Raw genomic sequence first — 54,563 nt, 5'->3', positions numbered from 1 at the left:
CTGGCCCCGGACCAGTTCGGGAAAGCCAAATACCCAGCCAGGGGCCGTGCGGTGCGCGGTCGAGGCGTCGATGATCTTGGGTTTTTTGCCCGGCAGCGAGTCGATCATGGCCACCGATTCACGCGCCGCGTCGTCATGCAGGCACAAAATCACCAGGTCCACCTGCGCCATCAGGTCACGCTTGGCGGCCGGGTCCTTGCGCAGTTCGGGCGCAATGCTGACCAGTTCGATCTGCGCCATGGCTTGCAGCCGCTCGCGGATCTGCAGGCCGGTGGTGCCGGCTTCGCCATCAATAAAAATTTTGGGCATGAATACTTTCAGCTAAAAACGCTGCCTATGGGCAAGGGTTTCTGGATAATTGCGCACTATTCTGTATGTAAGAACCACATAAGTTTGGTGCGTCGCAGCATGATACAGTTCCGGGTTGCTGCCTGCAGTAACCGCACACACGCTGGTTTTGAGCCGATATGGCCTGTTCCTTGTTCTTCCAACAGCCCTGCCCAAGACCCTGTTGCACCCCTCTTTTACTGAATCCTGAAGGTTTTTCATGAAAATTCACGAGTACCAAGGCAAGGAAATCTTGCGCAATTTTGGTGTGCCAGTGCCGCGCGGTATTCCTGCGTTCACGGTGCAAGAGGCGGTGGAAGCCGCGCAAAAGCTCGGCGGCCCGGTGTGGGTGGTCAAGGCGCAGATCCACGCCGGCGGACGCGGCAAGGGCGGCGGCGTGAAGGTTGCCAAGACGATTGAAGACGTCAAGCGCATCGCTGGCGAAATCCTCGGCATGCAGCTCAAGACGCACCAGACCGGCCCCGAAGGCCAGAAGGTCCGCCGCCTGTACATCGAAGACGGCGCCGACATCCAGAAGGAATACTACGTTTCCCTCGTGACTGACCGTGCCACGCAAAAAGTCGCTTTCATCGCATCGAGCGAAGGCGGCATGGACATCGAGGAAGTGGCGCATTCCACGCCCGAGAAAATCGTCACCGAGTTCATCGACCCCCTTACTGGCCTAGGCGACGAGCAAGCCACCAAAATAGCCAACGCCATCGGCCTGCCCGCTGAATCCACCGCTCAGGCCGTGGACATCTTCCAGAAGCTCTACAAGTGCTACATGGACACCGATGCGTCGCTGGTGGAAATCAACCCGCTGAACCGCGACAGCAAGAACGCCCTGATGGCGCTGGACGCCAAGTTCAACCTCGACCCCAACGCGCTGTTCCGCCACCCCGAGATCGTCGCCTACCGCGACCTGGACGAAGAAGACCCGGCCGAAGTCGAAGCCAGCAAGTTTGACCTGGCCTACATCAGCCTGGACGGCAACATCGGCTGCCTGGTCAACGGCGCCGGTCTGGCCATGGCCACCATGGACACCATCAAGCTGTTCGGCGGCGAGCCGGCCAACTTCCTGGACGTCGGCGGCGGCGCGACGGCTGAAAAAGTCACCGAAGCCTTCAAGATCATGCTCAAGAACCCTGAAGTCAAGGGCATCCTGGTCAACATCTTCGGCGGCATCATGAAGTGCGACACCATCGCCGACGGCATCATCGCCGCGTGCAAGGCCGTGAACCTCTCCGTGCCGCTGGTCGTGCGCATGAAGGGCACCAACGAAGACCTGGGCAAGAAAATGCTGGCCGACTCCGGTCTGCCGATCATTGCCGCAGACACCATGGCCGACGCCGCGACCAAAATCGTTGAAGCCGTATCGAAATAATTTTGTGGGACAGACCGCAGCCTGCGCAGCAGGCCAGCTCTGTCCCCAACTAAATAGGTAATCCCATGTCGATCTACATCAACAAAAACACCAAAGTCATCACGCAGGGCATTACCGGCAAGACCGGTCAATTCCACACCCGCATGTGCCGCGACTATGCCAACGGCCGCGAAGCATTCGTGGCGGGCGTCAACCCCAAGCGCGCCGGCGAAGACTTCGAAGGCATCCCGATTTTCGCCAACGTGTCCGAAGCCGCACAGGCAACGGGCGCTACCGTCTCGGTCATCTACGTGCCGCCAGCCGGCGCCGCCGCCGCCATCTGGGAAGCCGTCGAGGCCAACCTGGACCTGGCGATCTGCATCACCGAAGGCATTCCGGTCAAGGACATGCTTGAAGTGCGCAACCGCATGAAGGCCAAGGAAGCTGCCGGCGGCAAGCGCACGCTGCTGCTCGGCCCCAACTGCCCCGGCCTGATCACGCCCGACGAGATCAAGATCGGCATCATGCCCGGCCACATCCACCGCGCCGGCCGCATCGGCGTCGTGTCCCGTTCGGGCACGCTGACCTATGAAGCCGTGGCGCAACTGACTGAAATCGGCCTGGGCCAGTCGACTGCCGTCGGCATTGGCGGCGACCCGATCAATGGCTTGAAGCACATCGACGTGATGCGCGCCTTCAATGACGACCCGGACACCGACGCCGTCATCATGATCGGCGAAATCGGCGGCCCGGATGAAGCCGAGGCGGCCGAATGGTGCAAGCTCCACATGAAAAAACCCATCGTCGGCTTCATCGCCGGTGTGACGGCGCCTGCCGGCAAACGCATGGGCCATGCCGGTGCGCTGATCTCTGGCGGCGCCGACACGGCCGACGCCAAGCTGGCCATCATGGAAGCCTGCGGCTTCACCATCACGCGCAACCCGTCCGAGATGGCGAAACTGCTCAAGGCACTGCTGTAAAAAGCGCTGTGCTGACGCAATCTGCAGCTTGAACGTTGCGCGTATTGCGGTTAGCCACAACAGACAGACCGGTTGTCATCACTGACAATCGGTCTTTTTCATTTTTCAAGAGGTTTCCATGGAAGAGTTCATGACAGCCAGCTTCTGGCTGGCAGTGGGTCAGATCATCATGATCGACATTCTGCTGGGGGGCGACAACGCCGTGGTCATTGCGCTGGCCTGCCGCAACCTGCCAGGAAAGCTGCGCACCAAAGGCATCATCTACGGCACGGCCGGCGCCATCATCCTGCGCGTGATCCTGATTGCCTTTGCGCTGGCGCTGCTGGCCATTCCCTACCTGAAGATCGTCGGCGCCCTGCTGCTGCTGTGGATTGGCGTGAAGCTGCTGGTGCCTGAAGCCGAGGGTGACCACAACATCAGTTCGAGCGACAAGCTCTGGGGCGCGGTCAAGACCGTCATCATTGCCGACCTGGTCATGAGCGTGGACAACGTGCTGGCGGTTTCCGGCGCGGCGCAGGGCGCGCACCAGGAGCACCAGCTGGCGCTGGTGATTTTTGGCCTGCTGGTCAGCATTCCCATCATCATCGGCGGCAGCCAGCTGGTTCTCAAGCTGATGGAGCGCTTTCCGTTCGTCATCACGCTCGGCGCCATGCTGCTGGGCTGGATCGCAGGCCAGATGGCTTACACCGACCCGGCGCTTAAGCCCTACCTGCCCGACGGCGGCTACTGGGGATATGCGGTGGCCGTTGCCGGCGCGCTGCTGGTGCTGGTGATTGGCAAGGGAATACAGGCAGGCCAGAAGCCGGCGGGAGCGGGCTGAATACTGCGCATTAATTCCTTGTCGGGTGCTGGACGGTCTGTTAACGTCCAGCCCTTGACTGGCTGGATACAGCCGGTTCTCCCCGGCAAGACCAGACACGCAAAGGCAGTCAACGGGGTCAAGCCACCCAAACAGAGGTCAAGCCCAGCACCCCATGATGTATGAAATCTGCGCGCAAACCGACCAGGGCCTGGTGCGCAAAAACAATGAAGATGCGGTGGCGTTTGACCTGAAGACCGGCCTGTGTCTGCTGGCTGACGGCATGGGTGGCTACAACGCCGGAGAGGTGGCCAGCAGCATGGCGGTCACCTTTCTCCATCAGGAACTGAGCCAATGGCTGCAGCAGGCCGGTAACCAGACTTCTGGCAGGGAACTTCGCCGAACGATGGAAGCCTGCGTGAACCAGGTCAACCATTCGATTTTCAGCGCCGCCTGCTCCAATCCTGACCAGGCCGGCATGGGCACCACGCTGGTGGCGGCTGTTTTTCTGGAAGCCCGGCTGGTGCTGGGCCATATCGGTGACTCGCGCTGCTACCGGCTGCGCGGCCATGTCCTGCAGCAAATCACCAAAGACCATTCGCTGCTGCAAGAGCAGGTGGACGCCGGGCTGATGACGGCCGAGCAGGCCTTGATGTCGCCGCACCGCAACCTGATCACCCGCGCGCTGGGCGTAGAAGATGCGGTTTCAGTCGAAATCAACGAACACCAGGTCGAGCCGGGCGACCTGTACCTGATGTGCTCCGACGGCCTGTCCGACATGGTCCTGGATCCCGTGATCGAAGCCACCCTGAACGCCCCCGGCAGCTTGCGGCAAAAAGCAGCGGCCCTGATCCGGGTGGCCAACGACAGCGGCGGGCGGGACAATATCACGGTCCTGCTGGTGCAGGCGGCGCAAGACGAGTCCCGGCGCGGCCTGCTGTCCAGAATGCTGGGAAAATAGCGCCGTGACGAAAAAATTCAAAACTCAGAGGAGCTGGCAATGCCGAAAATGATCATTTCCCTGGACGGCACGGTCCTGAAGGAAGTCCAGTTGACGAAAGACCGCACGTCGCTGGGCCGCCGGCCTTACAACGACATCGTGATCGACAACATGGCCGTGAGCGGCGAGCATGCGGTGGTGCAGATGCTGGGTATCGAGAGCTACATCGAAGACCTCAACAGCACCAACGGCACCTATGTCAATGGCAAGACCGTCAAGAAGCAGCAACTGCACCATGACGACACCATTGAAATCGGCAAATACAAGATCCAGTATGTCGATGAAGCCCAGCAGGCCCAGCTTGCCAATGGCGTCATCAAGGTTTTGTCGGGTCCTGCCGCCGGCCGTGAAATGGCCCTGGTCAAGCCCGTGACCAGCCTGGGCAAGACCGGCGTGTCCATCGTCACCATCACCCGGGGACCTCGGGGCTTTGTGCTGGCTCATGTGGAAGGCAACAGCCCGCCGATGGTGAATGGCGCGGCGGTCGGCAGCGAAGCGGTAACGCTCAGGGATGGCGACCGCATCGACCTGGCCGGGACGCAGATGCAGTTTGTGCAGCGCTGAGGGGCGGGGCTGAAGTTTCGTGTCTCTGGCAGATCGCGGCTTCACCCGGTTTGCACCAAACCGTCAAGCTTGCAAAGCCTTGACATAAATCACTTCGATCTCGTCGCTGCTTTTGATGCCCGTGTCATTGGTTACCAGGAAACGGCAGCTTGATTCAATAGCCGTGGCGAAATGCAGGGCATCCATCAGGCGCATGCCTTGCGTGCCTGCCAACTGCGCCGCCAGGTCAAACGTCTGGGCGGTATGGGCATGCACCGTCAAAAAACCTTGCAACCCAAAAAAGGCCTTGAACTGCGCAATTTTTGCCGTGTTGTTGTGCCGGTATGGCATCACCATGGTCTCTGCCACGGCGGCGTCTCCAGTGCAACCCGTCATTCGGCCTTCAACACAAGCCGCCAGCAAAGGGGCCACCACGTCAAACAGCGCACCCTGATCCAGAAAGTAAATGAAGACGTTGGTGTCGAAGTAAACGCGCTGACCCGCCATGCGGGCGAGTGCTGCGCCTAGCGCACCCATGTGTCGCGAAGGCTCTGAATGCCGGCGTCCACTTGTTCAGGCGTATCGCCCCACAACCCTTTACCCAAGCCTGCGAAAGCCATCAGATCGGGCGGCGCTTGCCGACGGCTTATGGGCGTGAACATCACAACACCGTTAGCCAACTGCACGTCCAGGACGTCATCGGGCCGGGCATTCCATTGCGCGAGAATACTTGACGGAATAGTGACTTGCCCCTTGGGGCGGAGAGTGACTTGTGCCATGAAGCTCCAGATTCTGTAGTTAAAAGTAAGAAAGCATATTTTTTATCTTACTTCTAACTTTCTGAGAGTGCAAGCAGGCCATTTCAGTTTTCAAAGCATCGAATCGGGGGACAGAACCATGGCGCTGAAACTGCGCCGTGGCGGGCGCAGCGGCGAGGCATCACGCGCCCGCAGTTACCCCACGCTGGACGAACTGCAGGCTTCTGGCCGCGAGGTCTGCGGCGTTTACCATCCTGCCGCCGTGGTGGCCCGTGTGCAGGAAGGCATGCGCTAAGCCTTGACGCTGGCTGAACGTAACAGCGCCGTTCCCTCTGCGGTCAGGCGTCTGATGGCCCAAGCCTGGGAAGAGGGTGGGTTGACATAGCCGTTTCACAATTTCTTCAACACTGATGGCTTGAGCCCCCATTTGGAGAAAAGCTAAGGTCTAGAAGGGTCAAGATGATGGAGTTGACGGTCAAGTGACAAAAATGTCGTCACTGGTTACCCATTAATGGCATAAATGTAAATTTATTGTGTCAAGTGTGAAGAAAATAACGTTTGTGCCGGGCTGAGTTGAGCTTTGAAGACCTGGCACACAACGTGCAATAGTTCTTGGCAAGTTTTTTCCAACCAAGGAGTTTTTATGAAGCGTTCCATGCAAAAGATGCAAAAGGGTTTCACCCTGATCGAATTGATGATCGTCGTGGCAATTATTGGTATTTTGGCGGCTGTGGCTTTGCCGGCTTACCAGGATTACACCGCGCGGTCACAAGCAACAGTCGCTATGGCTGAGATCACACCAGGCAAAGTACAAGCGGAAGAGAAAATAGCAACTGGCCTAGCTGCTCCCATCACTACTGCACCTGATCTAGGTCTTCTTGCGACTACTTCGCGTTGTGCTGTTACTGTAAATGTGAATGTAAGTGGGCTATCAGGCATTCTCTGCACAATGACTGGTAACCCCCAGGTTGCTGGAAAGAAAATGATGTGGGGTCGTACCGCAGACACCGTGACGGCTGGAACTACAGCAACAGGCGTATGGACTTGCACTACAAACTTGGATGCAAAACATTCGCCGAAAACTTGCACATCCTCTACTACTGCACCAGCATTGCCTGCTTAATTTTTAATATATTTTACTGAGTTATTGACTCAGTTATAAAGTGGTTTTGAAATTGGTCAGTATTTAATAATACTGACCAATTTTTATTGGCGTTGCGTAATCGTAATTTTATTAGAGTTAAATCCTGGATTGAATATTTTTCCGTTCTCAAAAAATAAGATCAAATAAATTTCTGGCTTATATAAGGTCTAGCAGCCTGTAATGCTTGGGGATATTGGGGGTGCATTCCAATTAACGCTTCAAATCCCGATAGAAGTTTTCATGCTGTCCGACCGCTTCCAAGTACACCAGCCGTACACCCTCGTCCAAGGCGTAGCCCCGCAAATACATCTGACCTGCGCTTCGAAACTTGAAAGGTAATGAGGGTCAGATTCCAATTAAATCCACAGTGGCGGTATTTGCCGGTCATCGCCCGGCAAGACGGGGTTGCTGTACTCGACAAACAGGACCAGATTCAAGCCTTTTCGCTCGGCGACAGGTTTTGAAGCCACCGGGCTATTGAGATTGGAATTATCTCCATATAGCTATTATATTGATAGCTGTTTACGCAAGCAGGACGGGCGCTAGAGGCTTAATTAGCTCTCCAATATCTGGATGAAAAAAACTTGAAAGCACTAGCGACCAAACTCTGAATAATGCGCTGACTTACCCAATACCGTGAAGGCCCCATTGACTAAAATAGGCTTTGCTTCCTAGTACAACCGCCCTGAAAGTACCGCCATGTTACGTAGCTACAGCGCAGAGCTAAACGGCTCTCAGCTTGTCTGGCTCGAAAAGCCGCCTGAGCGCTTGGTGCGCCAGCGTGTACTGGTTGTGGTGGAAGACACAAAACCGGTCGCAGAAGCAAGCCCAGACAGGCACTATCAACTGGCTGATCTGGCGGGCCGGTTGCAATGGCAGGGCGATGCACTTCAGGCCCAGCGGGTGCAGCGTGATGCTTGGTAAACGGTATCTGCTCGACACCAACGCTTTGGTTGCTTTGCTTCAAGGGCATGAAGGGTTGCTAGCGCCGTCAAGTTGCCAGATGCGATTGTCGCGGCGAGCGCGGTATGGAGTCAGGCGATATTGGTGACAAACGATGCGCAATTGCTGAAGCTGGCTGCAGAAGATACAAGTTATGCGGCGCTTCCTTTTTAGCAATGAAGGGGTATGCATCCGATACGCAGTACCGGCATAAGCTTGAACGGATTTCACCCTGCGGCCCCTGCCTGCAAAGATGCCATGTACCGCAATATATCGTCTGTGCGACCGTCACTCACCAACTCTTCGGCTGTTTTATAGCCGAAAGACTCAATGCCATCGTTACGATACCAGGTCAGCGCTTTTGCCATGTCGCCTGACAGGCTGAAAGCGGCTTTGATCACTTTCACCGACTCCCTGATATAGCGTTGAACGCTCGGCGTGGTAGGCGCCCGGCGCCCGGCGCAAGGTGTTGCGGTGGACATGAGCCTGATCCGCCAGGCTTTGAAGGTCTAGTTGCAGCGCCTGGCTGAAAAGCCTGGGAGACAAAGCCGGGGCCGGAATCTCGGGGTCTTGCAGCGAGTACAAGAAGTCGTCATAGCTGGGAGGGCTGCAGGTTGAGGCTTGGGGTTTCATACGTACTCCGGACAGTTTTCATTCATTTATCAGAACTAATTCTGCACCAATAATGCAACTTTCGCCATAGGCCGGGTGAGCCAACAACGGTATTGAGCTGGGCAAGCGCACTGAGCCTACTGAGTGTTGCTGGTCAATGGCACGACGATGACGCGGGACAGATTGCGGTTGGCAGCGTTGTTGCTGACGATGATTCCCGGCCGGATCGAACTCCACCCACCACACTTCACCGCGCTGCATTCGCCGCATCCCCAATCAAGCCGTTGATCCACTCCGATGCTTCGGCTTCGCGCTGGCGGTCATTGCGCATGGCGCGGTAGCCCTTGTCCATCGCGGTATCGAGCCCATCAGCTCAGGTTCTCATGTTCCAATCCATCGGCAACCGTCTGTCAGACCGATTTTTGTCCCTGGCCCCACGTCAACCCGTAACCCGTTAGCTTTCCCCGTGCCCCCAACCTTCAATATCCATGACTGGCCGAACGGGTGGCTGCTTGCGTTCCTGATCCTGCCCTGGCTCAGCCCTTTCACTGCCGGCCCCACGCCCAATGTCTGGCCGCTGCTGCTGTCGGCGCTGTGCGCGGTCGTTTTGTGGTTTTACCGGCGCCGGCTCGACGCCCGGCTGGTCGCCGCTGGCTGGCTCGCTGCTGCAGCGGTCAGCGCGCTGATCGCGCTGGTGCAGTATTTCGGCCTGGCGCCGGCCTTGAGCCCGTGGATCAGCCAGACGCAGGCGGGCGAGGCGTTTGCCAACCTGCGCCAGCGCAACCAGTTCGCCACGCTGACCAGCATCGGGCTGGTCGCGCTGATCGGCTGGCTGGCGCTACCGCGACCGCTTGCGCAACCGGGCCAGGGCTGGCGTATGCCTTGGTGGGCTTACCTGCTGGCCGGGCTGCTGGCGCTGGGCAATGCCGTCAGCAGTTCGCGCACGGGTTTGCTGCAATGGATGTTGATTGCCGTGCTCACCGCCTGGTGGGCGCTGCCGGGCGGCCGGTGGCGATTGCTGGTGTTTGCCTTGCAGGCCGTGCTGGCCTATGGCGTGGCCGTGTTCGCCGTGCCCTGGCTGCTGATGCTGGCGACAGGTTTGAGCAGCGGCGGGCTGTTTGGCCGGCTGGTGGATGAAATACCGGCCTGCTCCAGCCGCAAGGTGCTGTGGGCCAACGTGCTGACGCTGATGGCCGAAAAGCCGTGGCTGGGCTGGGGCTGGGGCGAGCTGGACTATGCGCATTTCGTCACGCTGTACCCGGGGCCGCGCTTTTGCGAGATATTGGACAACGCGCACAACCTGCCGCTGCACCTGGCGGTCGAACTGGGCGTTCCGGCGGCCGCCGCCATTTGCGGCGGTTTGGGCTGGGCAACGTGGCGCGCCAAGCCCTGGAAAGAGACAAACCCGGTGCGTCAGATGGCCTGGGGCGTGCTGGCGGTCATCGCGCTGCACAGCTTGCTGGAGTATCCGCTGTGGTACGGGCCGTTCCAGATCGCCGCCGCGCTGGCGGCCTGGCTGCTGTTCACCTCACGCCAGGCCGTGCCCGCCTTGGGCCAGGGTTTTTCTTCAAGATTAAAGCAAAATAGCCGTTTTGCGCAATATCTGCGGGCGTTACTAGCTATCAGTATGATAGTGGCGCTGGTCGGCGTGGCCGTCAGCTATGACCGGGTCAGCCAGATTTACCTGGAGCCTGACCAGCGCAGCGCCGCTTACCGCGACGATACGCTGACCAAGGTGCGCGGCAGCTGGCTGTTTCGCGGACAGGCGCGCTTTGCGGAACTCAGCATCACGCCGCTCACCCCAGCGAATGCCGCCGCAATGCATGCCATGGCGATCGAATTGCTTCACTATTCGCCCGAGCCGCGCGTGATTGAAAAGGTGATCGAAAGTGTGGTGATGCTGGGGCGCAATGACGAGGCGCTGTACTACCTGGTGCGCTACCGGGCGGCTTTTCCGAAGGAGCATGCGCGCTGGGTCCGCAAAAACGCCGCTCCGCTGGCGCCCGACACGCAGGGCGGGCCGCAAGCTGTTTTGACGCTGGAATAGGATTGGGGATGCAGTTCAGTCACAACTTCCCTGCGCGGGAAGGACGGAAAGTGATGGTTTGCCCTATCCAGCCGGTTCCCTCAGCGGCATTCCTCCAGCATCTCGAAAGCATGTAAATCGTTGCCTGGCAGAAAGGGCAACTTTTGCATCAAAGTGTGACTTACACATTTCCTGCCGTCCGAGCCGCGTTATGGTGCTCACATGACTATTGATAAGCGTCAGGGGGCTGTTTTCGCGTCGGGGGTATTGCTTGGGGCTGCGGCTGTCGCCGGGGCATGGAAAAGACGTGGCCCTGCTGCATCGCAGGCGCCTGAAACCCCGAAAACTAACGTTCCCTCATCTCTGCCCGCGCCTGAAAAGCTGAACAAAAGCGCCCAGCCGCCCCGGTTTGTGGCCGAGCCACCGAAAGAAAATGTATCGGCACCGCAGGCACCAGCCCGCGAGACTGTAAGCAGTTCGACCAAAGCACGGGTTTCGCCACAGCAGCCCTTGCCCGAGCCGCTGAAAGCTGCTGTTCAGCCGTTGCAGCCGGCTGGGCCAACGGCGCGGCAGCTTAAGGTTCTCATCTCAAGCAGCGTATTGGCCGCTGCCGCCATCGCCGGCGCATGGCTGTTGCTGGACCCCCTGGGGTTACCCATGCCTGGCAAGCCGGTAACGATTGCTTCTGCTTCGGCGCCGCAGGCTTCGGGGCAGGTCGCGACCTGCCCCCTGACACCGGCAACGGCCGCTTCTGGCAGCCAGGACGGGAAGTTTCCTTTCCAGCCTGACGTGCCCGGCCTGGCGGCGACCGACATTGCGTCGTTCATCGTGATTGGCAAGGATGCTGCCGCGTCCAGCCGGCCGCGCGACGCCGAGGTGGCTTTCCTGATGTCGTGCCGCCTGGCCGACAAGCTCAAGGGCGCGGATTCGACTGAGTCGGCCGACAGCAAATACCTGCTGGGCGCGCACTATGCCAGGCTGGCGCTCCTCGCGGGTTTCGCTCTTGACGCCAGCCGGCCGGAACTGCTCAGGCGCGCAGAATTCCTCTACCTGGACAGCCTGCGTATCTATTCCGCCGCCCACGGCCAGGCCGATGAGCGGTCGCGGTCTGCGGCCGATGGGCTGGCGGCGGTGCGCCAGACGCTGGCGCGGGCAGTGCAGCCCGTGCCTGTGCCTGAGAAACCTCTCCAAGCCCTTGCGTCGGCCAGCCCGGCACTGGAAAGCGGTCCGGTGTCGTCCCCGGTGTCGGTGGCCCGCCCGCCGGTCCGCAAGGTTGAGGTTGCAAAAGCGGCTGTGCCCGTATCCGAAGCGCCGCAGGAGCCGCGCCCGGGAATGCGTTCCGACGCCAGTTTCGATTGCAGCAGGGCGCGCTCGGCGCCCGAAAAGATGATTTGCTCGGACGCCGAGCTTTTCCAGCTCAACCATGAAGTCGGCCGGGTGTATGCACGCGCCAAAAATGCCGCCCCTGACCGCGCAGCCTTCCGGCGCCAGAATGATCTGGAGGCGAGCCGGCGCGAGTCGATTTGCCGGGATCGCGGCTGCATGCTGCGCTGGTATGCCTACCGGCGAGACCAGTTGATGAGCGAGATCGAAGGTCGCAAGCCGCCCGGCCCCACGGCCTGGCGCTAATGCAAAAAACCCCATGAACAGGACCGGACCGCAAGCGATGGCGGTCGATGGCGTCTAGAGATCAACAACGAAAGGGAGGACGATATGAAGAAACTGATGACCCTGGCCGGACTGGCGGCTTTGCTGCTTTCGGGCTGCGCAGCGCCCGACTTTTCTGCATCAAGCACAGGATCCACGGCGGCACCGGCGCCCACCAACCTGTCGCTGGAAGGTCAGTCCCGGGTGATTCGCTCAAAGATTGTCGAGCTCAAGAAGGAGGTCAGGGTGTTCGAGGTGATGCTGACCGATGTGGAGCGAAGGGCGGCCATGTCACAGATTTCGCTCTCCAGCTTGCCGAACACCGAAGTCATTCAAGGCGCCAGCGTGGCGCCTGAACCGGCGTCTGCCCGCAGCGATGCCGACCGGCTTTCCGTCACGGTCAGACCCGCGCCTGCGGCCAGACCGGCCGAGAACAGCAACGGCAAGGCGCCGCAGAAGTAGGCTGCGTTCCAGTTATTGAATTCGCTGGCCGCCCGAAAATTACTTGCCAGGGCTGCAAAACTCTTCGACATCAATCACTTACAAAGCTGCCCGACTTGCCGCCGTGCTTTTCCAGCAGCTTCACGTCGGTGATGGTCATGCCCCTGTCAGCGGCTTTACACATGTCATCTAGATGATGATGACAACGCTTGGCTTTTCCATATTCCCTATATAAGTCCATGACTTACGTAAGATAAGTGAAGCGACGGCCTCTGGGTTAAACCTTGAAAACTCAACTCTTAGCCAACGCAGTTGGACAAAACTTGGACAGGAATCTGACCAAGATGGACAGCATACCCGATAAGGTTCGAGGCTAAGGAATTGAAGACGTTCCGACTGTCACAGTAGCCCCAGTGTCATTCGGCATATATTTCTCTTGATAGCGAAAGATGAATTGACGAAAGCTGCGACTCTCAGCAAATGTCTTATGCTCGAATTCAGCCACCACAGCACTTAAGGTCACAGTAGCGTGTGCCGTACGCCTCGCTAGCTCGGTCAAGAGAGCCTGCAGTCGCGATGGATCGAAAAAGCAACCGGCGTGAGGAATGTTATTTGGCGATATGAGCCTAAAGCCGTCGTAAGTTGCGTGGGAAGCGTAGTGTGAGTAGCTTGCGTATTGCGGTTTACGGCTCTGACCCTCGTGTTCCGGATGAGCCTCAAGAGCCTTTCTGACAGCGTCGGGGCTGAATGTCTTTCGCAGCAACTTGCTGTCTGCCCATGACCAGATGCCAATTTGCGAGGGGTCAATCAGGAAATAATCAACTAGGTTCACTAGTTCAAGTAGGTCTCTTAATTGTGCAAAAGCGGTTTGGTAATAGCCTGCAAGCCCGAGCTTCAGGGCTGATGCAGCGCAGTTAAGCAAGCGTATGCAGAGAAGCTGTAAAGTGTGAACCGCTGACTCTGCTTCTGACTCTAGTTGAATCAGCGTGTACGCGTAGGCCAAGCTCTCACTAACTGCCTCTAAGTGGTCAGACATAACTTCGCTATTGCTGATGACAGCAAGAGCCTGAGCTTGGAGCTGTGCTTCGTGTTCAAACGTTGACAGAAGGTTTGCAGGTATGGTGCGCATCAATGAAATCATATCCGCCATGTCCAAAATCGACCGTATTCGGACCGTAACTCAATACATGTCCAAAACCTAGCCTGATAAGGTTATGGATACTGGCGTTTAAGTCCAAGCATTTTGGACTCCATAGCAAGAGGCATTGCGCTACTCTATGTGGCTGTCAGGCAGTAGCGCTTTACGGTGGAATCGGACAGGTTGAACTGCTTTGCAGTAACTGCAATGCTGGCTTTGTTCTCTATGCGCCAATTTCGTACAGTAGAGGCTTCGCCTTTGGCTGGCCTGCCTAGGCTGTCCTTGCCTCTGTGTGTCTTGCCAGTGGTAGCAAGGGACGCCTTGGCAACGTCCCTGCCGTTGCTGGTGCGTTCCCTGATTCGTTCGCGTTCCATCTCTGCAACCTGCGCCAGCACGGCCACAATCAATTCCCCTACGCCTTTGGCGATCAACCCCAAACCGCGCACGTTGACGGACACGCCTTTGGCAAGGAACGTCTTGATAGTGGTCTGTATGTCGATGGCATCGCGGCCTAGTCGATCAACAGCATAGACATGAACCGTGTCGCCTTTACGAGCGTACTTCAGCAGTTCAGCGAAACCCGGACGGCTTGCAGCCAGCACAGCGCCGCTAATGCCCTCGTCCATGTACTCTGCATCAAAGGCGGTGCCTTGCATCATGGCTTGCCTCTGTGCCTCAACTGACTGAGACAGGCCGGAACAGCGTAGGTAGAGAAGGTTTGACATTTGATGTGCCTTTGTGGTTCTAAAGATAGTAGATTCATTATGACCTAGATCATAAGCATTTCTGAATATCTTTTGACCTATGCAAAAGGGCTATTGTTGGGGTAGGTCACAACTTACAACTTATGACCTGCAATCCGTAGGGCATGGCAATCGGCAGGCGCTGTCAGCCTCATATAGCCGCGCCGCGTCTAGGCAGGCCGCAGAGACACCCGACACCGCAGAGCAGAGCGCCGCCAAGCCGCTATAGCCAAACCATGCCCGCCAGCCCTAAAAGCCCGCCACGGCCATCCACAGCCCCGCCAGCCGCCCATAGCAGGCCAGCCCATACCTACCCAGCCCCGCATCAGGCCACCCAGCAGGCCCAGCCGCAGGCTCTGCCATAGGCACGCCCGCCCGCGCATCATGCCGCCCGCGCTCGCCCGCGCTCGCCAGCGCAGGCCCACGGGGGCATATGCAAGCGCCCGTTGGTCTGAGGTGCCCCCTCGCTATTGCAAGAAACATTTAGGTTTTGTTACATTAAGCTCTGCATAAAAGGAATCAATGATTATTAAAAGATTAGCTCTAATTGCAGTTTTATTACTTACTGGATGCCAAGCTGTTGTATATGGCACAGCATCAGACTTTGATAAGGTTGCTATTGGCATGACCAAGCAGCAGGTTATCCAGACTCTAGGTTCTCCCGTGTCAGTCAGTGCGGATGGCGACAAGAGCGAGGAATACTTGATTTACAAGCGGATGAAGCATGCCGTGTCTGCATGGCCAAGAACCTACTCAGTAACTCTGCGCGGTGGCAAGGTAGTCAAGTACGGCGAACAGTACGAAGAGAAGAACATCAATATATTCTGACGCTAACATCAATCGCTTGAAAGCGAACTAATAGTGGCTTAGAAGAGGATTATCGAAAGCTATGTAAGGTATAAGCTCACAAGCCTATTTATAGCTGCTTTCATATAACCCATTTAAAATCCTTATAGATGCGTTAGATTAAAGGCATGCGAAGCTCTAAACCTTGCATAGGCTCCAAGAGTGAACGTAGTGAACCGAGCTAGCGATAGCTAGTGAGTAGCTATATAGTCTATAGCGTAGTTATAATGCTTGCTAGTCTATGCGTAGCATCATCCGCTATTAGCCTATAGCTCTAAAGGCTCAGACTGCGAAGCCTTAGCGTAGCAGGCTGGGACTAGCTCATATCTAAAGCCTGTAGCGTAGCTTCATGCTCTATAGCTATTCCCTTAGGCTATTCTTAGACTCCAAGAGTGAACGTAGTGAACCGAGACTACCGACAGGTAGTTGAGTACCCGGCTGTAAGCCAATGCTTTAAGCATCCTACAGCGTAGCTGTCAGGTTTATGACATGGGACTATGGCTCTATCTTTAGGCTATAGCTCTGTGCTTCTTCTAGGGGCTATGGTTAGGTTAGGTCACAGATGCAGCCTCTAATGTGGCCTTGTCTGAAAACCTAGCGCTTAACGCGTTAGGACGCCGCAATGTGTATCCCTAGACCTAGAAGTAGGTAGTGAGGGCAAAGGCGCAGGTTATCGGTAGCTGGTTCGCTAATATCCCGAATCTACTGTAAAGCAGGAACCTTAATGGCAGGGTTAGCGCCGGTTCATTGCTGTAGTATATGTACTAATAGACTAATCTCCTTATAAATCAAGGACTTACCGCGATAAGCCTAGCCAGCGCATCACGCCGTTACCCTAGCCTATCGTGTGACGGTACAGCAAGCCAGCACAGCCAGCACAGCCAGCCGCTAGGCAATGAAACAGATACTGCGCTGCCGTGTATGACTTCCACGAAAAGCCGCCAGCGCAGCATACAGCCCACATAATAAATCCCTGCCACTGCAAGGCCATCATCAAGCCGCAGGCGCTGCCAAGCCGCTCACAGCCCTGCTAAGCGTTTATTAAAGCCGCGCCATACATGCCCAGCCCGGCCATTGCCAGAACTCGCCAGCGGCCCGGCAAAGCCGCCAATTAATCCAGCCCGGCCATCAGCAAACCGCAGGCGCTGCCATCCTATTCCGTATTAACTCAGCCCAGCTTTTTGGCTAATGCACTGGCGTTCGGATGGTAGTAGCGTTTAAGCATTTGAATACTACGGTGTCCGGTAACAGCCGCTAGTTCGATAACGTTTGGCAGCTTGTCGGCCATGCGGCTTGTTGCGGTATGCCTGAGGTCATGAAAGCGCAGCCCCTTGATGCTGGCTCTTACCGTGGCTCGTATGAAGGCGGCTACCACCGTCTGAGCCGCGATGCTGAACACTGTTTCATTACGACAGTTGGTCAAAGAGGCCAGCACAGCTACTGCAGCAGTGGACAGAGGCACAAGGCGTGGATGCCCATTCTTTGTAGTTGGCAAGTAGGCCGTTTGAGCTTCAAGGTCCACATGCGCCCATCGAAGTGCTAGCAGTTCACCACGGCGCATGGCAGTCTGAAGCGCAAGCTGAACTAGCGGCAGCATTTCGGGGTTCCGTCTGCCCGTAGGCGTTAAGGCCGCAAGCAGACGCTGCTCCTCATCATTGGAAAGCACCCGTGTACGCCCGGCAGGAATAGGCGGCTTCTTGACCAGCAGGCACGGGTTATTCACCGTCACGCCCCATTCACGCCTAGCATGGTTGATGACGCTGGACAGCAGCGACAAGTCCCGGATAACCGCGCCAGCCCCGACATTCTTAAGCCTCTCATCGCGAAAGCCAGCAACGATGGCAGGCGACAGTTTCGCCATGCTGTACGCGGCCATCTTGGCACGCTTAAGCGCATTGATGCGGATGACCTCATCCCGATAGCCCCGCTTTGTCGGTGAGACTTCCTCTGCATAGCGCAGAAGGGCATCACTCAGCAGCATCTTGTCGGCATCACAGCGGGATTGATAGCCGCCGCTATCCATAGCCCCTTCTATTTGCCGCGCCCATCGTTGAGCTTCACCCCGCGTTGCGAAGCTCTTAACTTCAGCCGGATACCCCTCGCGTAGCACTCGTGCTTGCCACGTGCCGGAACGTTGTCGAATCGATGCCATATGCGCCTTCACTTGGACAGGCGTTGGACAAGAACGAGTTTTCTAAGGTTTTCACCCCTTTCGGGGCTGGCCTGAGGCTCAGCAGCTTGACGCTAACGGTTCAAGCTCAGTAAGACAATATCCTTACGAATCAATCACTTACAAAGCTGCCCGACTTGCCGCCGTGCTTTTCCAGTAGCTTCACGTCGGTGATGGTCATGCCCCTGTCAGCGGCTTTACACATGTCATAAATCGTCAGCAGGGCAATGTTGACGGCTGTCAGCGCTTCCATCTCGACGCCGGTGGGGCCAACGGTTTCCACCGTGGCGGTACAGGTCACGCTGCCGGTTTCGTTCCCGGCTGCCGGGGCCGTCGCAAATTCCAGCGCAACGCGGGTCAGCGCCAGCGGGTGGCACAGTGGGATCAGGTCGCTGGTTTTCTTGGCGGCCATGATGCCGGCGACACGGGCAATGCCCAGCACGTCGCCCTTTTTGGCCGTGCCGGACATGACCAGCGCCAGCGTGGCGGGCTTCATGGCGATGCGGCCTTGTGCAACGGCGATGCGGTGCGTGGCCGCCTTGGCCGCGACATCGACCATGTGGGCCTGGCCCTGGGCGTCGAAATGGGTGAGAGGGGAAGTGGGCGTCGTCATGCTGATACAGAACCTTTACAACTATGCCGCATCATAAGAGGCTTGCTTGCGTCGTTCTTCCCCGCCCCAAAGGTGACTGCCCTTGACTTTATTGACCCGCTCCGACATTTTTAAGCCTAAACATGCTTTCGCGCAGGTGCAGCGCGCGCTGGCAGCTATGGTCGTGATAGCAGTCTCCACCGCTTCGCTGGCCCAGGCGCCGGGCGGTGAAACGTCTTTTCCGCCGGCCGGCGCCCGTTCGTTGCCGTCTCTGGGCGATAACTCCGACCTGTCCCCGGCTGCCGAGCGCCGCATCGGCGACCGCATCGCGGCCAGTATTTACCGTGACCCCGACCTGGTCGAGGACCCGGTGCTAACCGATTACCTGCAGGGCATCTGGCAGCCGTTGATGGCGGCGGCGCGCGCGCGCGGCGAGCTGTCGGCCGAGCTGGACGAGCGCTTTGCCTGGGAATTGTTCCTGATCCGCGACCGCAGCATCAACGCCTTTGCCTTGCCAGGCGGCTATTTTGGCGTGCATCTGGGCCTGATCAGCACCGTCAGCAGCGCCGACGAGCTGGCCGCCGTGCTGGCGCATGAGATGAGCCACGTGACGCAGCGGCACATCTCGCGGCTGATGACGCAGCAGTCCCGGCAAGCGCCGTGGATGATTGCCGCCATGGTGCTCGGCGCGCTGGCGGCGAACCGGAATCCGCAGGCCGGCTCGGCCGCGATCGTCGGCGGCCAGGCGATTCTGGCGCAGGGCCAGCTGAATTTTTCGCGCGACATGGAGCGCGAGGCCGACCGCGTCGGCTTTGGTATGATGGAGGATGCCGGCTATGCCAGCCGAGGCATCTCGGGCATGTTTGAAAAACTGCAGCAGGCCAACCGGCTCAACGACAACGGCTCGTTTCCCTACCTGCGCTCGCACCCGCTGACCACTGAGCGGATGGCTGAGGCGCAGGCCCGGGTGCAACTGGCCTCGGCGGCTGCTGCACCGTCAGCCGGTCAGCAGGCGACCGCCGAACGCACGCAGCGCCTGCACGCCATGATGGCCGCGCGCGCCCGCATTCTGGCCGTTCCCGGCGTGGACGTGCTGCGCACCCTGCTGGCCGAGGCGCAGCGCAGGGCGGCTGCCTTGCCGGCAGCTTCGGCAGCCAGTGCCCGCGATGCCGGAACGTTTTATGGTGGCGCCTTTGCCGCAGCGCAACTGCGTGATTTCGCGGCGGCGCGCAGCCTGCTCGACCGGCTTGGGGCGCTTGCCGCCGGCTCGGACCCGGCGGGCAAGGCGGTGCAGCTGCTGGCCGTCGAGCTGGACCTGATGGAAGGCAAGTTGCCGGCTTCGGCCGCCACGCTTGACATCGGCAAGGCCGGCTCACGGGCCGAACTGCTGCTGATGTCTAGGGCGCTGATGGCCGCCAAGCGCGCGCCCGACGTGTCGCAAACGCTGCAGACCTGGGTGGCCGTGCATCCCCGCGATGCCGGCGCCTGGCAGCTGCTGGCCACCGCCTACGGCCAGCAGGGCCAGCCGGTGCGCGCCATCCGGGCCGATGCCGAAAGCCGCGCCGCCCAGCTCGACTACAGCGCCGCGCTGGACCGCTTCAAGGCGGCGCAGGGGCTGATGCGCAGCCAGCCGGGCAGCGCCGATTTTGTGGAGGGTTCGATCATTGACACGCGCACGCGGCAGGTCGAGTCAATCCTTAAGGAACAGGCGCTCCAGGAGAAAATCGATCGCTAGCTGCAGCACTGAGTAGATCAGCGAGCCCAGCAGCGCCGCGCCAAAGCCGTTGACGTTCAGGCCGCTGACCAGGCTGGCGGCGGCCCAGAACATCAGCGCATTCACGACAAACAGGAACAGCCCCAGCGTCAGCACCGTCACCGGCAGCGTGAGCAGCACCAGCAGCGGGCGCACCACCATGTTCAGCGCGCCGAGCACCGCCGCCGCGATCAGCGCGCCGGTGAAACTGGTCACCGTCACGCCCGAGTACAGGTAGGCCACCGCCAGCAGGGCGGCGGCGCTGAGCAGCCATTTGAGGATGAGTTTCATGCTTTCAAGGATAGCACCTGGTCCGCCACGCCGACTGCTGCGCTGGCCGGCAGGTAGCTACCCAAATCCGTAGTAACCGTGTGGAATTTCCAAAACGCCGATACTTTTTCGACTGAAAGGGGAGTAGCGACCTTGTAGCCAACCGGTGGCAAGCGCTTGTGTTTCGTCAATACGTTGCCCGTCAAACCGGTAGCCGGAACACATAAAAGGAGCTGTGCAGCTCTTTCCCGCAAGACCTTTTGGTGCGCATTCGCATCTTCCATTGTTAAAAAGGTCTTGTCATGCAAACCATTGCGCCCCTGTGGCTGTGGGCCACTTTTGTCGGCATCGTTCTTGTTTCCCTGTTCATTGATTTCGTGGTCCTGAAAAAGCAGGGCGCCCATGACATTGGCGTCAGGGAGGCGCTGAACTGGTCGCTGGTCTGGGTCTCGCTGAGCTTTTTGTTCAATGGCCTGTTCTGGTGGGCGGTGAAGGACAGCACCGGTTCCACCGAAATCGCCAACACCAAGTCGCTGGAATTCCTGACCGGCTACCTGATCGAGAAATCGCTGGCGGTGGACAACATCTTCGTCTTCCTGATGATCTTCACCTACTTCGCCGTGCCGTCGCATTACCAGAAGCGGGTGCTGATGATCGGCATCATCGGCGCCATCGTGCTGCGCACCATCATGATCCTGGTCGGCGGCTGGCTGCTGGCGCAGTTCCACTGGATCTTGTACCTGTTCGGCGCCTTCCTGATCCTGACCGGCATCAAGATGTGGTGGGCCGCCGGCAAGGAGCCGGCGCTGGACGACAACCCGGCGCTCAAGCTGCTGCGCCGCATTTTGCCGGTCAGCAAGCATTACGACGGCGAGAAGTTCTGGACCGTCGAGAACGGCAAGAAGATCGCCACGCCGCTGTTCATGGTGATCTGCCTGGTGGCGCTGACCGACGTGATTTTCGCGGTGGACTCGATCCCGGCGATTTTCGCCATCACCAGCGACCCGTTCATCGTGCTGACCAGCAACGTGTTCGCCATTCTGGGCCTGCGCGCCATGTACTTTTTGCTGGCCGCCGTGGCCAACAAGTTCCATTTGCTGAACTACGGCCTGGCGGTGATCCTGGTGTTCATCGGCACCAAGATGTGCCTGATCGACATCTACAAGATTCCGGTGATGGCGTCGCTGGGCGTGGTGGTCGGCGTGCTGGTTCTGACCATGCTGCTCAGCGTGCGTTCGGCGTCGGCCGACGTGCGGCGCGGATAAGCCCCAGCCGGCAAGCCGTGCAGCGCAGCCTGGCAGGGATGACTATGATGCGCTTCCCATGCCTGGCATTCACATCATCGACCTTGAAGCCGCCATCAATTACTGGCGCGCCAAAAATCCTTCGCCCGACGGCACCACGCTGGCGCCCGAGGTGCGCGCGCTGGCCGAGGTGTATGCGCTGATGGCCTTTCGCCGTGAAGACGCGGCGGATGAGGCCGCTTTTCCGGCCGAGGCGCTGGACGCCTGGCTCGCCTGGTACGACACCACCGCCGACACGCCGTGCATTGCCATCTGTTCCACCAGCCAGGGCGATGACCTGTGCAAGGGCTGCGGCCGCACGTTCGAGGAGGTCCAGCACTGGCTGGCGATGAGCCCGGTTGAAAAACGCGGCACCTGGCGGCGCATCACCCAGCAGGCCACGGCCTGGCGCTTTGGCCGCTACGCCGACCGGGCGCTGGAGAAGACGAGCCCGGCAGATGCTGATTTTTAGTAACTATTCAGGTTGCCCATGCCTTGATTCCGAATGACTCCTTCCCCCAAAGGCGGGAAGGAGTAAGGCGGGGATGCTGAGTCGTTACGATTTTCAATATAAAAAATGTCGTTTCCGCTCATCCTGTATATGTTTATAGCTATCAATTCAGGAGTTGCCTGATTCCGGCGTAAACTGCCCGCATGCTTCGCCTGACCCGTGCCCCGAACATTGCCATTGCCGCGCTGTGGGTCGATGCGCTGCAGCAAGCCGGTTATTCGGCCAGCGTGCAGCGCTATTTCCTGGGCAGCGTGGCCGGCGAGTTGCCGCCCGATCAGTGCCAGCCGGAAATCTGGCTGACCCACGACCATGAGCAGACGGGCGCCCGCGCCTTGCTCGATGCGCTGCAAAACATGCCGCAGCGGCGCTGGCTGTGCCGCTGTGGGGAAACGGTCGAAGGCGGCTTCGAGCAGTGCTGGCAGTGCGGCGCCGCGATGCCGGCGGGCCTGGCCTGAGTCAAGCCGGGCCGAGGCAAAAAAAAGCGGGCTGTTCAAAGCCCGCTGCGAACCTTCAGGCGTGCGTTCAGACGCGCCGGGCCAGTTCGGCGGCCATGCCGACATAGCTGCCGGGCGTCATCACCAAGAGGCGCTCTTTTTCGGCTTCGGGAATTTCCAGCGAGCGGATCAGGCCGTGCAGGTCTTCGGGCCTGACGGTCTTGCCGCGCGTGACTTCCTTGAGCTTTTCATAGGCGCCCGCCACGGCATAGCGGCGCATCACCGTCTGGATCGGCTCGGCCAGCACTTCCCAGGAGCTATCGAGGTCAGCGGCAAGGTTTTCCTCGTTGAGCTCCAGCTTGTTCAGCCCGATGCACAGCGAGTTGTAGGCCAGCACGGCGTAACCCAGCGCCACGCCCATGTTGCGCAGCACGGTCGAGTCGGTCAGGTCGCGCTGCCAGCGGCTGATGGGCAGCTTCTCGCTCATGTGGCGCAGCAGCGCATTGGCCAGACCCAGGTTGCCCTCGGCGTTTTCGAAGTCAATCGGGTTGACCTTGTGCGGCATGGTGGACGAGCCGATTTCGCCCTCTTTGAGCCGCTGCTTGAAGTAGCCGAGGCTGACATAGCCCCAGATGTCGCGCGCCAGGTCGATCAAAATCGTGTTGGTGCGCGCCACCGCGTCAAACAGCTCGGCCATGTAGTCGTGCGGCTCGATCTGGATGCTGTGGGGCTGGAACGTCAAGCCCAGACCCAGCGGCTCCGGCGTTTCAATCACATGGCGGCTGAAGGCTTCCCAGTCGAAGTCGGGCCAGGCGGCCAGGTGCGCGTTGTAGTTGCCCACGGCGCCGTTCATCTTGGCCATCAGCTTGATGCCGGCGATTTTTTCGCGCGCTTGGACCAGGCGCACCACGATATTGGCAAGTTCCTTGCCGACGGTGGTCGGGCTGGCGGTCTGGCCGTGGGTGCGGCTGAGCATGGGCACTTCGGCATGCGCATGGGCCATCTGGCGCAGCTTGTCGATGACCTTGTCGAGCGCCGGCAGCACGACCTGTTCGCGGCTGCTTTTGAGCTGCAGCGCCTGGCTGGTGTTGTTGATGTCTTCGCTGGTGCAGGCAAAGTGGACGAATTCGCTGGCGGCCTGCAGCTCGGGCCGGGCTTCGAACTTGGACTTGATCCAGTACTCGACCGCTTTCACGTCGTGATTGGTGGTTTTTTCAATCGTCTTGATGGCAATGGCGTCGGCTTCGGAAAAGTTCTTCACGAGGCCGAGCAGGTAGGTGCGCGCGCCGGGGCTGAGCGGCTTGAATTCGGCGAACTTGGCATCGGACAACGCGATGAACCAGGCGATTTCCACCTGGACCCGGCGGTGCATATAGCCTTGCTCGGACATCAGGGGGCGTAGGGTGGCAAGTTTGGCGACGTATCGGCCGTCCAGCGGCGACAGTGCGTTGATGGGTGAAAAGCTCATGGGCGTGATTGTAGGCCGCACGGGTGGAAATACCGGCCACGCTGCGTTACAGCGCAATTACCTGCCAGGACGCCGCTGTCCTTCAGCGCGCGCCCTGAATCGATAGAATGCTGGTTTACCCGGCCACGACAAGAACACAGCACATGATGAAACTCATCGGATCCGCCACCAGTCCCTTTGTACGCAAGGTGCGCATCGTCATGGCCGAGAAAAAACTCGACTACCAGTTTGTGCTCGAAGACGTCTGGGCCGAAAAAACCGCCATGAGCCTGTCCAATCCCTTGGGCAAGGTGCCGTGCCTGGTCATGGAGGCGGGCGAGGCGATTTTCGATTCGCGCGTGATTGTCGAATACCTCGACACGCTTTCGCCGGTGGGCAAGCTGATTCCGGCGCAGGGCCGCGAGCGCGCCGAAGTCAAGACCTGGGAAGCGCTGGCCGATGGCGTCATGGATGCCGCGCTGCTGGCCCGGCTGGAGGCCACCTGGTCCGGCCGCAGTGCCGAGCAGCGCTGCGACGCCTGGATCGCGCGGCAGATGGGAAAGATCGACACCGCGCTGCAGGCGATGAGCAATGGCCTGGGCGACAAGCTCTACTGCAGCGGCGTTCATTTCAGCCTGTCGGATGTGGCGGTGGGTTCTGCCCTGGGTTACCTGGACTTTCGTTTCCCCGAAGTGCAGTGGCGCGAAACGCATCCCCAGCTGCTCAGGCTGCATGACAAGCTGGCGCTGCGGCCGAGTTTCGTGGAAACGCAGGCCGGCTGATTTTTCTGGGCCTACTGCCGTGCGCGCTGCTTGAGCCAGCGCATCAGCCGCCCGACCAGCGGCAGCTTTTCATACAGCTCCTCGGCCGCGTCCCAGTAGTCGCGGTGAAAATCCAGCAGCCCGGCAGCGTTGAACTTCAGGTGCGATCCGCCGCGCACGGTCTGCAGCGTCCGGGTGTCAAAACGTTTGAAGTGGAAAATGAAATCCCAGGTCAGGAAGCACTCCTGGCCATCGACGATGCAGCCGGTCACCACGAAGCGCGGCTGCTCCAGCGATTCGTACATGTGGCTGAACACCTGCCGGATGGCGGGCAAGCCGCGCACCTCGTTGAACGGGTCCTTGAAATACGCCTCCGGCGCGTACAGCGTGTCCAGCCGGTCCAGGCTGGCCGGGCTCAAGCTTTCAAAAAAATCAACGACATGCGCGGCGGCTTCGCGCATGGGCGGGGCTTTTTCATGTTCCGGGTTCATATTCATGGCGTGGCGCTTCACAGCGAAGTGATCTTGCGAACGGCCGCGAAACGCGCGGCGTAAGGCAACAGGCGCAAGGCCTTCATCCAGCGCGTGAAGCGCTTGGGAAAGTGGATTTCAAACTCGCCCTTGCGCCAGCCCTGCAGGATTTCTTGCGCCGCTTGCTCGGGCGTGATCAGCGCGGGCATGGTGAACTGGTTCTGCGCGGTCAGCGGCGTTTCGACAAATCCCGGACACACCAGGCTCACGCCGATGCGGCTGTCCTTCAGGTCGAGGTAAAGCGTTTCGGCCAGATTGATCAGCGCGGCCTTGGTCGGCCCGTAGGCTAGGGACTTGGGCAGTCCGGTGTAGCCGGCCACGCTGCTGATCAGGCTGATGTGACCGGACTGCTGCGCCAGCAGGGCCGGCAGCACCGCGTCCAACAGGTACAGCGCGCCGCGGTAGTTCACCTCGCTGTGCCTGAGCATCTCGGCCAGGTCAAAACCGGTGGCGCGCAACTCCTTGTAATAACCAGCGCAATACATCACCAGGTCGAGCTTTCCTGCGGCCAGCACGGTTTGCGCCGCTGCCTTCAGCGCTGGCGGGTCAGTGACATCGAGCGCCAGCGCCACGGCGCCCGGATGGCTTTGCACGAAGCCGGCCAGCGCATCGGCATTGCGGGCAGAGACGAACACTTTGGCGCCCGCCGCATGCAGCGCATGCGCCGTGGCCTGGCCGATGCCGCTGGATGCGCCGACCAGCCAGACGTTCTTGCCACGCCAGTCGGGCATAAGGGGATTGAAGGACATGGGCGACTACTTTACTTGTAATTAATTTGATAGCTGTAAACGCCCGTACTGCCTGCGCAAGAGGCCGATTTGATGGATATTTTGCGTATTTTTAGCGCTTCACGAACGACAGCGTGACCTCGCCCAGCTTGACGCCGAACTTGCTCATCTCGGCCTTGTTCAGCATCACCTTGTCGTTCATCAGGTACATCCAGTCGTCGAACTGCACCTCGATGACGCGGCCCTCGACCGGCAGCTTGAGCGTGTAGCCCCAGCGAAAGGCATTGCCTTTTTCCTGGCCGGCGGCCTCGCCCACCACGTCGTCGGCGGTCCCTAGGAAGCGGCCGTCGGGCTGGCGCTTGAGCGTCCAGATGCGGCGCTGCTTGGTGCCGTCGGAATAGGTGAAGTCCTCGTCGAGCACGCCGGTCTCAAGCCCGGGCGGGCCTTGCCAGCTGCATTTCATGACGACGGTGAAGCGCTTGACGACCTTGCCCGAGCGGTCGGTGAACAGGCCGTAGGCGTCCAGCGTGCCGTTGAAATACTGGCGCAGGTCGAGCACCGGCTGCTCGGCGGCGTAGTCGCTGACCTGCGGGCCGGCGCAGCCCGCCAGCAGCGTCAGCGACAGCACGAGCGCCGGCAACGCGCCTTTGAAAAGCCGGGTGGGTGTGGGAATGCAGGTCATGCTGGGACGCTTTCAGAAGGGTGGATCAGGAAAAGCCAGGCGCTGGCCGCCGCCAGCAGTTTCAGGATGCACGGCAGCACGCAATAGGCCACCACCAGCGCATCGAGCGCGCTAGCGTCGCGGCTGCCGGGCACGTAGCCAAACGCGCCGAGCAGCGGCAGCGCCAGCCCGGCGGCCAGCGCCAGGTTGAGCTTGGTGGCGAAATTCCACCAGCCGAAGTAGGCGCCTTCGGCCTGGCCCGACTGGCCGTCGGCCTGGATCACGCCGGCCAGCAGCGCGCCGGGCAGCGCCAAATCGGTGCCCAGCGCCACGCCCGACAGCGCGCAGACCAGCGCGAACGCCATGCTTTGCCCTGCGCCAAGCTGCGTGGCCCAGGCAAACACGGCAATCGCCAGCGCCATGCCAATCAGCCAGGTGCGCGCCAGCCCGAGCCGCTTGACGACGGCGAGCCACAGCGGAATCGACAGCGCCGCCGCGAGGAAATAGCTGCCCAGGAACAGTGGCTCCATGCGGGCCGGCGCCTGAAGCCGGTCCTGGATGAAGAACAGCACCAGCGTGGCCGGCACGGCGCTGGCAATGCCGTTGAGCATGAACACCGCCAGCAGCCGGCGAAAGGCGCGCGACCGCCAGGGCAGCCACAGCGCGCCGGCCGCCGGCGCATGGTCCGTGCGCCGCGCCACCGGCTCGGGCGCCCGGCGCCAGGCCAGCCAGCCGGCCAGCAATGCTACAAAAAAGAGAGCTGTTGTCGCAGGCAGGCCAAGCGCTACCGGCATGATTGATGCCAAAACCACGCCGACCAGCCCGAGCCCTTCACGCCAAGCGACGATGCGGCTGCGCTGCGCCTCGTTGCCGCCCAGCATCGCGCCCCACGACTGGTGCGACACGCTGAGCGTGCTGTAAGCCGCATAGGTCAGCACCAGGCTGGCGCCGGCCCAGGCGGCCAGCGCGAACGGCGCGTCCTGCACCGCCTGCAGCGGAAAGAACAGCAAGCTAAAGCCCAGCGCCAGCGCCAATGCCGCCAGCGCGCCCAGCCGCAGCACCGACGCCGCCGAACGCGCGAACAGCCGGTCGCTCAGCCGGCCGAGCATCGGGTCGATCAGCGCATCGAACAATCGGGCGCCCAGCAAAATCGCGCCCAGCAGCGCCAGCGGCATGCCGAATTCGCGCGCGTAGTGGTTCGGCAAGATGACATAGAGCGGCAGCGCCACGAAGGCCAGCGGCAGGCCCAGCAGGCCGTAGGCCAGGCCGTTGCGGGCAGAAAATGCCTCCGGCACGGCCACAGCCGGCGCGCAGGCCTGAATGGCTTGCGATGCGGCCGCCTGTGTCATGGGCTGCTTCCGGCGAGCAGGGCTTCGCGCATCCGGGGCTCGGACGTACCGGGCGACAGCCAGATGCCGAAGAACAGCCGGGCAAAGTCGGCGTCCAGAATCTCGCCGCTGGCCCGGCCATTGACCCAGAAGGCTGCGCTGACACCGGGCCGGTGTACGCCGGTGATGCGGTCGCCCTTGCGCACATCCGGAATCACCCGCAGCAGCTCGGCCTTCCACTGTGCGGCCTGTGCGTCGCTAACCGGCTGGCTGCGGCGCATTTCCTTCAAGGAACGCTCGGCGATGTCGGCCGCCTGGAAATTGCGCAGGTAGTTCAGTTCCAGCGCCAGCGCTGACGAGGCAAAGCTGGCGGCGCTGAAATTGTCCGGCGCCCACAAGCGGACGTCGTAGATGTCGAAACCCCAGAGGGTCAGCCGCGTCTGGCCGACCAGCCTGGCCTGGGGCAGGGCGCTGAGTTCGGGCCGCGCTGGCGGCGCGCCGGCGCGGCTGGCCGCCAGCTCGGGCGTGGCTGGCGGCGCGGATAGTTGCGCCAGCGCCGCGCTGGCCCACAGCAGCGCAGCCAGGCCGACGGGCAGCGCGCGCTTCATGGCCGGCGTCAGCGCTTGCGCAGCGTGAACTGCATCACGCTGGTGTTGGCCTGCGCAAAAGCCGCTTCGCAATAAGCCAGGTAGAACTCCCATATGCGGATGAACCTTTTGTCAAAACCGAGTTGCAGCACGCGTTGCTCCTGCGCCAGGAAGTCGCCCTGCCACAGCCGCAGCGTGCGCGCATAGTCCAGGCCAAACGAAAACTCGTCAACGATGTCAAAACCGGCTGCTTCGGCCTGCGCCCGGAATTCGCGCGGACACGGCAGGCAGCCGCCCGGAAAAATATACTGCTGGATGAAGTCGGTCGAGCCAATGTAGCGGTCAAACAGCTCGTCGGCAATCACGATGCTCTGGATGCAGGCACGGCCGCCGGGCTTGAGCAGGCGCGCGACGGTCTGGAAATACTCAGGCCAGTATTCGCGGCCGACCGCCTCGACCATCTCGATCGAGCAGATCGCGTCGAAGGGCTCGTCCTGCGTCGTCTTGCCGATGTCGCGGTAGTCCTGCAGCCGCAGGTCGGCCTCGTCGGACGCGCCCAGCCGGGCCATGCGGGCATTGGCCCAGGCCAGCTGCTCGGTGCTCAGCGTCACGCCGACCAGGAAGGCGCCGAACTCGGTCGTTGCCATTTCGGCCAGCGCGCCCCAGCCGCAGCCGATTTCCAGCACCCGGTCGCCAGGCCTGGCCTGCGCCATGGTCAAGGCGCGGCGCACCTTGGCATGCTGGCCTTCAACCATGGTGGTCTCCGGCGAGTCGAAAATCGCCGATGAGTAGTTCATCGTGCTGTCGAGCCAGAGGGTGTAGAACGCATTGCCCAGGTCGTAATGAGCATGGATGTTCTTCTGGCTGTTGGCCTTCGTGTTGCGGTTGAGCAGATGCTTGACGCGGTAGGCCAGGCGGCCCAGCCAGCTGCCGTAGATGGCGCTTTCGACTTCCTGGCGGTTGACGATCAGCAGTTCGAGCAGGTCGGCCAGGTGCGGCGTGGTCCAGTCGCCGGCGATGTAGCTTTCGGCAAAGCCGATGTCGCCCGAGCGCAGGGCGGCGCTGCACGGTTTCCAGTTGTGCAGGTGCAGGCTGGCCATGGGCGCCGTGCCCGAGCCGAAGCGCAGCAAGTAGCCATCGGGCAGCTGCACCGTGAGCGTGCCGTGCTTCAGGCGCCTAAGCATCTTCAAGGCGGTGCGCGCGGCCCCGGGCGCGTCGCGGGGGATGGGCTGGGCGGCGGGAATCGAGGGAGGGCTGAGGCTGGTCATCGCGTCACGGTATTTTTGGGAAGCTCGGGTTTGCTGACAAAGGGAATGCGTTTGCGCCACAGCCTGAAGGCTTGCCAGTGGATGCGTGCCATCACGCCCAGTGTCATGGCCGGGTAGCGCCACAGCGCCTTGCGCAGGCTGGCCGGCGTGACCGGCTCCAGCGTGCCGCTGACGCTGGTCTGCAGCAGCGGCCCGGCCGCGTCGTCATCCAGGCGGTCGTGGTAGTCGATGCGGGCCACCGTCTTGCGCACGCCGTCCTGGCTGCTGTGCATGAAGCGAAAGCGGTAGCCGCCGGCCAGCGTGCAGAAGGGCGAGACATGAAACACCTTGTCGGCGCTGAGCTCCTGACCGTACCGGGGCTCGTCAAGCAGATAGCAGTGGCGCTCGCCAAAAGTGTTGTTTACCTCGACCACGATGGCGCGCAACGTGCCATCTGGCCGGTGGCAATACCAGAAGCTGACCGGCTTGAAGGCATAGCCCAGCACACGCGGATAGGTGTGCAGCCAGACCTCGCCGCCAGCGTCTTCCACGCCTTCGCGCAGCAGCAGGGCGTCGAGCCAGGCCAGCGCGTTGTCGCCGCCGTCGCCGTGGTCAGCGTCGAAAAAGCTCAGCGCGCCGCGCCGGTTGTGCGCCAGCGCGCCGCTGCCATCGCGGTGCAGGCTGCGCATCGGCAGCATGAGGAAATAGGTCGGGTAGTTGAAGGCATTGGCGGCCGGGCGCAGGCGCTTGTGCACGACCCGGCCGAAGCCGATCAGCGGCACGTCTGCTGCTTGCGGGCGGGTCATGCCGGCTCGCCTTGCAGGGCTGGCGCGGCCTGCGTGTGCTGCTCCAGCAGCAGCCGGGCGGCGTTCATTCCCGACTTCAGGCCGTCTTCATGAAAGCCGTAGCCGGTCCAGGCGCCGCAGAAATAGCTGTGCTGCCGGCCCTGCAGGGCTGGCAGCAACTGCTGCGCCTGGATCGCAGCCAGGTCGAACACCGGATGCATGTAGTCGTATTCACCCATGACGTGGGACCGCGCGATGTCCCGCAACGGATTCAGCGACACCACGACCGGCTGCGCAAAGGGCAGCGGCTGCAGCATGTTGAGCAGGTAATGCAGGCACACGCTGGACGATTCGCGGTCGATGCCGGCGGCGCGTTCGTAGTTCCAGGCCGCCCAGGCGATCTTTTTTTGTGGCAACACGGCGTTGTCGGTGTGCAGCACGGCGCGGTTGGCCTGGTAGCGGATGGCGCCCAGCGTTTTTCGCTCGGCACTGCTGGCGCCCTGCAGCAGTGCCAGCGACTGGTCGGAATGCGTGGCCAGCACGACCTTGTCGAAATGCTCGATGGCGTTGCGCGTGACGATGCGCACGCCGCTGCGCGCAGCCCCGGCATCGCGCTCGATGCGCAGGACCGGCGTGTTCAGCCGCTTGTCGGCAATGCCGGCGACGATTTTCTCGACATAGTGGCGCGCGCCGCCCCTGACCGTCCACCACTGCGGCCGGTCGGTGACCTGAATCAAGCCGTGGTTGTGGCAGAAACGGATCATGGTGGAGACCGGGAATTGCAGCATCTGGTCGGTCGGACACGACCAGATGCAGCCCATCATCGGCAGGAAATACCAGTCGCGGAACTCGGCCGAGAAATCCTGCTGATGCAAAAAATCGCCCAGCGGCTGCACCATGGCAGCCTCGGCGTTGGACAGCGCCAGCGTGGTGGTGATGCGGTTGAAGCGGACGATGTCGCGCAGCATGCGCAGGAATTTCCAGCTGACCAGGTTGCCGCGCTGGGCAAACACGCTGTTCAGGCTGGAGCCGCTCCATTCCAGCGTCCGTCCGCCCGGTGCGCCGGGCGCCTTGACCGAAAACGACATGTCCGACCGGGCGGTTTCAACGCCCAGTTCGGCAAACAGTGCGATCAGGTTGGGATAAGTGCGTTCGTTGAACACCAGAAAGCCGGTGTCCACGCCGTGGGTGACGGGGCCGAGCGGCGTGGGCAGCGTGACATCGACGGTGTGCGTGTGGCCGCCGAAATAGTCGCCCGCCTCGAACAGCGTGATGCGTGCCCGGCCCTTGAGCGTGTGCGCGGCGGCCAGCCCCGAAATGCCCGAGCCGACGATGGCCACCTTGGGAAGAGAGTGGCTCATGGCCGCGTTCCAGGGCGGGAGCGAAATATAAAAATGCTGCGAAGCGTCCCGGTGCGAACAAGGGAGTGAGGGAGGAGTGAAACCGCCCCGGGTGTGCAGACCGGCCTGGAGGGCCGGAAAGGCTTCGCAACAATGAAACTGTGTGGGCCTTGTTCCGGCGCTCTGGCGCTGCTGGAGCAAGGTAGGCAGTAGGAGTGTTTTGAGCCTAATCGAGTTCCCCCGCGTCGGGGTTTCAGTCGGTAAAGTTTTGTTAAGCCGCCAGCAGCTTTTGCGCATGCGCCAGCCGTGTTCATGGCTTGGCCAGCTGCTTTTCAATTTCGGTGATGAACTTGCTGCTGCCCGGATCGGTCATTGAGTTGAACGACGTCACGGCCAGGCCGTTGCGCGAAATGATGTATTTGTAGAAGTTCCAGCGCGGCGGTGTGCCGCTGGCGGCGGCCAGCTGTTTGAACAGCGGGCTGGCGTCCTTGCCGCTCACGGTGGTCTTGGTGAACATGGGAAAGTTCACGCCAAAGGTGCTCTCGCAAAATTCCGCGATGTCCTTGTTGCTGCCCGATTCCTGCGAAAAATCATTCGACGGAAAGCCCAGCACCACCAGGCCGCGCCCCTGGTATTTGGTGTACAGCGCTTCCAGGCCCTTGTACTGCGGCGTGAAGCCGCAAAAGCTGGCGGTGTTGACGACAACGACGACCTTGCCGCTGTACTGGCACAGCGACTGCGGCTTTTCGTCCTGCAGGCGCAGCACGTTTTGTTGCAAAACGGCAGGACAGGCCTGGGCCGGCACCTGAGCCGAACTATCGGGCTGGGCTGCCCCGGCCGGCGAGGCGGCAAGTACCGCGCCGGCCAGCAGCGCCAGCGTCAAGGGAACAAGGGAAAAGGCTTGCATGGCTGGCTCTCAAGAAAAAAGGTTTGAGCTTATACGCACCGGCTTGCACAGTGGATTCAAATTTTTTTTGGGGCCAATGACCCTGAAGGCACTGCCTGTCATGGTGTTTTGTTGAAATCAATACTATTCCGGCCAAAGACAACACCCGGAACGCGCCCAGTCGCTTACCCGCTGATCCAGGAGATACCATGCTTTACCCCGAATTGTTCAAACAGCTCGAAGCCGTCCGCTGGAACATGGACACGGACATTCCCTGGTCCGCCTTCGATCCGTCGCTGCTGACCGACGAGCAGGCCCGGACCATCCGCATGAATGCCATCACCGAATGGTCGGCGCTGCCGGCCACCGAGATGTTCCTGCGCGACAACCGGGGCGACAGCGATTTCTCGGCTTTCATGTCGATCTGGTTTTTCGAGGAACAAAAGCATTCGCTGGTGCTGATGGACTACCTGCGGCGTTTCCGGCCCGAACTGGTGCCGACCGAGGAAGAACTGCACGAGGTGCGTTTCGAGTTCGAGCCCGCGCCGCCGCTGGAAACCCTGATGCTGCATTTTTGCGGCGAGATTCGCCTGAACCACTGGTACCGCCGCGCCAGCGAATGGCACACCGAGCCGGTGATCCGGCAGATCTACACCCGGCTCAGCCAGGACGAGGCGCGCCACGGCGGCGCGTATTTGCGCTACATGAAGCGTGCCATCGGAAAATCCGGCGACGAGGCCAGGGCGGCATTCGCCAAGGTCGGCGTGCTGATGGCCAGCGCCCGGCGCACCGCGCAGGCGCTGCATCCGACCAACCTGCATGTCAACAAAGCCTTGTTTCCGCGCGACACCATCCAGAGCCGCCTGCCCGACCCCGAGTGGCTGGCGCACTGGCTCGACACGCAGATCCGTTTCGACGCTGGCTGGGAAACGAAAGTGGTCGAGCGCATCCTGCACAATCTGGGGCTGTTGCTGGGCCAGCCGTTCAAGACCGTTCAGCAGCTCAACCACTACCGCAAGGAACTTGGCCGCCAGTTCGCGGGGCCCCAAGCGCCGGACACTTTCCTGAAAGCCGTATGAAGCCGCCTTCCTTCCTGAACAAGATCGTCAACCGCAACGACGCCGCTGCCCGCATGGCCGCGCTGCCGCGCCCGGTGGTGTTCACCAACGGCGTGTTCGACGTGCTGCACTGCGGCCACGCAACCTATCTGGCGCAGGCGCGGCAACTCGGCGCCAGCCTGGTCGTGGCGCTCAACACCGACGCCTCGGCTAGGCGCCTGGGCAAAGGCCCGGACCGGCCGCTGAACCCGCAGGACGACCGGGCAGTGCTGATGGCCGCGCTCGAATCAAGCAGCCTGGTGACCTGGTTCGACGAGGACACACCGCTGGAACTGATCACCGAACTCAAGCCCGACGTGCTGGTCAAGGGCGGCGACTACGACATGGACACGCTGGCCGAGACGGCGGTGGTGAAGGCCTACGGCGGCCGGGCGCTGGCGATTGCGTTTGTTGAGGGGTATTCAACGACGGCGCTGGTGAAAAAGATTCGCGCGGGGACTTCGGCGGGGTGATATTTGCTATTGGATTGATAGCTGCTTGCGCACGTACTGATTGCGCTAGAGGCTGATTTCGTTCAATTATTTTTCGTTGCAGGGCGTTCAATGGGCGGGGCGTGCCGGCTTGCACTCCATTCATTCATGGTTGTACAATAAAACGTACATATCAGGAGACACGTCATGGATGCCATCACCTACTCTGCCGCCCGCGCCAATCTGGCCAGCACCATGGACCGAGTGTGCAACGACCATGAAGCCTTGATCATCACCCGCAACGGGGAACAATCCGTCGTCATGCTATCCCTGGAGGATTTTCAGGCGCTGGAAGAAACGGCTTACCTGCTGCGCAGTCCCGCCAACGCCAAACGCCTGCTGGCCGCCGCCGCCCAGCTCACCGCCGGCAAGGGCACGGAGCGGGAACTGGCCCAGTGAAGTTGATTTTTGCGGACGAGGCCTGGGACGATTACCTCTACTGGCAAAAGCACGACAAGCGGATGGTCGAGCGCATCAACAAGCTCATTCGGGAAACGCAGCGCGAACCGTTCTCCGGTGTCGGCAAGCCCGAGCCACTGAAGCACGCGCTGTCAGGATTCTGGTCGCGCCGGATCACCGATGAACATCGCATGGTTTACAAGGTGGAAGGCGATGCGCTTTTGCTGGCGCAGCTTCGGTATCACTATTGATGTCACCTAAGGCATTGACTGGCATTCTCGTGAAGGCTGGAATCCAGTCAATGGACGGGCTAGGCGCTTACCCGCCATAGTGAAGTTCTCTGTGGCAGTTTGGACATAAAGCGATTGCATTTGCCACTGTGTCTTCGCCTCCATGAGAAAGTAGTTTTCTGTGATGTACCTCCAGATACGGAGCGCCATCTTTCTTTCGCTTAAATGGCGCTGCCTTGAGGCATGATCCGCAGACACCGGCCGCACGATGGAGGACTTCAGCGACCACGTAGGGACTTCGTTTGAAAGTCTCTATAAGCCGTGCTACCTTTTCGGGAAGCTTGGGAGAAGTGTTCAGTTGCGCCTGCCGTTGTTCAGCCGTAGCTCCGAAGGCTAGTTTGACCTCCGCACGAAATGATTCCTCCTCTTCGGCAAGAGAAATAGGCTTTGGAACTGAGATCTCATACTTTGCTGCAACTAGGCTCAGTGCTTGCAAAGTAACAGGCCTAATGCCTTCATAGTATTCAATGTGCTTACGCACTGCACTGACAGCTTTTTCCAAGGCAAGCGGTCCTAAGTCTTTTGCAATTCGGCTTAAAAAGTAGTCGGTCGCTGGCGCATTCATCGTGCGTTCAAATAGCTCGCCCTGCATCATCAGACTGTGGCCTTTGATGTAATACCTCGCGGAGTTTGGATTCCACTGATATTGCTCTTGGAGTAACTTGACACCTGTTTTAAGCGCCAACTGGTCAGCGAATATTTTCACTGCGACTTCGTAGATGGCTTCAATTTGAGTTTGCGTGATTTTCATGGGTGATTTGTAATTGCCTTTTGTTCCTTGTCATGCTTGAGGCGGCACGCTACCGCTTAAGTCGATGGCGTCTCTCACGGCCCTACCTCCCCAGCCCGCGCCGTCACCACCTCAACCGGCTTCCCCCGCACCTTCCCTGCCATGCGCCGGATGAACTGCTCCAAATCATCCATATAAGTAAACACCGCCGGCACCACCAGCAGACTCAGCACCGTCGAGGTGATCAGCCCGCCGATCACGGCCACCGCCATCGGCGAGCGAAAGCTGGAGTCCGCCGCGCCAAAGCCCAGCGCAATCGGCAGCATGCCTGCGCCCATGGCCAGCGTGGTCATGATGATCGGCCGGGCGCGCTTGTGGCAGGCATCCAGCAGCGCTTCCAGCCGGGTCATGCCCGGCACCACCGGGTGGCCGTCGCTGCCGTCGTTGCCGCGCCGGGCGACGATGGCGTATTCGACCAGCAGGATCGAGTTCTTGGTGGCTATGCCCATCAGCATGATCAGGCCGATCAGTGACGGCATGGAAAAGCTCTTGTCGGCGATCAACAGGCCCACAAAAGCGCCGCCCAGCGACAGCGGCAGGGCGGCCAGAATCGTCACCGGGTGCAAAAAGTCCTTGAACAGCAGCACCAGCACGATGTAGATGCACAGCACGCCGGTCAGCATCGCCAGCCCAAAACTGGCGAACAGCTCGCCCATGACTTCGGCGTCGCCCACTTCCACCACCTTCACGCCGGGCGGCAGGTTTTTCACGGTGGGCAGTTCCTGCACCGCCTTGGTCACATCGCCCAGCGGCAGGCCGGACAGCTCGATCTCGAAGTTGACGTTGCGCGAGCGGTCGTAGCGGTCGATGATGGCCGGGCCGCTGGCAATGGTCAGCGTGGCGACCTGCCCTAACATCACAGGCCCCCGGGCGCCCGGCACCGACAGGCGCTCTAACACGCTCAGGTCCTGGCGCGCGGCGTCGGCCAGCTTGACGACGATCGGCACCTGGCGCTCGGACAAATTGAGCTTGGGCAGCGCCACGTCGTAGTCGCCCAGCGTGGCGATGCGCAGGGTTTCGCCAATCGCGGCGCTGGTCACGCCGAGGTCGGCGGCTCTAGCAAAGTCGGGCCGCACGGCGATTTCGGGGCGGATCAAACTGGCGCTGGACGCTACGCTGCCCAGGTCGGGAATGGTGCGCAAGTCCTTTTCCACCGCGCGCGCGGCGGCGCTCAGGGCCAGCGGGTCCTCGCTGGTCAGCACCAGGATGTATTTTTCGCCCGAGCCGCCCAGGCCGACCTTGCTGCGCACGCCGGGCAGGGCTTCCAGCGCCGTGCGCATCTTGTTCTCGATGCCCTGCTTGCGCGGCCGGTCGCCGCGTTCGCTCAACAGCACGGTCAACGTGGCCTTGCGGGTTTCGGCCGCGCCCGAGCCGGCAAACGGGTCGCTGCCCGCCGAGCCGCCGCCTATCGTGGTGTAGATGCTGCGCACATGCTCGACTTTTGAAATCATCAGCCTCGCCTGTTCGGCCGCCGCTTCGGTCTGCTTCAGGCTTGAGCCGGGCTGCAATTCCAGGTAAACCTGCGTCTGCGAGTTGTCATCGGGCGGGATGAAACCGGTGGGCAGCAACGGAATCAAGAGCACGGAGCCAACGAAAAACAGCGTCGCCATGGCCATGGTGACCACGCGGTGCTTGAGGCACCAAGTGGACGCGCGCATATAGACCTTGAGCCAGCCAGGATCCTTGTGGTCGCCGACGATGGGTTTCAAAATATAGGCCGCCATCATCGGCGTCAGCACCCGCGCCACGATCAGCGAGGCGACAACCGCCAGCGCCGCCGTCCAGCCGAACTGCTTGAAGAACTTGCCGGCGATGCCGCTCATGAAGGCCGTCGGCAAGAACACCGCGACCAGCGTGAAGGTGGTGGCGACCACCGCCAGGCCGATCTCATCGGCCGCCTCCATCGCCGCCTGATACGGCGTCTTGCCCATGCGTAGATGCCGCACGATGTTCTCGACCTCGACAATCGCGTCGTCCACCAGAATGCCGATGACCAGCGACAGTGCCAGCAAACTGACGGTGTTGATCGAAAACCCCAGCAGATACATGCCGATGAAGGCCGGAATCACCGACAACGGCAGCGCCACCGCCGAGACAAAAGTGGCCCGCCAGTCGCGCAAAAACAGCCATACCACCAGCACCGCCAAAATGGCGCCTTCGTACAGCAGCGCCAGCGAGCCTTCGTATTCTTCGGCCACCGGCTTGACGAAATTGAAGGCTTCGGTCAGCACCAGGTCGGGGTGCTGGAGCCTGAGGTCGGCCAACGCCGCCTGCACCGCCGCGCCGACGGTGACTTCGCTCTCGCCCCGGCTGCGCGCGACTTCAAAGCCGACGACCGGCTTGCCGTCGAGCAGCGCGGCCGAGCGCGGGTCGGACACGGTGTCGCTGACGGTGGCGACATCGCTGAGCCGAATGCTGCGGCCGTCGCTGAGCGCCAGTTCGAGCGCGCCCAATTCCTGCGCCGACTTGACGGTGGCCAGCGTGCGCACCGGCTGCTCGCTGCCGCCCAGGTCGGTGCGCCCGCCGGCGCTTTCGGTCTGCACCTGCTTGAGCTGGCGCGAGATGTCGGCGGCGCTGGCGCCCAGCGCCTGCAGTTTGGACGCATCCAGCGCCACGCGCACCTCGCGTGTCACGCCGCCGACCCGGTTCACCGCGCCGACGCCGCGCACCGCCAGCAGTTTGCGCGCAATGTCGTTGTCGACAAACCACGACAGCGCCTCGGCGTCCATGCGGGTTGAGGCAATCGTGAACGCCAGGATCGGCTGGCCGGCCAGTTCGACCTTGCTGACCACCGGGTCGCGCAGGTCGGCGGGCAGGTCCGAGCGCACGCGCGCCACGGCCGAGCGCACGTCGTCCACCGCTTCCTGCACCGGCTTTTCGAGCCGGAATTCGGCGGTGACGCTCACGCTGCCGTCCTGCACCTTGGTCATGATGTGCTTGAGGCCCTGCACCGTGGCAATCGAGTTTTCCAGCTTGCGGGCGACCTCGGTTTCCAGCTGCGCGGGCGCCGCGCCCGGCAGCGAGGCCGAGACGCTGACCGTGGGCAGGTCAATGTCGGGAAAGTTCTGCACCTTCATGGCGTTGAAGGACAGCATGCCGCCGAAGCTCAAGAGCACGAACAGCATCACCGCCGGAATCGGGTTCTTGATGGACCAGGAGGAGACGTTCATGGTGTTGCTCCATTTTTGATAGCTGCTGGCGCAGGCCTAGCTTGCGCGGGAGGCTGATTTGACTCATTTTCCTGGCCAATGCGCACCAGATCGCCGTCGTTCAGGAAACCCGCGCCGTTGACGACGATGCGCGCATCGGGCATCAAGCCCGACACCACCTCGACCCGGTCGCCGGCCAGCCGCCCGGTCTGCACCTTGAGCTGGCTGACGCGGTTGTCAGCTCCGAGCCGGAACAGGTAATTGAAGCCGTCGCGCACCACCAGCGCGCGCTGGGGAACGGTCAGGGCGTCGGTCGCGCCCAGTTCAAATTCGCCGCGCGCGAACATCCCGGCCTTTGCCGGCGAAGCCTTGCCCGCCGAGGCAGGCAGGTCGACATAGACCAGCGCCGAACGCGTCAACGGATCGACGCTGGGCGCGACCATGCGCACCCGGCCGCGCAATTCGCCGCCGCTGGCCGGCACCACGCTGACCGGCGTGCCTTGCTGAATGCGGCCGAGTTCGGCGGATGTCACTTCGGCGCGCCATTCGAGCCGGCCCTGGCGGATCATGCGGAACAGCTCGGCGCCGCTGCCGACGACCGAGCCCACGGTGGCGGTGCGCGCCGAGATCACGCCGCTGTCGGGCGCCAGCACCTGCGTCTGCCGGCCGCGCAGCTGCTGCGCGCCGAGCACCGCCTGCGCGGCTTCGGCGCGCGCCTTGGCGGTCTTTTCAAGCGTCAGGTATTGATTGATCTGCTGCGCGCTCAGCGCGCCCGAGCTTTGCAGACTGCGCGCCCGCTCGGCGTTGGCAGCGGCATCAAACGCGTTGGCCTGGGCCTCCAGCAAACTGGCGCGCGCCTGCGCCACGTCGGCCTGCACGCTGTCGGTTGAGAACGTCGCCAGCACCTGCCCGGCCTTGACCACGTCGCCGACGTTGGCGCGCACCTCGGTCAGCCGCAGGCCGCTGGACTCGGCGCCGATGACGGCTTCCTGCCAGGCGGCGATGTTGCCGTTGGCCGCCAGCCGGATCGGCAGGCGGGTGGTCTGCGGCGTTTCGGCGGTGATGGTCAGGGCGGGCTTGGGCGCGGTCTGGGCCGGCTTCGCCGCCGCCTGCCGGCCGGGCGCGAGGAAGTAGAAAGCGCCGGCGGCGACCGCCAGCACGGCAATGGCGGCAACGATGACGGACTTGGCGGTGGGTTTGTTCATGGTGGAAAGTCAGTCAGGGAAATCAGGAAAGGGGCGGGCCAGGCAACGATGCAGGCAAACGTCATTTGTGCAAGTCAGGCTGATGCGCTCTAAGGGGCGTTGGCTGGCATCTGCCCGGCGCTGGCCGTGGCCTGCAGCGGCGCCAGCGCCGGCGTCCAGCCGCCGCCCAGCGCCCGGTACAGCGCGACGCCGGCGGCCTGGCGCTCTTGCTCCAGCGTCACGCGGTTGATTTGCGCCGCCAGCAGGGTGCGCCTGGCGTCTTCGAGCTGCAGCAGGCTGGCCAAGCCGTTTTTATACAGCGCCTCGGTGCCGGTGAAGGCGGCGCGGTAGCCGTCCACCGCTGCCTGCGCATCAGCCTGGCGCGCGCCGGTGCTTTGCAGCGTGACCAGCGCTTCCTCGACTTCGCGCACCGCCTGGCGCACGCTGGCGCGGTACAGCGCGGCGGCTTCCTCGTAGCGCGCCTGCGCGGCGTCGGCGTTGGCGGCGCGCCGGCCGCCGTCGAACAGCGGCAGGCTCAGGGCCAGCGGGCCGATGGTCCAGGTGTCCAGCGTGACGCTGCTGCCGCCAGCGCGCAAGCCGGCCAGGCCGATGGCGCCGCTCAGCCCCAGCGCCGGGTAGCGCGCCGCCTGCGCGCTGCCGACATCCGCGCTGGCCGCCGCCACGTCGCGCCCGGCGCTGAACACGTCAGGCCGCTGGGCCAGCACTTCGGCCGGAACGGATGCTATTGAAAACATAGCTTCTTGCGCAGGCTGCGCCTGCGCGGGAGCCAGTTTTTGTCTTAAATCGGGCTCGGCGAGCCCGCTCAGGGCGACCAGCGCCTTCAGGTCCAGCTCGCACAGGGCGGACTGGCGAATGCTCCGGCCGCGCGACTCGGCGGCACTGGCCCGCGCCAGGGCGTCGGTGGCGGGCGCGGTAAAGCCCACCTCGCGGCTCAGGCTGGAGAGGCGCGCGGTTTCCTTGCGCGAGTCGGCGTCCAGCCGCGTCACGCCGGCCAGTTCGCGACAACCGCGCAGGCTGTAATACTGGTTGGCCGTTTCGGCGGCCACCGAGACCCGGGCCTCGTGCCAGCGCGCATCGGCGCCGAGCAGGCGCTGTGTCGCGGCATCCAGGCCGGCGCGGTTGCCGCCCGCCAGGTCCAGTTCCCAGGCGGCCTGCAGCCCGGCCTGCGCGGTGCTGACCACGGGCACGCTGCCTTCGGCGCTGGCCTGCTGCGAGCGGCCCCGGCTCAGGCTGGCCGAGGCGTCAAACGACGGCAGCAGGGCGGCGCCTGTGGCCACCCGGGCGGCGCGCGCCTGCTCGATGCGCGAGCGGCTGGCGGCCACCGTCGGGCTGACGGCCTGCGCGGCGGCCACCAGTTCGGCCAGCAGCGGGTCGCCCTGCAGTTGCCACCACTGGCCCAGGCTGCGCAGCGACCCCTGGTGTGGCAGGGCCGCCTGCCACTGTGGCGGGACGGGCGCGGACACGGCGGGCGGCGCGGGCAGGGCGGCGCAGCCCGCCAGGATCAGCGCGCCGGCCAGCGCCATCAGCGCTGCCGGCCGCACGCGCCTTGCCGATGCGGTGTGATCACGGTCTTTGTTCAATGTCTTCATGCCTTGCCATCCTGCCGTTGCCGCGCGAGTTGCAAAACTCGTGATTGTGCAGGCAGCGCATGACCCTGCAGTGAACCCCGGATCAGGGCAGGGCATAACTTGCCGTCGATCCCGCGCAGGCGGGGATCCAGTCCGGTGACGGCAGGACGCACGGTGTTTGAACAACGACTGGATTCCCGCCTGCGCGGGAATGACACAGGGGAATGATTGCCGGCCACGGCATCCTTTACGTCGTTTACGTCGTTTACGTCGTTTACGTGGTTTACGTGGTTAGCGCCGGCTTGAAGATCGCGTTCCACAGCGCCAGGATGGCGTCCTGCTCGGCCTGCAGCGCGGGCGGCATGACCTGCGTCGGCTCTTCGTTCAGGCGCGCGCGGTGCTGCACGCGCCGCAGTTCGCGGTAGGCCATGGCGGCGTGCTGGCCCACACCGTCGGGCAACAGGCCGGCGGTTTCGGCGCGCAGCAAGAGCGCGATGTTGCCGACGTTGTCAACCAGCTCAGGGTGCTGCGCGGACTGCGACAGCACCAGGAACTGCACCGCGAATTCGGCATCGACCATGCCGCCGGGGCTGTGCTTGACATCGAACTTGCCGTCCCTGACAGGGTGCGCGCCACGCACTTTCAGGCGCATCTCGACGATTTCGCGGCTCAGCGCCTGCGGGTCGCGCGGCGCGGTGATCACCGCCCGGCGCACCTCGTCAAAGCGCTGGCGCAGCGACTCGCTGCCCAGCACGAAGCGGGCGCGTGTCATGGCCTGGTGTTCCCAGGTCCAGGCGGTGTTGCTGCCGCGCCGCTGCTGGTAGTTGGCATAGGCTTCAAACGGCGTGACCAGCAGGCCGGAATTGCCGTTGGGCCGCAGGGCGGTGTCGATCTCGTACAGGTCGCCTTCGGCGGTCTTGAGGGTCAGCCAGTTGATCAGCTTGCGCACGAAGCCGGCATACACCTCGGGCGCGCGTTCGTCGTCGTCGTCGTAGACAAAGACGATGTCCAGGTCGCTGCCGTAGCCCAGTTCCTTGCCGCCGAGCTTGCCGTAGGCAATGATGGCGAACTGCGGCTTTTCGCGGTGCCGGTTTTTCAGGTGCTGCCAGCACCAGTGCACGGTGATGTCCAGGATCACCTCGGCCAGCGCGCTCAGGTCGTCGGCAACCTGTTCGACGCTGAGCACGCCCTCGACATCGCGCGCCAGGGTGCGGAACACCTCGGCATGGTGGGCGCGGCGCAGCAGGCTCAGGCAGGTTTCCTCGTCATCCTCGCCGGTGCGCCGCAGCGAGGCCAGGCGCTGCTGCAGGTCCTGGGAAAAGGCGGCAGCGTCAAAGCGCTCATCCATCAGCTCGTCGCTGGCGAGCTCGTCGATCACGCCGGGATGCTGCATCAGGTAGCGCGCCGGCCACTTGGCCGCGCCGAGCAGCCCGAGCAGGCGTTCATGCACCGACGGGCGCTCCATCAGCAGCGCCAGGTAGCTCTCGCGGCGCAGCAGCGGCTCGATCCAGTCGATCAGCCGCAGCGCCGCCTCTTCGCTCACCCGGCCTTCGATCAGCCACTGGGCGGTCAGCTGCACCAGGCGGCTCAGGCGCGCGCGCGAATCCTCGCGCAGCGACAGGATGCGCGGATGCTGGTGCCACGCGGCCAGCCGGCTCCTGAACAGCACCGGCCAGTCGTGCGGCAGCTGCTCCAGCAGGTCGTCGAGCTGCTGGGCCGGCGAGGCGCCCTGCCGGCATCCCTTGCCCTTGCATTCGGGCTGGCCGCCGAGCAGGATGTCGAATTCGCCGGCGACCAGTTCACGGTGCGTGTCCAGGTCATGCAGGAAAAGGCAGCTGTTGGCATAACCCATCGTGGCGGCGATCCAGGCCAGGTCGTCGTCGCGGGTCGGCAGCACATGGGTCTGCTGGTCGTCCAGGAACTGGATGCGGTGCTCGACGCGGCGCAGGAATTGGTAAGCCCGGGCCATGGCGTCGGCGGTGTCCTGCGGCATCAGGCCGGCATGCGCGACGCGCTGCAGCGCCTGCAGCGTGGAGCGGGTGCGCAGCTCGGGGAACTGCCCGCCGCGCACCACCTGCAGCACCTGCACGGTGAATTCGATCTCGCGGATGCCGCCGCGCGACATCTTCACGTCGTTGGCGCGTTCCGGGTGGCCGGCGCAGCGCTTGGCCGCATGCTCGCGGATCTGCCGGTGCAGCACGCGCAGCGCATCAAACACGTTGTAGTCGAGGTAGCGGCGGAACACAAAGGGCAGCACCGCGCCGCGCAAGGCCTGCGCCGAGCCGTCGCCGATGCATTCGACCGGCGCCACGACCCGGCTCTTGAGCCAGGCAAAGCGCTCCCATTCGCGGCCCTGCGCCTGGAAGTATTCCTCCAGTGCGCTGAGCGACACGGCCGCCGGACCCGAATTGCCGTTCGGCCGCAGCGCCAGGTCCACCCGGAACACAAAGCCGTGCTCGGTCGCATCGCCGATCAGGCCAAACACCGCCCGGACCTGGCGCGCGAAATACTCGTGGTTGGAAATCTGTCCCCGGCCGTCAAGGCGGCCGGCGGTCTCGCCGTCGTGGTCATAGACATAGATCAGGTCGATGTCGCTGGACACATTGAGTTCGCGCGCGCCCAGCTTGCCCATGCCGACCACCCACATGCGCGCCGGCCCGCCGCCGCTGGCCTGGGGCGCGCCATGCTGTTCATCAAGCGCCGCCCGGGAGTGCCGCATGGCCACGTCGAGCGCCAGTTCGGCCAACTCGGTCATGGCGCCGGTGATGACCTGCAGCGCAACGCCCACGGCCGGCACCCCGGCGGACAGCGCCGGTTCAGCACCCTCGGGGGGCGTATAGGCCACAACACTTTGCGCTGGACCGCAAGCAGGGGCCGCGGAACCGGCTTCGCCGGGCCGCAGGCGCAGCGCCCCCTCGGGGGGCAGCGACCCGCAAAGCGGCGGAGCGTGGGGGCTACAGTCCAGCACCGCCAGCCGTTCCAGCACCAGCTGGCGCAGCACGCGCAGCGCCGCGCCGGTGTCCAGTCCTTTGGCCAACAGCGCATCGAGCGTGGTCTGCATCGCCGGGCGAAGCGGCGCGCCGTCGGCCAGCAGCGGCATCTGGTCGGCATAGCGGCGGCGAATGCGCTGGACAAAGCGCGAATAGGACGCGGCATCCGGCGAAGCATCGGGGTCGGTCAGTTCTGCGGGAACCAGGGTTTTTGCACAGCCAGTCGAGGAATCAGTCATCACAACATTACTTCACAAACTTCGTGGTTCTGCGCCGGCCGGTCAAACCGTCGGCGGTCATAATTCTCCGGTCAATGGAGCCCATCCCCATCAGCCCGTCCGCTTCCCCCGCCCTGCCATCCCCGCCGTCCCGGCGCCTGCGATGGATCGCCGTGGCCCTGCGCGGCCTGCTCTGGCTGGTTGCCACGGCCTGGCTGCTGTTCGGCCTGAGCTGGGGCGTGCTGCACGGCTGGATTGTGCCGCGAATCGCCGATTTCCGTCCGCAGCTGGAAGCCCAGGCCAGCCAGGCGCTCGGCGTGCCGGTGCGCATCGGCCGCATCACCGGCCAATCGCTGGGTGCGATTCCGTCGTTCGAGCTGCATGACGTGGTGTTGCTCGATGCCCAGGGGCGCGAGGCGGTGCGCCTGCCGCAGGTGCTGGGCACGCTTTCTCCTTCCTCGCTGTGGGGGCTTGGCTTCGAGCAGCTGGTGATCGAGCGGCCCGAAATCGATATTCGCCGCGCTGCCGACGGAAAAATCTTTGTCGGCGGCCTGGATGTCTCGAAAGACACCGACACCGGCCACAGCGCCGTGGCTGACTGGCTGTTCTCGCAGACCGAATTCGTCGTGCGCGGCGGCACCCTGCGCTGGACCGACGAGCTGCGGCCGGCGCCGCCGCTGGCCCTGGGCCAGGTGGACGCGGTGATGCGCAACGGCCGGCACCGCCACCTGATGCGGCTGGACGCGACGCCGCCGGCCGAATGGGGCGAGCGCTTCAGCCTCAGGGCCATTTTCAGGCAGCCGCTGCTGTCGCGGCGCAGCGGCGATTTTCTGAACTGGAGCGGACAGGCGTATGGCGAGTTTTCCCGGGTCGATGTGTCCCGCGTCCAGCAGTACGCCGGCCTGGAAAAGCTCGGCATCGCGCTGAACCGGGGGCACGGCGCGCTGCGCGCCTGGTCCGACGTCAGCAAGGGAAAAGTCACCGGCGCGCTGGTCGATGTGGCGCTGCGCGATGTCGATGCCCGGCTGGGCGCCAAGCTGGAGCCGCTGGCCTTCAACACCCTGGCCGGGCGCGTGGCGGCGAGCCAGCATGCCGGCGGATTCGCCTTCAGCACCGAGGCTCTGCAGTTCAGCACCCGGGACGGCCTGCAGTGGCCGGGCGGCAACCTGGCGCTGGTGCATGCCAGCGGGTCACGCGGCACGCCCGCGCACACCACGCTCAAGGCTGACCGGCTGGACCTGGCCGCGCTGGCCCGGATTGCCGGCCGCCTGCCGCTGGAGCCGTCGGCGCACGCGCTGGTGGCTTCTTTGGCGCCCCGGGGGCTGGTGGAAACACTGGACGCCCGCTGGCAGGGGCCGCTCAACGACCCGTCGGCCTTTGCCGCCAAGGGCCGCGTGGCCGGTTTGAGCGTTGCCGCGCTGCCGGCCGCAGCCGCTGCGTCCGGCGCGCAGGCGGTTCCCGGCCGGCCAGGCCTGAGCGGCGCCACGGTGGACTTCAACCTCACGCAGGCTGGCGGCCAGGCCAGCGTGAAGATCGCCAAAGGCTCGCTCGACCTGCCCGGGATTTTTGAGGAAACCCGCCTGCCGCTGGACCAGCTGTCGGTGCAGGCGCAATGGAAAAGTGCGGACGAAAAGATCGACCTGCAGTTGCGCGACCTGAAGTTTGAAAATGCCGACGCCCAGGGCCAGGCGCAGGTTCGCTGGCGCACCGATGACGCTGCCGCCGGTCCGCCCGAAGCCGGCGAGCCGGCCGACCGCCGCTTTCCCGGCATCCTGGACCTGCAGGGCAGCCTGAGCCGGGCCGACGGCAGCCGGGTGCACCGCTACCTGCCGCTGGTGCTGGGCGACGAGGCGCGCCACTATGTGCGCGATGCGGTGATCAAGGGCCAGGTCGGCGATGTCAAGTTCAAGGTCAAGGGACCGGTCTGGCACCTTCCGTTTGCCGACCCGGCCCAGGGCGACTTTCAGGTGTCGGCCAAGGTGCGCAACGGGCATCTTGTCTATGTTCCCAAGGCGCTGCAGCCGCCCGGCGCCGCGCCCTGGCCAGCGCTGACCGAGCTGAACGGCGAACTGCTGTTCAGCCGGGCTTCGCTGCAAGTCAAGGCCGCCAGCGGCAAGGTCGCTGGCCTGCCGGGCCTGCAGCTGCTCAAGGGCGAGGCGCGCATCGCCGATCTTGAACACCAGCCGGCGGTCGAGGTGGCGGTGGAGCTCAAGGGCGCGCTGTCGGACGCGCTGGGTTTTGTCAACACGTCGCCCCTTGGCGCCATGACGGAGCATGCCCTGGCGGGCGCCAGTGCCACGGGCGTGGCCGACTACCGCTTTCGCCTGCGCCTGCCGATCGACGATATCGACAAGTCAACGGTCCAGGGCACCGTGACGCTGCCGGGCAATGACCTGAAGTTCCTGGCCCAGGCGCCGCTGCTTGGCCAGCTCAAGGGCGTGGTAAACGTGACCGAACAGGGTTTCAGCGTGGCCAGCGCGCAGGCGCGGCTGCTCGGCGGAGAGGTCCGGATTGATGGCGGAACACGGCCGCTGGCTTCTGCCGCCGGTCCCAAGACCAGTGTTGCCTTCCGGGCGCAGGGCACGGTGACCGCCGACGGGCTGCGCCAGGCCACCGAACTCGGGCTGGCGCCCGGCGTGGCCGCGCACATCAGCGGCAGCACCGCCTACACCGCGACGCTGCTGTTCCGGCAGGGCGTGCCCGAGGTCATGGTGTCGAGCAGCCTGCAGGGCATGGCGCTGAACCTGCCGGCCCCGCTGGCCAAGGCGGCCGAGACGGCCTTGCCGCTGCGCTTTGAAAACCAGCTGGTGGCCAGTTCGATGGACGCCGGCAAGGCGCTGCAGGACCAGCTGACGCTCAGCATCGGGCGGGTGGCGGCCATCAGCTACCTGCGCGACCTCAGCGGCACCGACGTGCGCGTGGTCCGGGGCAGCATCGGCGTGGGGCTGGAGGCCGGCGAATCGACGCCTGCGCCGCCCACCGGCGTCGGCGCCCATGTCAACCTGCCAGTCTTGGACCTCGATGCCTGGGAAAGCATTCTGGGCCAGGCCGGCGGCGCCAGCGTGGCGCAGCCGGCCGCCAGCGCGCCGGCCGGGCCGGCCGACGCCATGGGTTACCTGCCCAACGTGGTGGCGATACGCGCCAAAGAGCTGAAGGTGCAGGGGCGCAGCCTGAACAACGTGGTGGCCGGCGCAAGCCGCGACGGCCTGAACTGGCGCGCCAACATCGATGCTGACGAGCTGGACGGCTACCTGGAGTTTCGCCAGCCCGGCGCGCAGGGCGCCGGACGCGTTTATGCGCGGCTTGCCCGCCTGAGCCTGGCCGCCAGCGAGGCCAGCGAGGTCGAGGCGATCCTCGACGAGCAGCCCGCCAGCATTCCGGCGCTCGACATCGTGGTCGAAGACCTCGAATTGCGCGGCAAGAAGCTGGGACGGGTCGAAATTGAGGCCATCAACCGGGTCGGGGCGCAGGCAGAGGGCGGCGTGCGCGAGTGGCGGCTGAACAAGTTCAATGTCATCTTGCCCGAGGCCGTGCTGACCGCCACCGGCAACTGGGCGGCCCTGCCCGCCGGTCCCCGGGCCGCACGGCCCTTGAACGAGCGCCGCCGGGCCAGCATGGACTTCAGGCTGGAGATTGCCGATTCGGGCGAGCTGCTCGGGCGTTTCGGCATGAAAGGCGTGATCCGGCGCGGCAAGGGAACGCTGCAAGGGCAGGTCGCCTGGATGGGTTCGCCGCTGAGCCTGGACTATCCGAGCCTGAGCGGGGAATTCCATGTGGACGTCGCGTCCGGCCAGTTCATGAAGGCCGACCCGGGCATTGCCAAGCTGCTGGGCGTGCTCAGCCTGCAGTCCCTGCCGCGCCGGCTGACGCTGGATTTCCGCGATGTGTTCTCGCAGGGTTTCGCCTTTGACTTCATTCGCGGCGATGTCACGATACGGCGCGGCGTGGCGCAGACCAACAACCTGCAGATGAGCGGCGTCAATGCCGCCGTGCTGATGGAAGGCCGGGCCGGCATCGCCGATGAAACCCAAAACCTCAAGGTGGTCGTGGTGCCCGAGATCAACGCCGGAACGGCTTCGCTGATTGCCACCGCCATCAATCCGGTGGTCGGCCTGGGGAGCTTTCTGGCGCAGATGTTCCTGCGCCGTCCACTGATGGAGGCGGCCACGCAGGAATTCCAGATTGACGGAAGCTGGTACGACCCCATAATCACCAAGGTTGACCGCAAGGCGCGGGCAAAAGCCCAGGCGGGCGAGACCACATCGGAGACACACAAACCATGAAAACAGCTGCCATCCAGATGGTCTCAGGCACCGGCGTGCAGGCCAACCTGGACGCAGCGCGCCTGCTGCTGACCCAGGCGGCCGACCAGGGCGCCGAACTGGCCGTCCTGCCCGAATATTTCTGCATCATGGGCATGAAGGACACCGACAAGCTCAAGGTCCGGGAACAGGCCGGCAGCGGCCTGATCCAGGATTTCCTGAGCCGCTCGGCGCGCGAACTCGGGATGTGGCTTGTCGGCGGTACGCTGCCCACGGCCACCGGCGATGCCGACCGTGCGCGCAACACCTCGCTGGCCTATGCGCCTTCGGGCGCCTGCGTCGCGCGCTACGACAAGATCCACCTGTTCCGCTTTGCCCAGGGCGAGGAAGAGCATGACGAAACCCGCGTGCTTGACCCCGGCACGCAGCCGGTGCGCTTCGAGCTGGCATCGCGCGATGGCCACCGCTACACGGTCGGCCTAAGCGTTTGCTACGACCTGCGCTTTCCGGAGCTGTACCGCGCCCTGAAGGCCGATGTGCTGCTGTTGCCCAGCGCCTTTACCTACATCACCGGCCAGGCGCACTGGGAGCTGCTGCTGCGTGCCCGGGCGATTGAAAACCTGGCCTATGTGGTGGCCGCGGCGCAGGGCGGCGTTCACGAGAACGGCCGCCGCACTTGGGGCCACAGCATGGTGGTCGGTCCCTGGGGCGAGATCCTGGCCGAGCAGGCCGAGGGCCCGGGCGTGGTCATTAGCGAGTTGCAGGCCAGCCGGCTGCAGGAGGTTCGCCAGCGCCTCCCCGCGCTGAACCACAGAGTGCTATGAACCGATGGCGCTGACGTTTCCCCGGCTTGACGGCTGGGCCAGCCGGCGCGGTTCCCTGTGGTTGCTGCTGCTGGCGCTGGTGGTGGCGCTGCTGGGGCTGCTGGTCTGGCTGGCCGGACGCTATGAGTCCAGCCTGGTGCAATCCCGGCTCGAAGACCATGCGGAACTGGCCGTGACCGACATCCGCTCCGGCCTGAACCGCAACCTGCAGGCGCTTCAGGCCCTGCATGCCCGCGAGCGCAGCGCCCAGGCCTGGCAGGTGCCGGCGGCCCAGCTGCTGCACGAGCACCGGGAAATCCTGCGGCTGGAGTGGCGCGACGAAACCCTCGGCATGCTGGGCTTTGTCGAGACACCGTTTCGCAAGCCAGTGTTCAAGCAGCTTGACCGCAACAGCGTGCAGGCCGATGTGAGCCTGCCCTGCACCGCAGCCCGCCGCATGAGTGGCCCGGTCTATTCGACCAGCTATTTTTTGCCGCAATCCGACGGGCTGGGCATGGAAGTGTCCGACATGTGCCTGCCCCTGACGGACGCAGGCCGCGTGACCGGCTATGTGGTGGCCACCTATTCGCTGCAGAGCCTGCTCAGCGAACTGGTCGGCAAGCCGCTGTCGCAAGGCGTCGGTCTGGCGCTGACCGAGGCGGACGGAACGCGCCTGGCCATGCATGGGACATCGGCGCGCGGAAGCCGGACCTTCGTCGCCCGCCAGTTGCTCGACCTGCCAGGCAGCACGATGGTGGTCCGCATGGAAAACCGGCTCGGCACCCCGGCTTTGTTCCCGAATGTCCTGACGGCGCTGGTCGCGGCCATGGCGCTGGCCTTGCTGGTCGTGCTGTTCCTGCTGGGCCGGGACATGCGGCGGCGCTTGCAGGTCGAGAACGACCTGGGCGAGGCGCTGGCCTTTCGCAAGGCCATGGAGAACTCGTTGCTGACGGGCCTGCGCGCCCGGGATCTGCAGGGCCGCATCACCTATGTCAACCCGGCTTTTTGCAAGATGGTCGGGGCCGAGGCCCGCGAACTGCTCAACCAGAGCATGCCCTCGCCCTACTGGCCGCCCGAGCTGGCCGGCGTTTACCAGCGCCGCCAGGAAATGCGCTTGGCCGGCAACCACCTGCCCCGCGAAGGCCATGAGTCGGTCTTCATGCGCAAGGACGGCACCCGGTTTCCGGTGCTCATCATGGAGGCGCCGCTGATCAATGCCGTGGGCAAGCACACTGGCTGGATGAGCGCCATCCTCGATGTCACCGAGCAGCGGCGCAACGAGGAAATCTCGCGCGCCAGCCAGGACCGCCTGCAGGCCAGCGCCCGGCTGGCCATGGTCGGCGAAATGGCGTCGCTGCTCAGCCATGAGCTGAACCAGCCGCTGGCGGCCATTTCAAGCTATGCCACCGGCTCGCTCAATCTCTTGGCGGATGAGTCAACCGGTGATGCCGCGCCCGATGCGCCAGCGTTGCTAGAGGACCTGCAGCTGGCGATGCGCCGCATTGCCGAGCAGGCCGAACGCGCTGGCAAGGTGATCAAGAGCGTGCATGACTTTGTGCGCCGCAGCGAGCGCGTGCGCGAGGCGGTTGCGCCGCGCGCGCTGCTCGACGCCATCATGCCGCTGGTGATCCTGCAGGCGCGCAAGCTCGGCATGCGCATCAGCCTGGAAGTCGATGAAACCTGCCCGCCGGTGCTGTGCGAACGTACCATGGTCGAGCAGGTGCTGCTGAACCTGGCGCGCAATGGCATGCAGTCCATGCAGTGCTGCGACGAAACCGGCCAGTCGGCGCTGGCGCCCTCCGGCAAGGTGTTGACCTTGCGCATCCGGCCGGCCGCCTCCCATGCGCATAGCCAGTGGGTCGAATTCGCAGTGATTGACCAGGGCGAAGGCATTTCCGGCGAGGCGGCCCGTCAGCTGTTCACGCCTTTTTTCACCACCAAGAAGGAAGGCATGGGCCTGGGCCTGAGCCTGTGCCGCACGGTGATCGAGCAGCATGGCGGTTTTCTCGGCTATGAAAGCGCGCAGCCGCAGGGTACTATTTTCAGCTTTACCCTGCCGGTGGCTACTGCTTCGTCGGCAACCGGGGCCGCAATGCAGAACACGCCCGGAGAAAGCTGACATGGAACCGATTCACAATGCTACCGTCTACATCGTGGACGACGACAAGGGCGTGCGCGACGCGCTGGCTTGGCTGCTGCGCTCCCGGCGGCTGCCCAGCGAGTCGTTTGCCAGCGCCGAAGCCTTCGATGACCGGGTGTCGCAAGGCTTTCAGGTTGCCTCGCCGTCATGCGTGCTGCTTGATGTGCGCATGAACGGGCTCAGCGGCCTGGCGATGTTTGAAAAGCTGATCACCTGCGGCCTGCTGCCGACCCTGCCGGTGATTTTCCTGACCGGCCATGCCGACGTGCCGACCGCTGTCGATTCAGTCAAGCGCGGCGCCTTCGATTTTTTTGAAAAGCCGTTTTCCGACAATGCGCTGGTCGACCGCATCGAGCAGGCGCTGGCCCAGTCGGCTTGCGCGCTGGTCCAGCACAGCCAGGCCACCGGCCTGCGCGCCCAGCAGGGCAGCCTGACCGAGCGCGAGCGCGCGGTGATGCTGCTGGTGGTCGAAGGACTGCCGAACAAGCTGGTGGCCGACCAGCTCGATATCAGCGTGCGGACCGTCGAAGTGCACCGCGCCCGGGTTTTTGAGAAAATGGGCGTCAAGTCGGCGGTCGAGCTGGCCAATCTGCTACGCAATCTGTAGCAGATGCGCCTTATTTTTCTTCTTTCTCTGTATCTGGCGCCGCGCGCGCCGATTCGTCCTTCAGTTCGCCCTTTTGACGGCCCGAAAACATCGTCCACCACACCATGAACACCAGCAGCAGCAGCGCACCCAGCGCTTCGAGTAAAAGTAAGGCCATGATTAATTCCTGGAAAGCGACAGCAAGCCCGAAGCGGCCAAGGGGGTCAAGTCCGTTAAGGCCGTCAGGGCGCAAGGCGTCGATTATCGCCATCGCCGCATTTTTGGCCGCCTGCACCAGCGTGCCTTTGCCGCCTATGTCCACGCCAGGCGGCGCGCCACTTCCGGCTGGCGTGCGTCCAGGCGATGCGGGGCCGCTGCCGCCGCCCCGGCTCCTGCAGAAAAGCCGCTGGGTGCCGGTCCAGTGGTCCGAATTGCCGGGCTTCGAGGAAGATTCGCTGTTTGAAGCCTGGAATGCCTGGATCAAGAGTTGCGAGCGGCCCGGCCCGGTGTTTGCCCCGCTGTGCGGCGAAGTCCGGCGCCTGAGCATTGCCTCCAGCCAGGACCAGCGCGCCTGGATGGTTGCCCGCCTGCAGCCCTACCGGGTCGAATCGCTGCAGGGCAGCGCCGACGGCCTGCTGACCAGCTACTACGAGCCGGTGCTCAGGGCCAGCCGCCGGCCGGGCGTCGGCTACGAGGTGCCGCTGTATCGCACGCCGGCCACGCTGGGCAGCCGCAAGCCATGGTTCTCGCGCCAGGAAATCGACACCCTGCCCGAGGCCCGGGCCGCGCTGCGCGGCCGCGAGATTGCCTGGGTGGACAACCCGGTTGAGGTGATGTCGCTGCACATCCAGGGCTCGGGCCGGCTCAGCATCCTTGAATCCGACGGCTCCCAGCGCGTCGTGCGCGTGGCCTATGCCGGCTCCAACGAGCAGCCGTTTCGCAGCGTGACCCAGTGGTTGCTCGACCAAGGCGAGGGCAAGATGGTCGCACCCTGGCTCGAATCGACCAAGGCCTGGGCGTTCAGGAACCCCCAGCGGGTGCAGCAAATGCTCTGGAGCAACCCGCGCTACACCTTTTTTCAGGAGCAGCCGCTGAGCGAATTCGACGCCGGCTTCGGCCCCAAGGGCGCGCAGGGCGTGCCGCTGACGCCGGGCCGCTCGATTGCGGTCGATCCGGGCAGCATTCCCTACGGCACGCCGGTCTGGCTGGCCTCGCGCGGCGGCGCTGCCAACCTGCAAAAGCTCGTGCTGGCGCAGGACACCGGCAGCGCCATCGTTGGCGCTGTGCGAGCCGATTATTTTGCCGGAACCGGCATCGATGCCGGCTTGCTGGCCTCGCGCGTCAACCAGCCGCTAAGGCTGTGGGCGCTGTGGCCCAAATAAACATTGAAAGACAGCAACATGAACAAAATTCTGGGCAAGCGCATGGCGTCATGGATGCTGCTCGCAGGTGTGGCGGCACTGGCAGGCTGCGCCGGCCCGACAGGCGGCGGGCCATTGGCCACCTCGGCAAGCCCGGTTTACCGCTGCGAGCAGGGCCTGCAGTTCACCGTCAGGTTTGTCAATGACACGGCCGTGCTGAAAGGCGCGCGCGGCGACGACGTACTGCTGCGCGATGCCGGCGGCCAGGGTGCGCAGACCATCTACAGCAACCCGCGGCTGCGCGCCGAGTTTGGTCTGGGCGCTGGCGGACGCGAGACGGTGCTTCAGTATTTGTTGCAGCCTTCGGTGATTCGCTGCATTCGGGAGTGAGGCTTACAGCTGAATTCCGCTGTAAAAAATTAGCAACAGAGGGCGCTGAAATAACGACCTGCGCGCAATCACCCCGGCTGGCAATCACAGCACTCAAGATACCCGACAGTTTTTGCTATTAAAATAGGGGCTTAGGAAGCAGAGGCGATTAAAGCGGGTTGCTTCTGAGCAAGGTCAGCAGGGCATGATAAAGGCTTTGATG

General features: G+C 63.0%; 53 protein-coding genes and 2 pseudogenes (1 of these 55 running past the window's edge). 27 read left to right on the top strand and 28 right to left on the bottom strand.

The annotated features are described in order from the left end of the window. On the bottom strand, positions 1 to 309 hold the 5' portion of the coding sequence (gene argC / locus ACP7AD_RS13240) for an N-acetyl-gamma-glutamyl-phosphate reductase (protein WP_426148037.1). 603 nt of this gene lie to the left of the window's left edge; only the first 309 of its 912 coding nucleotides appear in the window; it begins with the start codon at positions 307 to 309; its stop codon lies beyond the left edge, outside the window. A 238-nt stretch (positions 310 to 547) separates the two neighbouring features. On the opposite strand from argC, the gene sucC reads away from it, so the two are divergent. From sucC to ACP7AD_RS13215, 5 genes are all read left to right on the top strand, one after another. After that, positions 548 to 1,711, top strand: coding sequence for an ADP-forming succinate--CoA ligase subunit beta (gene sucC / locus ACP7AD_RS13235; RefSeq protein WP_426148036.1), 1,164 nt, complete (start codon positions 548 to 550; stop codon positions 1,709 to 1,711). A 65-nt stretch (positions 1,712 to 1,776) separates the two neighbouring features. After that, positions 1,777 to 2,670 (top strand): succinate--CoA ligase subunit alpha, encoded by an 894-nt coding sequence (gene sucD / locus ACP7AD_RS13230; protein ID WP_426148035.1) that lies wholly within the window; start codon positions 1,777 to 1,779, stop codon positions 2,668 to 2,670. 118 nt (positions 2,671 to 2,788) lie between these two features. Continuing rightward, positions 2,789 to 3,490 (top strand): TerC family protein, encoded by a 702-nt coding sequence (locus ACP7AD_RS13225; protein WP_426148034.1) that lies wholly within the window; start codon positions 2,789 to 2,791, stop codon positions 3,488 to 3,490. Between the two features lie 154 nt (positions 3,491 to 3,644). Continuing rightward, a complete protein-coding gene (locus tag ACP7AD_RS13220) occupies positions 3,645 to 4,430 on the top strand; it encodes a Stp1/IreP family PP2C-type Ser/Thr phosphatase (RefSeq protein ID WP_426148033.1) in 786 nt (261 codons plus the stop codon). A gap of 39 nt (positions 4,431 to 4,469) precedes the next feature. Continuing rightward, positions 4,470 to 5,033, top strand: coding sequence for an FHA domain-containing protein (locus ACP7AD_RS13215; protein WP_426148032.1), 564 nt, complete (start codon positions 4,470 to 4,472; stop codon positions 5,031 to 5,033). A 63-nt stretch (positions 5,034 to 5,096) separates the two neighbouring features. On the opposite strand, the gene ACP7AD_RS13210 is transcribed toward ACP7AD_RS13215, so the two are convergent. After that, positions 5,097 to 5,549 (bottom strand): type II toxin-antitoxin system VapC family toxin, encoded by a 453-nt coding sequence (locus ACP7AD_RS13210; protein ID WP_426148031.1) that lies wholly within the window; start codon positions 5,547 to 5,549, stop codon positions 5,097 to 5,099. Continuing rightward, a complete protein-coding gene (locus tag ACP7AD_RS13205) occupies positions 5,537 to 5,791 on the bottom strand; it encodes an AbrB/MazE/SpoVT family DNA-binding domain-containing protein (protein ID WP_426148030.1) in 255 nt (84 codons plus the stop codon). The genes ACP7AD_RS13210 and ACP7AD_RS13205 overlap by 13 nt, the downstream gene beginning before the upstream one ends. 118 nt (positions 5,792 to 5,909) lie before the next feature. On the opposite strand from ACP7AD_RS13205, the gene ACP7AD_RS13200 reads away from it, so the two are divergent. Then, positions 5,910 to 6,065, top strand: coding sequence for a hypothetical protein (locus ACP7AD_RS13200; protein ID WP_426148029.1), 156 nt, complete (start codon positions 5,910 to 5,912; stop codon positions 6,063 to 6,065). Between the two features lie 348 nt (positions 6,066 to 6,413). After that, complete coding sequence (locus tag ACP7AD_RS13195) at positions 6,414 to 6,893, top strand: pilin (RefSeq protein ID WP_426148028.1); 480 nt, start codon at positions 6,414 to 6,416, stop codon at positions 6,891 to 6,893. Between the two features lie 231 nt (positions 6,894 to 7,124). On the opposite strand, the pseudogene ACP7AD_RS13190 reads toward ACP7AD_RS13195, so the two are convergent. Continuing rightward, positions 7,125 to 7,235, bottom strand: a pseudogene (locus ACP7AD_RS13190) (type II toxin-antitoxin system RelE/ParE family toxin); the annotation flags it as partial. 378 nt (positions 7,236 to 7,613) lie between these two features. Here ACP7AD_RS13190 and ACP7AD_RS13185 point away from each other — a divergent pair. Continuing rightward, a complete protein-coding gene (locus ACP7AD_RS13185) occupies positions 7,614 to 7,838 on the top strand; it encodes a hypothetical protein (protein WP_426148027.1) in 225 nt (74 codons plus the stop codon). Positions 7,839 to 8,083: 245 nt separating this feature from the next. Here ACP7AD_RS13185 and ACP7AD_RS13180 read toward each other — a convergent pair whose 3' ends face one another. Beyond that, positions 8,084 to 8,338 carry a hypothetical protein gene (locus tag ACP7AD_RS13180; protein ID WP_426148026.1) on the bottom strand — a complete coding sequence of 85 codons (255 nt, stop codon included), beginning with the start codon at positions 8,336 to 8,338 and terminating at the stop codon, positions 8,084 to 8,086. Positions 8,339 to 8,605: 267 nt separating this feature from the next. Continuing rightward, positions 8,606 to 8,719, bottom strand: coding sequence for a type II toxin-antitoxin system PemK/MazF family toxin (locus ACP7AD_RS13175; RefSeq protein WP_426148025.1), 114 nt, complete (start codon positions 8,717 to 8,719; stop codon positions 8,606 to 8,608). A gap of 215 nt (positions 8,720 to 8,934) precedes the next feature. Between ACP7AD_RS13175 and ACP7AD_RS13170 the strand changes: the two genes are divergently transcribed. From ACP7AD_RS13170 to ACP7AD_RS13160, 3 genes are all read left to right on the top strand, one after another. Further along, positions 8,935 to 10,515, top strand: coding sequence for a PglL family O-oligosaccharyltransferase (locus ACP7AD_RS13170; RefSeq protein WP_426148024.1), 1,581 nt, complete (start codon positions 8,935 to 8,937; stop codon positions 10,513 to 10,515). A gap of 636 nt (positions 10,516 to 11,151) precedes the next feature. After that, positions 11,152 to 12,123, top strand: coding sequence for a lysozyme inhibitor LprI family protein (locus ACP7AD_RS13165; protein ID WP_426166168.1), 972 nt, complete (start codon positions 11,152 to 11,154; stop codon positions 12,121 to 12,123). Positions 12,124 to 12,207: 84 nt separating this feature from the next. Further along, positions 12,208 to 12,603 carry a hypothetical protein gene (locus ACP7AD_RS13160; RefSeq protein WP_426148022.1) on the top strand — a complete coding sequence of 132 codons (396 nt, stop codon included), beginning with the start codon at positions 12,208 to 12,210 and terminating at the stop codon, positions 12,601 to 12,603. A gap of 70 nt (positions 12,604 to 12,673) precedes the next feature. On the opposite strand, the pseudogene moaC (ACP7AD_RS13155) reads toward ACP7AD_RS13160, so the two are convergent. The 3 genes and pseudogenes from moaC (ACP7AD_RS13155) to ACP7AD_RS13145 form a co-directional block, all read right to left on the bottom strand. Then, positions 12,674 to 12,769, bottom strand: a pseudogene (gene moaC / locus ACP7AD_RS13155) (cyclic pyranopterin monophosphate synthase MoaC); the annotation flags it as partial. Between the two features lie 186 nt (positions 12,770 to 12,955). Beyond that, positions 12,956 to 13,723, bottom strand: coding sequence for a hypothetical protein (locus ACP7AD_RS13150; protein ID WP_426148021.1), 768 nt, complete (start codon positions 13,721 to 13,723; stop codon positions 12,956 to 12,958). Between the two features lie 134 nt (positions 13,724 to 13,857). Beyond that, entirely contained in the window at positions 13,858 to 14,445 is a 588-nt protein-coding gene (locus ACP7AD_RS13145) for a recombinase family protein (protein ID WP_426148020.1), read from the bottom strand. Positions 14,446 to 14,985: 540 nt separating this feature from the next. Between ACP7AD_RS13145 and bamE the strand changes: the two genes are divergently transcribed. Further along, the gene (gene bamE, locus ACP7AD_RS13140; RefSeq protein ID WP_426148019.1) at positions 14,986 to 15,291 is read left to right on the top strand and encodes an outer membrane protein assembly factor BamE domain-containing protein; all 306 of its coding nucleotides are present in this window, start codon (positions 14,986 to 14,988) and stop codon (positions 15,289 to 15,291) included. A 1,186-nt stretch (positions 15,292 to 16,477) separates the two neighbouring features. Here the strand turns inward: bamE and ACP7AD_RS13135 are convergent. Further along, the gene (locus tag ACP7AD_RS13135) at positions 16,478 to 17,332 is read right to left on the bottom strand and encodes a site-specific integrase (protein WP_426148018.1); all 855 of its coding nucleotides are present in this window, start codon (positions 17,330 to 17,332) and stop codon (positions 16,478 to 16,480) included. Positions 17,333 to 17,591: 259 nt separating this feature from the next. Continuing rightward, on the bottom strand, positions 17,592 to 18,092 hold the full coding sequence (gene moaC / locus ACP7AD_RS13130) for a cyclic pyranopterin monophosphate synthase MoaC (RefSeq protein ID WP_426148017.1): 501 nt from the start codon (positions 18,090 to 18,092) through the stop codon (positions 17,592 to 17,594). 157 nt (positions 18,093 to 18,249) lie between these two features. Here moaC (ACP7AD_RS13130) and ACP7AD_RS13125 point away from each other — a divergent pair, with 157 nt between their 5' ends. Then, positions 18,250 to 19,806 carry a M48 family metalloprotease gene (locus tag ACP7AD_RS13125; protein WP_426148073.1) on the top strand — a complete coding sequence of 519 codons (1,557 nt, stop codon included), beginning with the start codon at positions 18,250 to 18,252 and terminating at the stop codon, positions 19,804 to 19,806. Here ACP7AD_RS13125 and ACP7AD_RS13120 read toward each other — a convergent pair. After that, positions 19,762 to 20,115 (bottom strand): phage holin family protein, encoded by a 354-nt coding sequence (locus ACP7AD_RS13120; protein ID WP_036807932.1) that lies wholly within the window; start codon positions 20,113 to 20,115, stop codon positions 19,762 to 19,764. The genes ACP7AD_RS13125 and ACP7AD_RS13120 overlap by 45 nt on opposite strands. After that, positions 20,112 to 20,402, bottom strand: a complete 291-nt coding sequence (locus ACP7AD_RS13115; RefSeq protein WP_426148016.1) for a hypothetical protein — start codon at positions 20,400 to 20,402, stop codon at positions 20,112 to 20,114. Before ACP7AD_RS13115 ends, ACP7AD_RS13120 begins: the two co-directional genes overlap by 4 nt. Here ACP7AD_RS13115 and ACP7AD_RS13110 point away from each other — a divergent pair. The 3 genes from ACP7AD_RS13110 to ACP7AD_RS13100 all read left to right on the top strand — a co-directional run bounded on the left by ACP7AD_RS13110 (position 20,397) and on the right by ACP7AD_RS13100 (position 22,343). Continuing rightward, positions 20,397 to 21,359 (top strand): TerC family protein, encoded by a 963-nt coding sequence (locus tag ACP7AD_RS13110; RefSeq protein WP_426148015.1) that lies wholly within the window; start codon positions 20,397 to 20,399, stop codon positions 21,357 to 21,359. The two genes, ACP7AD_RS13115 and ACP7AD_RS13110, sit on opposite strands and share 6 nt — an antisense overlap. A 58-nt stretch (positions 21,360 to 21,417) precedes the next feature. Continuing rightward, complete coding sequence (locus ACP7AD_RS13105) at positions 21,418 to 21,849, top strand: DUF3717 domain-containing protein (RefSeq protein ID WP_426148014.1); 432 nt, start codon at positions 21,418 to 21,420, stop codon at positions 21,847 to 21,849. A 182-nt stretch (positions 21,850 to 22,031) separates the two neighbouring features. Then, entirely contained in the window at positions 22,032 to 22,343 is a 312-nt protein-coding gene (locus ACP7AD_RS13100; protein WP_426148013.1) for a DUF2007 domain-containing protein, read from the top strand. Between the two features lie 67 nt (positions 22,344 to 22,410). Here the strand turns inward: ACP7AD_RS13100 and purB are convergent, their stop codons facing one another. Then, positions 22,411 to 23,790 carry an adenylosuccinate lyase gene (gene purB / locus ACP7AD_RS13095; protein ID WP_426148012.1) on the bottom strand — a complete coding sequence of 460 codons (1,380 nt, stop codon included), beginning with the start codon at positions 23,788 to 23,790 and terminating at the stop codon, positions 22,411 to 22,413. A gap of 146 nt (positions 23,791 to 23,936) precedes the next feature. On the opposite strand from purB, the gene ACP7AD_RS13090 reads away from it, so the two are divergent. Continuing rightward, positions 23,937 to 24,551: a glutathione S-transferase N-terminal domain-containing protein gene (locus ACP7AD_RS13090; RefSeq protein WP_426148072.1), complete on the top strand. Its 615-nt coding sequence runs from the start codon at positions 23,937 to 23,939 to the stop codon at positions 24,549 to 24,551. 11 nt (positions 24,552 to 24,562) lie between these two features. Here ACP7AD_RS13090 and ACP7AD_RS13085 read toward each other — a convergent pair whose 3' ends face one another. The 9 genes from ACP7AD_RS13085 to ACP7AD_RS13045 form a co-directional block, all read right to left on the bottom strand. Continuing rightward, positions 24,563 to 25,021 carry a nuclear transport factor 2 family protein gene (locus ACP7AD_RS13085; RefSeq protein WP_426148071.1) on the bottom strand — a complete coding sequence of 153 codons (459 nt, stop codon included), beginning with the start codon at positions 25,019 to 25,021 and terminating at the stop codon, positions 24,563 to 24,565. 17 nt (positions 25,022 to 25,038) lie between these two features. Next, on the bottom strand, positions 25,039 to 25,809 hold the full coding sequence (locus tag ACP7AD_RS13080; RefSeq protein ID WP_426148011.1) for an SDR family NAD(P)-dependent oxidoreductase: 771 nt from the start codon (positions 25,807 to 25,809) through the stop codon (positions 25,039 to 25,041). Between the two features lie 91 nt (positions 25,810 to 25,900). Then, on the bottom strand, positions 25,901 to 26,470 hold the full coding sequence (locus ACP7AD_RS13075) for a DUF3833 domain-containing protein (RefSeq protein ID WP_426148010.1): 570 nt from the start codon (positions 26,468 to 26,470) through the stop codon (positions 25,901 to 25,903). Continuing rightward, on the bottom strand, positions 26,467 to 27,798 hold the full coding sequence (locus ACP7AD_RS13070; RefSeq protein WP_426148009.1) for an MFS transporter: 1,332 nt from the start codon (positions 27,796 to 27,798) through the stop codon (positions 26,467 to 26,469). The genes ACP7AD_RS13075 and ACP7AD_RS13070 overlap by 4 nt, the downstream gene beginning before the upstream one ends. Beyond that, positions 27,795 to 28,385 carry a chalcone isomerase family protein gene (locus ACP7AD_RS13065; RefSeq protein WP_426148008.1) on the bottom strand — a complete coding sequence of 197 codons (591 nt, stop codon included), beginning with the start codon at positions 28,383 to 28,385 and terminating at the stop codon, positions 27,795 to 27,797. The genes ACP7AD_RS13070 and ACP7AD_RS13065 overlap by 4 nt, the downstream gene beginning before the upstream one ends. A gap of 8 nt (positions 28,386 to 28,393) precedes the next feature. Continuing rightward, the gene (locus ACP7AD_RS13060) at positions 28,394 to 29,632 is read right to left on the bottom strand and encodes a class I SAM-dependent methyltransferase (RefSeq protein WP_426148007.1); all 1,239 of its coding nucleotides are present in this window, start codon (positions 29,630 to 29,632) and stop codon (positions 28,394 to 28,396) included. Next, a complete protein-coding gene (locus ACP7AD_RS13055) occupies positions 29,629 to 30,417 on the bottom strand; it encodes a DUF1365 domain-containing protein (protein ID WP_426148006.1) in 789 nt (262 codons plus the stop codon). Before ACP7AD_RS13055 ends, ACP7AD_RS13060 begins: the two co-directional genes overlap by 4 nt. Then, positions 30,414 to 31,757, bottom strand: coding sequence for an NAD(P)/FAD-dependent oxidoreductase (locus ACP7AD_RS13050; protein ID WP_426148005.1), 1,344 nt, complete (start codon positions 31,755 to 31,757; stop codon positions 30,414 to 30,416). The genes ACP7AD_RS13055 and ACP7AD_RS13050 overlap by 4 nt, the downstream gene beginning before the upstream one ends. 289 nt (positions 31,758 to 32,046) lie before the next feature. Then, positions 32,047 to 32,643, bottom strand: coding sequence for a glutathione peroxidase (locus ACP7AD_RS13045; protein ID WP_426148004.1), 597 nt, complete (start codon positions 32,641 to 32,643; stop codon positions 32,047 to 32,049). Positions 32,644 to 32,831: 188 nt separating this feature from the next. Between ACP7AD_RS13045 and ACP7AD_RS13040 the strand changes: the two genes are divergently transcribed. From ACP7AD_RS13040 to ACP7AD_RS13025, 4 genes are all read left to right on the top strand, one after another. After that, on the top strand, positions 32,832 to 33,701 hold the full coding sequence (locus ACP7AD_RS13040; RefSeq protein ID WP_426148003.1) for a ferritin-like domain-containing protein: 870 nt from the start codon (positions 32,832 to 32,834) through the stop codon (positions 33,699 to 33,701). Further along, complete coding sequence (rfaE2, locus tag ACP7AD_RS13035) at positions 33,698 to 34,192, top strand: D-glycero-beta-D-manno-heptose 1-phosphate adenylyltransferase (RefSeq protein ID WP_426148002.1); 495 nt, start codon at positions 33,698 to 33,700, stop codon at positions 34,190 to 34,192. Before ACP7AD_RS13040 ends, rfaE2 begins: the two co-directional genes overlap by 4 nt. Before the next feature lie 165 nt (positions 34,193 to 34,357). Continuing rightward, positions 34,358 to 34,609: a type II toxin-antitoxin system Phd/YefM family antitoxin gene (locus ACP7AD_RS13030; RefSeq protein ID WP_426148001.1), complete on the top strand. Its 252-nt coding sequence runs from the start codon at positions 34,358 to 34,360 to the stop codon at positions 34,607 to 34,609. After that, positions 34,606 to 34,860, top strand: a complete 255-nt coding sequence (locus ACP7AD_RS13025; RefSeq protein WP_426148000.1) for a Txe/YoeB family addiction module toxin — start codon at positions 34,606 to 34,608, stop codon at positions 34,858 to 34,860. The genes ACP7AD_RS13030 and ACP7AD_RS13025 overlap by 4 nt, the downstream gene beginning before the upstream one ends. Positions 34,861 to 34,927: 67 nt before the next feature. Here ACP7AD_RS13025 and ACP7AD_RS13020 read toward each other — a convergent pair whose 3' ends face one another. From ACP7AD_RS13020 to glnE, 5 genes are all read right to left on the bottom strand, one after another. Beyond that, a complete protein-coding gene (locus ACP7AD_RS13020) occupies positions 34,928 to 35,650 on the bottom strand; it encodes an HNH endonuclease (protein WP_426147999.1) in 723 nt (240 codons plus the stop codon). 74 nt (positions 35,651 to 35,724) lie between these two features. Further along, complete coding sequence (locus tag ACP7AD_RS13015) at positions 35,725 to 38,859, bottom strand: efflux RND transporter permease subunit (RefSeq protein WP_426147998.1); 3,135 nt, start codon at positions 38,857 to 38,859, stop codon at positions 35,725 to 35,727. Beyond that, entirely contained in the window at positions 38,856 to 40,043 is a 1,188-nt protein-coding gene (locus tag ACP7AD_RS13010; protein ID WP_426147997.1) for an efflux RND transporter periplasmic adaptor subunit, read from the bottom strand. Before ACP7AD_RS13010 ends, ACP7AD_RS13015 begins: the two co-directional genes overlap by 4 nt. Positions 40,044 to 40,132: 89 nt before the next feature. After that, entirely contained in the window at positions 40,133 to 41,566 is a 1,434-nt protein-coding gene (locus tag ACP7AD_RS13005; RefSeq protein ID WP_426148070.1) for an efflux transporter outer membrane subunit, read from the bottom strand. Between the two features lie 328 nt (positions 41,567 to 41,894). Then, positions 41,895 to 44,840 (bottom strand): bifunctional [glutamate--ammonia ligase]-adenylyl-L-tyrosine phosphorylase/[glutamate--ammonia-ligase] adenylyltransferase, encoded by a 2,946-nt coding sequence (glnE, locus tag ACP7AD_RS13000; protein ID WP_426147996.1) that lies wholly within the window; start codon positions 44,838 to 44,840, stop codon positions 41,895 to 41,897. A 74-nt stretch (positions 44,841 to 44,914) separates the two neighbouring features. Here glnE and ACP7AD_RS12995 point away from each other — a divergent pair, with 74 nt between their 5' ends. From ACP7AD_RS12995 to ACP7AD_RS12970, 6 genes are all read left to right on the top strand, one after another. After that, a complete protein-coding gene (locus ACP7AD_RS12995) occupies positions 44,915 to 49,102 on the top strand; it encodes a YhdP family protein (RefSeq protein WP_426147995.1) in 4,188 nt (1,395 codons plus the stop codon). Continuing rightward, positions 49,099 to 49,905 (top strand): carbon-nitrogen hydrolase family protein, encoded by an 807-nt coding sequence (locus ACP7AD_RS12990; RefSeq protein ID WP_426147994.1) that lies wholly within the window; start codon positions 49,099 to 49,101, stop codon positions 49,903 to 49,905. The genes ACP7AD_RS12995 and ACP7AD_RS12990 overlap by 4 nt, the downstream gene beginning before the upstream one ends. Positions 49,906 to 49,909: 4 nt before the next feature. Then, positions 49,910 to 52,003, top strand: a complete 2,094-nt coding sequence (locus tag ACP7AD_RS12985) for a two-component system sensor histidine kinase NtrB (RefSeq protein ID WP_426147993.1) — start codon at positions 49,910 to 49,912, stop codon at positions 52,001 to 52,003. 1 nt (position 52,004) lies between these two features. Continuing rightward, positions 52,005 to 52,631: a response regulator transcription factor gene (locus ACP7AD_RS12980; RefSeq protein ID WP_426147992.1), complete on the top strand. Its 627-nt coding sequence runs from the start codon at positions 52,005 to 52,007 to the stop codon at positions 52,629 to 52,631. Positions 52,632 to 52,735: 104 nt separating this feature from the next. Then, on the top strand, positions 52,736 to 53,992 hold the full coding sequence (mltA, locus tag ACP7AD_RS12975; RefSeq protein ID WP_426147991.1) for a murein transglycosylase A: 1,257 nt from the start codon (positions 52,736 to 52,738) through the stop codon (positions 53,990 to 53,992). Positions 53,993 to 54,010: 18 nt separating this feature from the next. Further along, positions 54,011 to 54,361 (top strand): hypothetical protein, encoded by a 351-nt coding sequence (locus ACP7AD_RS12970; protein WP_426147990.1) that lies wholly within the window; start codon positions 54,011 to 54,013, stop codon positions 54,359 to 54,361. The last annotated feature ends 202 nt before the right edge of the window (positions 54,362 to 54,563 follow it).

This window comes from Polaromonas sp. DSP2-3-2b2 (genome assembly GCF_049895905.1).
Lineage (GTDB): Bacteria > Pseudomonadota > Gammaproteobacteria > Burkholderiales > Burkholderiaceae_C > Polaromonas.
Note: the sequence above shows the minus strand (reverse complement) of the source record. Positions and strands in the feature narration are given on the sequence as shown.

What these genes read in the sequence shown, in the direction of transcription:
- sucC (WP_426148036.1), top strand. Translation starts at nt 548, where the DNA reads ATGAAAATTCACGAGTACCAAGGCAAGGAAATCTTGCGCAATTTTGGT.
- sucD (WP_426148035.1), top strand. Translation starts at nt 1,777, where the DNA reads ATGTCGATCTACATCAACAAAAACACCAAAGTCATCACGCAGGGCATT.
- ACP7AD_RS13225 (WP_426148034.1), top strand. Translation starts at nt 2,789, where the DNA reads ATGGAAGAGTTCATGACAGCCAGCTTCTGGCTGGCAGTGGGTCAGATC.
- ACP7AD_RS13220 (WP_426148033.1), top strand. Translation starts at nt 3,645, where the DNA reads ATGATGTATGAAATCTGCGCGCAAACCGACCAGGGCCTGGTGCGCAAA.
- ACP7AD_RS13215 (WP_426148032.1), top strand. Translation starts at nt 4,470, where the DNA reads ATGCCGAAAATGATCATTTCCCTGGACGGCACGGTCCTGAAGGAAGTC.
- ACP7AD_RS13210 (WP_426148031.1), bottom strand. Translation starts at nt 5,549, where the DNA reads ATGGGTGCGCTAGGCGCAGCACTCGCCCGCATGGCGGGTCAGCGCGTT.
- ACP7AD_RS13205 (WP_426148030.1), bottom strand. Translation starts at nt 5,791, where the DNA reads ATGGCACAAGTCACTCTCCGCCCCAAGGGGCAAGTCACTATTCCGTCA.
- ACP7AD_RS13200 (WP_426148029.1), top strand. Translation starts at nt 5,910, where the DNA reads ATGGCGCTGAAACTGCGCCGTGGCGGGCGCAGCGGCGAGGCATCACGC.
- ACP7AD_RS13195 (WP_426148028.1), top strand. Translation starts at nt 6,414, where the DNA reads ATGAAGCGTTCCATGCAAAAGATGCAAAAGGGTTTCACCCTGATCGAA.
- ACP7AD_RS13185 (WP_426148027.1), top strand. Translation starts at nt 7,614, where the DNA reads ATGTTACGTAGCTACAGCGCAGAGCTAAACGGCTCTCAGCTTGTCTGG.
- ACP7AD_RS13180 (WP_426148026.1), bottom strand. Translation starts at nt 8,338, where the DNA reads ATGTCCACCGCAACACCTTGCGCCGGGCGCCGGGCGCCTACCACGCCG.
- ACP7AD_RS13165 (WP_426166168.1), top strand. Translation starts at nt 11,152, where the DNA reads ATGCCTGGCAAGCCGGTAACGATTGCTTCTGCTTCGGCGCCGCAGGCT.
- ACP7AD_RS13160 (WP_426148022.1), top strand. Translation starts at nt 12,208, where the DNA reads ATGAAGAAACTGATGACCCTGGCCGGACTGGCGGCTTTGCTGCTTTCG.
- ACP7AD_RS13150 (WP_426148021.1), bottom strand. Translation starts at nt 13,723, where the DNA reads ATGATTTCATTGATGCGCACCATACCTGCAAACCTTCTGTCAACGTTT.
- ACP7AD_RS13145 (WP_426148020.1), bottom strand. Translation starts at nt 14,445, where the DNA reads ATGTCAAACCTTCTCTACCTACGCTGTTCCGGCCTGTCTCAGTCAGTT.
- bamE (WP_426148019.1), top strand. Translation starts at nt 14,986, where the DNA reads ATGATTATTAAAAGATTAGCTCTAATTGCAGTTTTATTACTTACTGGA.
- ACP7AD_RS13135 (WP_426148018.1), bottom strand. Translation starts at nt 17,332, where the DNA reads ATGGATAGCGGCGGCTATCAATCCCGCTGTGATGCCGACAAGATGCTG.
- moaC (WP_426148017.1), bottom strand. Translation starts at nt 18,092, where the DNA reads ATGACGACGCCCACTTCCCCTCTCACCCATTTCGACGCCCAGGGCCAG.
- ACP7AD_RS13125 (WP_426148073.1), top strand. Translation starts at nt 18,250, where the DNA reads ATGGTCGTGATAGCAGTCTCCACCGCTTCGCTGGCCCAGGCGCCGGGC.
- ACP7AD_RS13120 (WP_036807932.1), bottom strand. Translation starts at nt 20,115, where the DNA reads ATGAAACTCATCCTCAAATGGCTGCTCAGCGCCGCCGCCCTGCTGGCG.
- ACP7AD_RS13110 (WP_426148015.1), top strand. Translation starts at nt 20,397, where the DNA reads ATGCAAACCATTGCGCCCCTGTGGCTGTGGGCCACTTTTGTCGGCATC.
- ACP7AD_RS13105 (WP_426148014.1), top strand. Translation starts at nt 21,418, where the DNA reads ATGCCTGGCATTCACATCATCGACCTTGAAGCCGCCATCAATTACTGG.
- ACP7AD_RS13100 (WP_426148013.1), top strand. Translation starts at nt 22,032, where the DNA reads ATGCTTCGCCTGACCCGTGCCCCGAACATTGCCATTGCCGCGCTGTGG.
- purB (WP_426148012.1), bottom strand. Translation starts at nt 23,790, where the DNA reads ATGAGCTTTTCACCCATCAACGCACTGTCGCCGCTGGACGGCCGATAC.
- ACP7AD_RS13090 (WP_426148072.1), top strand. Translation starts at nt 23,937, where the DNA reads ATGAAACTCATCGGATCCGCCACCAGTCCCTTTGTACGCAAGGTGCGC.
- ACP7AD_RS13085 (WP_426148071.1), bottom strand. Translation starts at nt 25,021, where the DNA reads ATGAACCCGGAACATGAAAAAGCCCCGCCCATGCGCGAAGCCGCCGCG.
- ACP7AD_RS13080 (WP_426148011.1), bottom strand. Translation starts at nt 25,809, where the DNA reads ATGTCCTTCAATCCCCTTATGCCCGACTGGCGTGGCAAGAACGTCTGG.
- ACP7AD_RS13075 (WP_426148010.1), bottom strand. Translation starts at nt 26,470, where the DNA reads ATGACCTGCATTCCCACACCCACCCGGCTTTTCAAAGGCGCGTTGCCG.
- ACP7AD_RS13070 (WP_426148009.1), bottom strand. Translation starts at nt 27,798, where the DNA reads ATGACACAGGCGGCCGCATCGCAAGCCATTCAGGCCTGCGCGCCGGCT.
- ACP7AD_RS13065 (WP_426148008.1), bottom strand. Translation starts at nt 28,385, where the DNA reads ATGAAGCGCGCGCTGCCCGTCGGCCTGGCTGCGCTGCTGTGGGCCAGC.
- ACP7AD_RS13060 (WP_426148007.1), bottom strand. Translation starts at nt 29,632, where the DNA reads ATGACCAGCCTCAGCCCTCCCTCGATTCCCGCCGCCCAGCCCATCCCC.
- ACP7AD_RS13055 (WP_426148006.1), bottom strand. Translation starts at nt 30,417, where the DNA reads ATGACCCGCCCGCAAGCAGCAGACGTGCCGCTGATCGGCTTCGGCCGG.
- ACP7AD_RS13050 (WP_426148005.1), bottom strand. Translation starts at nt 31,757, where the DNA reads ATGAGCCACTCTCTTCCCAAGGTGGCCATCGTCGGCTCGGGCATTTCG.
- ACP7AD_RS13045 (WP_426148004.1), bottom strand. Translation starts at nt 32,643, where the DNA reads ATGCAAGCCTTTTCCCTTGTTCCCTTGACGCTGGCGCTGCTGGCCGGC.
- ACP7AD_RS13040 (WP_426148003.1), top strand. Translation starts at nt 32,832, where the DNA reads ATGCTTTACCCCGAATTGTTCAAACAGCTCGAAGCCGTCCGCTGGAAC.
- rfaE2 (WP_426148002.1), top strand. Translation starts at nt 33,698, where the DNA reads ATGAAGCCGCCTTCCTTCCTGAACAAGATCGTCAACCGCAACGACGCC.
- ACP7AD_RS13030 (WP_426148001.1), top strand. Translation starts at nt 34,358, where the DNA reads ATGGATGCCATCACCTACTCTGCCGCCCGCGCCAATCTGGCCAGCACC.
- ACP7AD_RS13020 (WP_426147999.1), bottom strand. Translation starts at nt 35,650, where the DNA reads ATGAAAATCACGCAAACTCAAATTGAAGCCATCTACGAAGTCGCAGTG.
- ACP7AD_RS13015 (WP_426147998.1), bottom strand. Translation starts at nt 38,859, where the DNA reads ATGAACGTCTCCTCCTGGTCCATCAAGAACCCGATTCCGGCGGTGATG.
- ACP7AD_RS13010 (WP_426147997.1), bottom strand. Translation starts at nt 40,043, where the DNA reads ATGAACAAACCCACCGCCAAGTCCGTCATCGTTGCCGCCATTGCCGTG.
- ACP7AD_RS13005 (WP_426148070.1), bottom strand. Translation starts at nt 41,566, where the DNA reads ATGGCGCTGGCCGGCGCGCTGATCCTGGCGGGCTGCGCCGCCCTGCCC.
- glnE (WP_426147996.1), bottom strand. Translation starts at nt 44,840, where the DNA reads ATGACTGATTCCTCGACTGGCTGTGCAAAAACCCTGGTTCCCGCAGAA.
- ACP7AD_RS12995 (WP_426147995.1), top strand. Translation starts at nt 44,915, where the DNA reads ATGGAGCCCATCCCCATCAGCCCGTCCGCTTCCCCCGCCCTGCCATCC.
- ACP7AD_RS12990 (WP_426147994.1), top strand. Translation starts at nt 49,099, where the DNA reads ATGAAAACAGCTGCCATCCAGATGGTCTCAGGCACCGGCGTGCAGGCC.
- ACP7AD_RS12985 (WP_426147993.1), top strand. Translation starts at nt 49,910, where the DNA reads ATGGCGCTGACGTTTCCCCGGCTTGACGGCTGGGCCAGCCGGCGCGGT.
- ACP7AD_RS12980 (WP_426147992.1), top strand. Translation starts at nt 52,005, where the DNA reads ATGGAACCGATTCACAATGCTACCGTCTACATCGTGGACGACGACAAG.
- mltA (WP_426147991.1), top strand. Translation starts at nt 52,736, where the DNA reads ATGAACACCAGCAGCAGCAGCGCACCCAGCGCTTCGAGTAAAAGTAAG.
- ACP7AD_RS12970 (WP_426147990.1), top strand. Translation starts at nt 54,011, where the DNA reads ATGAACAAAATTCTGGGCAAGCGCATGGCGTCATGGATGCTGCTCGCA.